Origin of the sequence: Kitasatospora sp. NPDC094028 (assembly GCF_049543595.1) — a bacterium.
In the GTDB taxonomy this organism is placed as follows: Bacteria; Actinomycetota; Actinomycetes; order Streptomycetales; family Streptomycetaceae; genus Kitasatospora.
Window position 1 is genome coordinate 131110 of the sequence record NZ_JBMVFA010000001.1, and the last position, 57671, is coordinate 188780.

At 71.4% G+C, this 57671-nt stretch carries 37 protein-coding genes and 3 pseudogenes (2 of these 40 only partly in view); 18 read left to right on the forward strand and 22 right to left on the reverse strand.

Annotation, left to right across the window (positions count from 1 at the left end; genetic code table 11):
- Positions 1 to 262: the end of a class E sortase gene (locus ACPC54_RS00610; protein ID WP_498959620.1), read on the forward strand. Its footprint begins 470 nt before the window's first position; 262 of the gene's 732 nt are visible here — the last part of the coding sequence; its start codon lies off the left edge, out of view; it ends in the stop codon at positions 260 to 262.
- Positions 263 to 306: 44 nt separating this feature from the next.
- Here ACPC54_RS00610 and ACPC54_RS00615 read toward each other — a convergent pair whose 3' ends face one another.
- A complete protein-coding gene (locus tag ACPC54_RS00615; RefSeq protein ID WP_498959622.1) occupies positions 307 to 1092 on the reverse strand; it encodes a LamG domain-containing protein in 786 nt (261 codons plus the stop codon).
- Between the two features lie 334 nt (positions 1093 to 1426).
- On the opposite strand from ACPC54_RS00615, the gene ACPC54_RS00620 reads away from it, so the two are divergent.
- Positions 1427 to 2653, forward strand: coding sequence for a glycosyltransferase family 2 protein (locus tag ACPC54_RS00620; RefSeq protein WP_498959624.1), 1227 nt, complete (start codon positions 1427 to 1429; stop codon positions 2651 to 2653).
- Between the two features lie 111 nt (positions 2654 to 2764).
- Positions 2765 to 5791 (forward strand): bifunctional [glutamine synthetase] adenylyltransferase/[glutamine synthetase]-adenylyl-L-tyrosine phosphorylase, encoded by a 3027-nt coding sequence (locus ACPC54_RS00625; RefSeq protein ID WP_498959626.1) that lies wholly within the window; start codon positions 2765 to 2767, stop codon positions 5789 to 5791.
- A 61-nt stretch (positions 5792 to 5852) separates the two neighbouring features.
- Here the strand turns inward: ACPC54_RS00625 and ACPC54_RS00630 are convergent, their stop codons facing one another.
- Positions 5853 to 6818: a phosphatase PAP2 family protein gene (locus ACPC54_RS00630; protein ID WP_498959628.1), complete on the reverse strand. Its 966-nt coding sequence runs from the start codon at positions 6816 to 6818 to the stop codon at positions 5853 to 5855.
- A gap of 315 nt (positions 6819 to 7133) precedes the next feature.
- Here ACPC54_RS00630 and pulA point away from each other — a divergent pair, with 315 nt between their 5' ends.
- The 6 genes from pulA (at position 7134) to ACPC54_RS00660 (ending at position 21542) form a co-directional block, all read left to right on the forward strand.
- The gene (pulA, locus tag ACPC54_RS00635; protein ID WP_498959630.1) at positions 7134 to 12650 is read left to right on the forward strand and encodes a pullulanase-type alpha-1,6-glucosidase; all 5517 of its coding nucleotides are present in this window, start codon (positions 7134 to 7136) and stop codon (positions 12648 to 12650) included.
- Positions 12651 to 13286: 636 nt separating this feature from the next.
- The gene (locus ACPC54_RS00640) at positions 13287 to 15620 is read left to right on the forward strand and encodes a M4 family metallopeptidase (RefSeq protein WP_498959632.1); all 2334 of its coding nucleotides are present in this window, start codon (positions 13287 to 13289) and stop codon (positions 15618 to 15620) included.
- A 231-nt stretch (positions 15621 to 15851) separates the two neighbouring features.
- Complete coding sequence (locus ACPC54_RS00645) at positions 15852 to 17588, forward strand: carbohydrate-binding module family 20 domain-containing protein (protein WP_498959634.1); 1737 nt, start codon at positions 15852 to 15854, stop codon at positions 17586 to 17588.
- 570 nt (positions 17589 to 18158) lie between these two features.
- A complete protein-coding gene (locus ACPC54_RS00650; RefSeq protein ID WP_498959636.1) occupies positions 18159 to 19211 on the forward strand; it encodes an alpha/beta hydrolase in 1053 nt (350 codons plus the stop codon).
- Between the two features lie 246 nt (positions 19212 to 19457).
- Positions 19458 to 20345, forward strand: coding sequence for a hemerythrin domain-containing protein (locus ACPC54_RS00655; protein ID WP_498959638.1), 888 nt, complete (start codon positions 19458 to 19460; stop codon positions 20343 to 20345).
- Positions 20346 to 20579: 234 nt separating this feature from the next.
- Entirely contained in the window at positions 20580 to 21542 is a 963-nt protein-coding gene (locus ACPC54_RS00660) for a DUF1152 domain-containing protein (protein ID WP_498959640.1), read from the forward strand.
- Between the two features lie 26 nt (positions 21543 to 21568).
- On the opposite strand, the gene ACPC54_RS00665 is transcribed toward ACPC54_RS00660, so the two are convergent.
- Together ACPC54_RS00665 and ACPC54_RS00670 are read right to left on the reverse strand one after the other, a co-directional pair.
- Positions 21569 to 22114, reverse strand: a complete 546-nt coding sequence (locus tag ACPC54_RS00665) for an FHA domain-containing protein (RefSeq protein WP_498959642.1) — start codon at positions 22112 to 22114, stop codon at positions 21569 to 21571.
- Between the two features lie 135 nt (positions 22115 to 22249).
- A complete protein-coding gene (locus ACPC54_RS00670) occupies positions 22250 to 22807 on the reverse strand; it encodes a DUF1697 domain-containing protein (RefSeq protein ID WP_498959644.1) in 558 nt (185 codons plus the stop codon).
- 114 nt (positions 22808 to 22921) lie between these two features.
- Here ACPC54_RS00670 and ACPC54_RS00675 point away from each other — a divergent pair, with 114 nt between their 5' ends.
- A complete protein-coding gene (locus ACPC54_RS00675) occupies positions 22922 to 23392 on the forward strand; it encodes a pyridoxamine 5'-phosphate oxidase family protein (protein ID WP_498959646.1) in 471 nt (156 codons plus the stop codon).
- A gap of 73 nt (positions 23393 to 23465) precedes the next feature.
- On the opposite strand, the gene ACPC54_RS00680 is transcribed toward ACPC54_RS00675, so the two are convergent.
- Entirely contained in the window at positions 23466 to 23822 is a 357-nt protein-coding gene (locus ACPC54_RS00680; protein ID WP_498959648.1) for an ArsC/Spx/MgsR family protein, read from the reverse strand.
- 140 nt (positions 23823 to 23962) lie between these two features.
- Here ACPC54_RS00680 and ACPC54_RS00685 point away from each other — a divergent pair, with 140 nt between their 5' ends.
- Positions 23963 to 25180, forward strand: a complete 1218-nt coding sequence (locus tag ACPC54_RS00685) for a cytochrome P450 (RefSeq protein ID WP_498959650.1) — start codon at positions 23963 to 23965, stop codon at positions 25178 to 25180.
- A 179-nt stretch (positions 25181 to 25359) separates the two neighbouring features.
- A complete protein-coding gene (locus ACPC54_RS00690; RefSeq protein WP_498959652.1) occupies positions 25360 to 26454 on the forward strand; it encodes a PP2C family protein-serine/threonine phosphatase in 1095 nt (364 codons plus the stop codon).
- 356 nt (positions 26455 to 26810) lie between these two features.
- Here ACPC54_RS00690 and ACPC54_RS00695 read toward each other — a convergent pair whose 3' ends face one another.
- The 4 genes from ACPC54_RS00695 to ACPC54_RS00710 form a co-directional block, all read right to left on the reverse strand.
- On the reverse strand, positions 26811 to 27800 hold the full coding sequence (locus tag ACPC54_RS00695) for a hypothetical protein (protein WP_498959654.1): 990 nt from the start codon (positions 27798 to 27800) through the stop codon (positions 26811 to 26813).
- Positions 27801 to 27907: 107 nt separating this feature from the next.
- Entirely contained in the window at positions 27908 to 29791 is a 1884-nt protein-coding gene (gene drmB, locus ACPC54_RS00700; protein WP_498959656.1) for a DrmB family protein, read from the reverse strand.
- A gap of 4 nt (positions 29792 to 29795) precedes the next feature.
- Positions 29796 to 32954, reverse strand: a complete 3159-nt coding sequence (locus ACPC54_RS00705) for a helicase-related protein (protein WP_498959658.1) — start codon at positions 32952 to 32954, stop codon at positions 29796 to 29798.
- Complete coding sequence (locus ACPC54_RS00710) at positions 32951 to 34567, reverse strand: NERD domain-containing protein (RefSeq protein ID WP_498959660.1); 1617 nt, start codon at positions 34565 to 34567, stop codon at positions 32951 to 32953. Before ACPC54_RS00710 ends, ACPC54_RS00705 begins: the two co-directional genes overlap by 4 nt.
- Positions 34568 to 35271: 704 nt before the next feature.
- Here ACPC54_RS00710 and ACPC54_RS00715 point away from each other — a divergent pair.
- The 4 genes and pseudogenes from ACPC54_RS00715 to ACPC54_RS00730 form a co-directional block, all read left to right on the forward strand.
- Positions 35272 to 35934 (forward strand): annotated as a pseudogene (locus ACPC54_RS00715) (sigma-70 family RNA polymerase sigma factor); the annotation flags it as partial.
- A gap of 300 nt (positions 35935 to 36234) precedes the next feature.
- Positions 36235 to 38142 (forward strand): annotated as a pseudogene (locus tag ACPC54_RS00720) (transcriptional regulator); the annotation flags it as partial.
- The gene (locus tag ACPC54_RS00725; protein ID WP_498959662.1) at positions 38139 to 39131 is read left to right on the forward strand and encodes a hypothetical protein; all 993 of its coding nucleotides are present in this window, start codon (positions 38139 to 38141) and stop codon (positions 39129 to 39131) included. The pseudogene ACPC54_RS00720 and the gene ACPC54_RS00725, both read left to right, overlap by 4 nt.
- Positions 39128 to 40015: a DUF6339 family protein gene (locus ACPC54_RS00730; RefSeq protein ID WP_498959664.1), complete on the forward strand. Its 888-nt coding sequence runs from the start codon at positions 39128 to 39130 to the stop codon at positions 40013 to 40015. Before ACPC54_RS00725 ends, ACPC54_RS00730 begins: the two co-directional genes overlap by 4 nt.
- Here ACPC54_RS00730 and ACPC54_RS00735 read toward each other — a convergent pair.
- From ACPC54_RS00735 to glnA, 3 genes and pseudogenes are all read right to left on the reverse strand, one after another.
- Positions 39984 to 41294 (reverse strand): DNA cytosine methyltransferase, encoded by a 1311-nt coding sequence (locus ACPC54_RS00735; protein WP_498959666.1) that lies wholly within the window; start codon positions 41292 to 41294, stop codon positions 39984 to 39986. The genes ACPC54_RS00730 and ACPC54_RS00735 overlap by 32 nt on opposite strands.
- 192 nt (positions 41295 to 41486) lie before the next feature.
- A pseudogene (locus ACPC54_RS00740) lies at positions 41487 to 41909 on the reverse strand (very short patch repair endonuclease); the annotation flags it as partial.
- 816 nt (positions 41910 to 42725) lie between these two features.
- Positions 42726 to 44138 carry a type I glutamate--ammonia ligase gene (glnA, locus tag ACPC54_RS00745; protein ID WP_498959668.1) on the reverse strand — a complete coding sequence of 471 codons (1413 nt, stop codon included), beginning with the start codon at positions 44136 to 44138 and terminating at the stop codon, positions 42726 to 42728.
- 287 nt (positions 44139 to 44425) lie between these two features.
- On the opposite strand from glnA, the gene ACPC54_RS00750 reads away from it, so the two are divergent.
- Positions 44426 to 44893, forward strand: coding sequence for an RDD family protein (locus ACPC54_RS00750; RefSeq protein ID WP_498959670.1), 468 nt, complete (start codon positions 44426 to 44428; stop codon positions 44891 to 44893).
- Between the two features lie 109 nt (positions 44894 to 45002).
- Here the strand turns inward: ACPC54_RS00750 and ACPC54_RS00755 are convergent, their stop codons facing one another.
- From ACPC54_RS00755 to ACPC54_RS00785, 7 genes are all read right to left on the reverse strand, one after another.
- Entirely contained in the window at positions 45003 to 45692 is a 690-nt protein-coding gene (locus tag ACPC54_RS00755; protein ID WP_045692210.1) for a DUF4191 domain-containing protein, read from the reverse strand.
- Positions 45693 to 45788: 96 nt separating this feature from the next.
- Entirely contained in the window at positions 45789 to 46073 is a 285-nt protein-coding gene (locus ACPC54_RS00760) for a hypothetical protein (protein WP_498959672.1), read from the reverse strand.
- A 111-nt stretch (positions 46074 to 46184) separates the two neighbouring features.
- Positions 46185 to 47138 (reverse strand): lipoyl synthase, encoded by a 954-nt coding sequence (locus ACPC54_RS00765; RefSeq protein WP_498959674.1) that lies wholly within the window; start codon positions 47136 to 47138, stop codon positions 46185 to 46187.
- 178 nt (positions 47139 to 47316) lie between these two features.
- Entirely contained in the window at positions 47317 to 48114 is a 798-nt protein-coding gene (gene lipB, locus ACPC54_RS00770) for a lipoyl(octanoyl) transferase LipB (RefSeq protein WP_498959676.1), read from the reverse strand.
- A 94-nt stretch (positions 48115 to 48208) separates the two neighbouring features.
- On the reverse strand, positions 48209 to 50218 hold the full coding sequence (locus tag ACPC54_RS00775) for a helix-turn-helix domain-containing protein (protein ID WP_498959679.1): 2010 nt from the start codon (positions 50216 to 50218) through the stop codon (positions 48209 to 48211).
- A gap of 123 nt (positions 50219 to 50341) precedes the next feature.
- The gene (locus ACPC54_RS00780) at positions 50342 to 51715 is read right to left on the reverse strand and encodes an MFS transporter (protein WP_498959681.1); all 1374 of its coding nucleotides are present in this window, start codon (positions 51713 to 51715) and stop codon (positions 50342 to 50344) included.
- A 258-nt stretch (positions 51716 to 51973) separates the two neighbouring features.
- Complete coding sequence (locus tag ACPC54_RS00785) at positions 51974 to 52735, reverse strand: 3-hydroxybutyrate dehydrogenase (RefSeq protein WP_498959683.1); 762 nt, start codon at positions 52733 to 52735, stop codon at positions 51974 to 51976.
- A gap of 320 nt (positions 52736 to 53055) precedes the next feature.
- Between ACPC54_RS00785 and ACPC54_RS00790 the strand changes: the two genes are divergently transcribed.
- The gene (locus ACPC54_RS00790) at positions 53056 to 54930 is read left to right on the forward strand and encodes an NsdA family TPR-like regulatory protein (RefSeq protein WP_498959685.1); all 1875 of its coding nucleotides are present in this window, start codon (positions 53056 to 53058) and stop codon (positions 54928 to 54930) included.
- A gap of 45 nt (positions 54931 to 54975) precedes the next feature.
- On the opposite strand, the gene ACPC54_RS00795 is transcribed toward ACPC54_RS00790, so the two are convergent.
- From ACPC54_RS00795 to ACPC54_RS00805, 3 genes are all read right to left on the reverse strand, one after another.
- On the reverse strand, positions 54976 to 56202 hold the full coding sequence (locus ACPC54_RS00795; protein ID WP_498959687.1) for a cation:proton antiporter: 1227 nt from the start codon (positions 56200 to 56202) through the stop codon (positions 54976 to 54978).
- Positions 56199 to 56345: a hypothetical protein gene (locus tag ACPC54_RS00800; protein WP_498959689.1), complete on the reverse strand. Its 147-nt coding sequence runs from the start codon at positions 56343 to 56345 to the stop codon at positions 56199 to 56201. The genes ACPC54_RS00795 and ACPC54_RS00800 overlap by 4 nt, the downstream gene beginning before the upstream one ends.
- 75 nt (positions 56346 to 56420) lie before the next feature.
- Positions 56421 to 57671 carry the 3' portion of an NAD(P)/FAD-dependent oxidoreductase gene (locus ACPC54_RS00805; RefSeq protein ID WP_498959692.1) on the reverse strand. 81 nt of this gene lie beyond the right edge of the window, so the window shows 1251 of its 1332 coding nt (coding positions 82–1332); its start codon lies off the right edge, out of view — the gene reads right to left on this strand; its stop codon occupies positions 56421 to 56423.

A 57671-nucleotide genomic window follows, 5' to 3' on the forward strand; every position in this document is an offset into this window, starting at 1 on the left:
GGGTGACGCCCTGGTGGTCGAGACCAGGGACCGCTGGTACGTCTACCGGGTCGACGGGGTGCTGCCGGAGACCTCCCCGGACAACGCGGGCGTGATCGCGCCTGTCCCCGTCGGCTCGCCGTACCACTCCCCGGGGCGCTACATCACCCTGACGACCTGCACCCCGGTCTACACCTCGCTCTATCGGCTGGTGGTCTGGGGGAGCCTGGTCCGGGAGGAAGCGATGGCGCCCGGACGGGTGCCGCCGGTGGAACTGCGCTGAGCGGCGGCCCGTTTCGGACCGTACGGTCGGGTCCGTCGCCGGTCTCAGGGGCGCTCGATGCTCAGCAGGTCGACCTCCATGGTGACCGGGTCCGTGCGGGACGGCGGGTCGTGGAAGGTCCCGTCGCCGATCGAGAGGTTGAGGATCAGGTAGGCGGAGAAGTCCGGCCCGACGCCGGTTCCGTCGGACCAGACCGCGGTCAGTTCGTCCCGGGACGGCCCGACGTACCAGGTGTCGTTGTCGGCACCGAGCCTGACCGCCACGTACACCCAGCGTTCGGCGCCGATCTCCGGGCCGGAGTAGACGGTGCTGTTGGGACGCACGTGGTTGACGAACTCGATCCGGTCCGGGTGGTCGGCGTACCACTCGAACAGGTCGAGCTCGTCGCCGCCGTCCCGCCAGGTCCACAGGCAGGGCCAGGCGCCGGTGCCCGCCGCGGGCATCCGCGCGTGCACCACCACCAGGTCGCCGGTGCGAACCTGCGTGCCGCTGCCGCCCGAGTCGCAGGAGTCGCCGGTGGTCAGCAGGCCGGTGTTCCAGGCGCCGTCCTGACGGTGGGTGGCGGTGACGGTCAGGTGTCCGCTGTCCGTGCTCAGCGCATCGGTGGTCAGCCGGTCGAGTTTCCAGCTGTGGGGATTCTCCGTGCAGTTGGCGTACGCGGCGCTCTGCCAGCCCCACCGCTGGCCCGGCCCCAGGCTCAGCGTGCCGAATCGTTCCAGCAGCGCGGAGGAGGCCCGCGTCTGCGCAGCGATGCGTGCGGCCCCGGCGGGGAAGGCGGTCAGTGTCGTGACGACCGTCACCACTATCGCCAGCAGTAGTCGGATTGCCATGCCGCCCAGGATCCACGCCGGCCGGCCGGTCCGCGCAGCAGGCAGGGCCGTCCGGGTGAATTCCCGTCGGACCGCCGCCTCGCGTGTTCCCGGAATGGTGTGTTAATGGCGTCGACCGGTCCGGTTCGTGATAGAAATCGTGCGAGTTTATTCCGGTGGATCGCGCTCGTGAATTCCTTCGAATTCTGCACGAATTAACCGAACAAAATGTCGGCGGCCAGACAGGAGTCATCATGTACGGACTAGCGCACACCGGCGTCGCTTCCCTGGCGCTGTTGGCGACCGGCGGCGCCGCCGCCGCGATCGGTGCGGCCGTGAAGTGGTTCGCCCGGCGGTGACCGAATCGCTGACCGTGCTGATCCCGGCCCACAACGAGGCGGACTTCATCGCGGATGCGGTGAAGTCCGCTTTCGAGCAGACGGTGGGACCGCGCACCGTGCTGGTCATCGCGGACTCCTGTACCGACGACACGGCGGCGATCGCCCGGCAGTGCGGCGCCGAGGTGCTGGAGGTCGAGCGCAGCAGCAAGGCGGAGTCGCTCAACCTCGCGCTCGCGGAGGTGACCACCGAGTTCGTGGCCCTGCTCGACGCGGACGGCTACTTCGCCTCCGCCCAGGCGCTGGAGATCTGCCTGGAGCGGATGCGCGCCAAGGACTACGGCGGTGTCTGCATGTCCGTGACACCGCACAGCGTGAAGGGCGTGTTCCAGCGCTCGCGGGTGATCGAGTGGGCCGCGGCCCACCGGATGTCCCGGACGGTGGAGTCCTGGCACGGCTGGGTCGCCGTGCTGTCCGGCTGCGCGGGCGTGTACCGCACGGAGGCGGTCCGGGCGGTCGGCGGCTGGTCCACCGACGGCCTCTGCGAGGACGTCGAACTGGCGCTCAAGATGAATCGCGCGGGGCGGAAGGCGGGCTTCGTGCCGGGTGCGTACGTATGCGTGCGCGACCCGGGCAGCTGGTCCGTCTACTGGGCGCAGACCCATCGGTGGGCGGCCGGCTGGGCGCAGGCGCTGTACAAGCACCGCGGCCTGTTCTTCCGCAGCTGGGGATTCACCAGGGTATTCGGCGCGATGCTCGTGGACAGTGCCCTGATGGCGTCCGGATATCTGTCCCTGCTTTATCAGCTGGCCACCAGGTTCACCCATTTCGACGCTTTCCGGTGGATGGGCGTGTGGTTCCTGATGATGGTGGTGCTGACTTTCGGGACGGCCGCCCTGCAAATCGGTGTCCGGCGGACGCTGGCCAACTATCCGGCGTATCTCGTCGTGGGCACCATGGGGACCGTCGTCTCTCTCTGGGTGATGTTCCGGGAATGGGTGCTGGGCAAGCATCTGACCTCCTGGACCGGCCGTCAGGGACGCCGGGTCGTCATCACCCGGATGTCGGAACGGCGACGACTCGTCCTCACCGTCACGGGCGCCGGGGCGGGCCTGCTCGGAGTGCTCTCGGGCCGGCTGCTCGACCAGGAGTCCCTGCTCCTGACGGGGGCCGCCGCGACCGGTTCGGTCCTGGTGTCGGCGTTGCTCTGGCACCTGGTGAACCGGATGCCGGAGCGGGTCTGACGCCGTGACGGCACCCGCGCCACGACCCCGTGGCGCGGGGGGACCGGCGCCTGGGATGGTAGGTCCAGGGCCCGCGTGACGGCGCGGGCCACTGGGAGTGCCGGGAGAGCGATGACGGTGGAGGAGCAGCGGGCCGGAGGCCGGGTGAGCCGGCCGGAGATGCGGCTGGTCAGGCGCGGGTTCACCGACCCGGCGCAGGCCGTACGGCTGCTGGAGGGCCCGGGCCTGGAGGGCCTGGCCGACGACCCGGTGCTGCTGGACGCGCTCGGCGCCACCGCCGACCCGGACCTCGCGCTGCTCGGCCTGGCCCGGCTGCTGGAGGCCGCCGACGAGGCCGACCGGCACACCCTGCGCGACACCCTCACCACCGCCAAGCCGCTGCGCGACCGGCTGCTCGGCGTGCTCGGCGTCTCCGCCGCCCTCGGCGACCACCTCGCCCGGCACCCGCACGACTGGCACGTGCTGGTCACCTTCGAGCTGCGCGACATGCACCCCGGCCCCGAGGACTTCCGCCGCGCCCTCGCCGAAGGCGTCGAGCGCGACGGGCACACCCCGGCGGACGCGCTGCGGATCGCCTACCGCCGCTGCCTGCTGGCGATCGCCGCCCGCGACCTCACCGGCACCACCGACCTCGCCCAGACCGCCGCCGAACTCGCCGACCTGGCCGGCGCCACCCTGCAGACCGCCCTGGACCTCGCCGCCGCGCAGGACCGGGAGGCCGCCGCGGCCTGCCGGCTCGCCGTGATCGGCATGGGCAAGTGCGGCGGCCGCGAACTCAACTACGTCTCCGACGTGGACGTCGTCTTCGTCGCCGAGCCGCGCGAGGGCGTCGACGAGCACCAGGCGATCAAGGCCGCCACCCGGCTGGCCGCGGCCCTGACCCGGCTCTGCGCGGACACCACCGGCGAGGGCACCATCTGGCCGGTGGACGCCAACCTGCGCCCGGAGGGCCGCAACGGCCCGCTGGTGCGCACCCTGGCCAGCCACCTCGCCTACTACCAGCGGTGGGCCAAGACCTGGGAGTTCCAGGCGCTGCTGAAGGCCCGCCCGGTCGCCGGGGACGCCGAGCTCGGCGCCGCCTACGTCGAGGCGCTGGCCCCGATGGTGTGGCAGGCCGCCGCCCGCGACAACTTCGTCGCCGACGTGCAGCAGATGCGCCGCCGGGTGGTCGACTCCATCCCGGCCACCGAACTGGACCGCCAGCTCAAGCTCGGCCCCGGCGGGCTGCGCGACGTCGAGTTCTCCGTCCAGCTGCTCCAGCTGGTGCACGGCCGCACCGACCCGGCGCTGCGCAGCGGCAACACCCTGGAGGCGCTGGCCGCGCTCTCCCGCGGCGGGTACGTCGGCCGGGCGGATGCCGCCTCGCTGGACCGCGCCTACCGCTTCCTGCGCTCGCTGGAGCACCGGATCCAGCTGTACCGGCTGCGCCGCACCCACCTGATGCCCACCGCCGACGAGGACCAGCGCCGGCTCGCCCGCTCGCTCGCCCCGCTGATCAACGACGACACCCGCTCCGACCCGGTGGCCGCGCTGCAGCGCGAGTGGAAGCGGCACGCCGTCGAGGTGCGGCGGCTGCACGAGAAGCTGTTCTACCGGCCGCTGCTCGACGCCGTCGCCGAACTGCCCACCGGCGCGGCCGGGTTGAGGCCGGACGCGGCCCGGGCCCGGCTGGAGGCGCTCGGCTACGCCGACCCGGCGGCCGCCCTGCGCCACCTCAGCGCGCTCGCCTCCGGGGTGAGCCGCAAGGCCGCGATCCAGCGCACCCTGCTGCCGGTGCTGCTCGGCTGGTTCGCCGACTCGGCCGACCCGGACGCCGGGCTGCTCAACTTCCGCCAGGTCTCCGACGCGCTCGGCCGCACCCCCTGGTACCTGCGGCTGCTGCGGGACGAGTCCGCCGCCGCCGAGCAGCTGGCCCGGGTGCTGTCGGCCGGCCGGCTCGCCCCCGACCTGCTGCTGCGCGCCCCCGAGGCGGTGGCCATGCTGGGCGACCCGCAGGGCCTGCAGCCGCGCGGCCGGGCGGCCCTGCAGGCGGAGATACTGGCCGCGGTCGGCCGGGCCGGGTCCGCCGCCGCCGCGGTGGCGGCCGCCCGTTCGGTGCGCCGCCGGGAGCTGTTCCGCACCGCCGCCGCGGACGTGCTCGGCCGCCTCGCCGACGACCCGGCCGAGGCGCTGGACGCCGCCGGGGAGGCGCTGACCGCCCTCAACGCGGCCACCCTGCAGGGCGCGCTGAGCGCCTGCGTGGCCGGCTGGGAGGCCGCGAACGGGGACCTGCCGACCCGGATCGCGGTGATCGCGATGGGCCGCTTCGGCGGCCGGGAGCTGGGCTACGGCTCGGACGCCGACGTGCTCTTCGTCCACGAGCCGCTGCTCGGCTCGCTGGAGGAGGACGCCGCCCGCGCCGCCCAGGCCGTCTGCAACGAACTGCGCACCCTGCTGGCCGCGCCCTCCACCGAGCCGCCGCTGCTGGTCGACGCCGACCTGCGGCCGGAGGGGCGCAGCGGCCCGCTGGTGCGCTCGCTGGCCTCGTACGCGGCGTACTACCGGCGCTGGTCGCACGCCTGGGAGAGCCAGGCGCTGCTGCGGGCCGAGCCGGTGGCGGGGGACGAGGACCTGGGCGCGCGGTTCCGGCAGCTGATCGACCCGCTGCGCTACCCGGGCGTCGGCGTGCCGGAGCGGGACCTGCTGGAGATCCGCCGGATCAAGGCCCGGATCGAGGCCGAGCGGCTGCCGCGCGGCGCCGACCCGACCACCCACACCAAGATCGGCCGGGGCGGGCTGGCGGACGTCGAGTGGACGGTGCAGCTGCTCCAGCTCCGGCACGGCCACGAGCTGCCCGCGCTGCGCACCACCCGGACCAGGGCGGCGCTGGCGGCGGCCGCCGACGCCGGGCTGGTGTCGGCGGCGGACGCCGAGGTGTTGGACGCCGCCTGGGTGCTGGCCTCCCGGGTGCGCTCGGCGGTGATGCTGGTGCGCGGCCGGCCTGGCGACAGCTTCCCCGGGGAGGCCCGGGAACTGGCCGGGGTGGCCCGCTACCTCGGGTACGGCGCCGGGCACAGCGGGGAGCTGGTGGACGACTACCGGCGGACCACCCGGCGGGCCCGGGCGGTGGTGGACCGGCTGTTCTACGGCTCCGGCTGACGGCCGCGGCAACGCGGAAGGGGCCCCTCCCGGAGGGGCCCCTTCGTCGTGTGCGGCAGGCCTAGCGGCGTGCGGTGCTGACCGCCGGCTCGCTCCACTGCTCCGGCACGGTGATCGGCGTCTCGGCCGCGCCCCGGGCGGGGACCTGCGGCAGCCTGTAGACCCACTCGTGGTAGAGCCAGCGGGCGGCCAGGAAGCCCAGCGCCAGGCAGATCTCGCCGCCGACGGCGTCCATCCAGAAGTGGTTGGCGGTCGAGACGATGACCAGCAGGGTGGCGGCCGGGTACATCAGACCGAGCGCCCGGACCCAGGCGCGGCGGGCCAGGAAGAAGATCGCCAGCCCGCACCACATCGACCAGCCGATGTGCATCGAGGGCATCGCGGCGTACATGTTGGAGACGTGCGCGGCCGGCCCGGAGGCGAACGAGCCCCAGGTGTGGTGGGTCTGCACGGTGTCGATGAAGCCGCCGTCGGTCATCAGCCGGGGCGGGGCCAGCGGGAAGGCGTAGAAGCCGACCAGGGCGATCAGGGTGGTGACGAACAGCACCGTACGGGCGGCGACGTAGCGGCCGGGGTGGCTGCGGTAGAGCCAGACCAGGACGCCGATCGTGATGATGAAGTGCAGCGTCGCGTAGTAGTAGTTCATCCCGGTGATGAGCCAGCCGACGCCGTCCATCGCGTGGTTGATCGAGCGCTCGACGGCGATGCCGAGGCTCTGCTCCAGGTCCCAGATCCAGCGCGCGTGCTTCTGGGCTATCGACTCCTGCTCGGGGACCGCGTTGCGGACCAGCGAGTAGAGCCAGTAGCTGACGCCGATCAGCGCGAGCTCGAACCAGATCCGCGGGCGGGCGGGGGAGCGGCGCTGGTCGCGGATGCGACCGCGCAGCGCGGCGGAGCGGGACTGGGCGACACGGGTGGCTCCTTCGGGCCGGCGGGCCGGGGTGGCCGCCGCCGCTCCGGAACCGTCACCGTGGGCCGCGTCGGCGCGCCCGGCGTCGCCTTGCTGGATCTCGGTCGGTTCCCCCATGGACGAGAAGTCTGCCAGACCTCCCGTAGCCGTCTGCTCATCCTCTGGAAGTGGATTCTTCACCGGATGTCCCCCTTGAGGGGTAGGGGGCGGATCCCATCGGGGTAGGGGGCCTGATCGGGTCTGGTGCTTACCGGTGGGACGGACATACGTCCCATTGTCACGCCGACCGTTCCACCGGCGTAATCGGGGTGGCGATGACCCGGGCGGGCCCGAGTTTCCGGGCCCGAAACCGTTTCTGCACCTTGCTGAAACATATTGCAGGCCGCTAGCTTCCTGGCAACTCGATCGACCCCTTCCCCCGAGGGAGCCCCAGTGGCCGATACGCCGCTCCGCCGTCCACGGAGCACCACCCCACCCGCGGTCCGGACCAGACGCGGCGGCCGCACGGCCGTCCTGCTCGCCGCCGCACTGACCGCCGCCACGCTCGGCGGCGCCCCCGCGGCCCTCGCCGCCGCCCCGCCGGCCCCGCCCTCCGACGCCGCGCTCGCGGCCACCGCCGGGCGGCACGACCTCAGCCGCGAGCAGTTCTACTTCGTCCTGCCCGACCGCTTCGCCAACGGCGACACCGCCAACGACACCGGTGGCATCACCGGCGGGCGGCTGGAGAACGGCTTCGACCCCGCCGACAAGGGCTTCTACCACGGCGGTGACCTCGCCGGACTGATCCAGAAGCTCGACTACGTCCAGAACCTCGGCACCACCGCGATCTGGATGGCGCCGATCTTCAAGAACAAGCCCGTGCAGGGCACCGGCGACCAGGCCTCGGCCGGCTACCACGGCTACTGGATCACCGACTTCACCCAGGTCGACCCGCACTTCGGCACCAACGAGCAGCTGAAGGAGCTGATAGCCAAGGCGCACGCGCGCGGCATCAAGGTCTTCTTCGACGTCATCACCAACCACACCGCCGACGTCATCGACTACGCCGAGCAGCAGCACGCCTACCGCTCGACCGGCGCGTACCCGACGCTCGACGCGGACGGCAACCCCGTCGACGAGACCGCGACCGCCGACGCGGGCGCGCCCTGGCCGCGGATCACCAGGGACTCGTTCCCCTACACCCCGGTCTTCCGCACCCCGGCCGACGCCGGCGCCAAGAGCCCGTCCTGGCTCAACGACCCGGCGCTGTACCACAACCGCGGCGACTCGACCTTCGTCGGCGAGTCCGCCACCGAGGGCGACTTCAGCGGCCTCGACGACCTCGACACCCAGAACCCCCGGGTGGTGCAGGGCTTCGAGAAGGTCTACCAGCAGTGGGTCAAGGACGCCGGCGTGGACGGCTTCCGGATCGACACCGTCAAGCACGTGAACATGGCGTTCTGGCAGCAGTGGGCGCCCGCGCTCAAGGACTTCGCCGCCAAGCAGGGCAACAAGAAGTTCTTCATGTTCGGTGAGGTCTACTCCGGCGACCCCGCGGTCACCTCGCCGTACGTCACCAAGGGCAGGCTGCAGGCCACCCTGGACTTCCCGTTCCAGGGCGCGGCCCGCTCGTACGTCTCCCAGGGCGGCTCGGCGAAGAACCTGGCCGACGTGTACGGCCAGGACTACCGCTACACCAGCGCCGACACCGACGCCTACGAGCTGCCGACCTTCCTCGGCAACCACGACATGGGCCGCTTCGGCTCCTTCCTGCTCGCCGACAACCCCGGCGCCGACGAGGCCACCCTGCTGCGCAAGGACCGGCTCGGCAGCGAGCTGCAGTTCCTCACCCGCGGCCAGCCCGTCGTCTACTACGGCGACGAGCAGGGCTTCACCGGCGCCGGCGGCGACAAGGACGCCCGGCAGGACATGTTCGCCTCGAAGACCGCCTCCTACAACGGCGACCGGGTGCTCGGCGGCGCCTCCGGGCCGGCCGACCGGTACGGGCAGGGCGGCGAGCTGTACCGGGGCATCGCCGGGCTGGCCCAGTTGCGCCGGGACAACCCGGCCCTGGCCGACGGCGCGCAGATCGAGCGCTACGCGGCGGACGGCGCGGGCGTGTACGCCTTCTCCCGGATCGACGCCGGGCAGCAGGTCGAGTACCTGGTGGCGGTGAACAACGCCGCCGAGGCGAAGACCGTCACGCTGGACACCTTCTCGGCGGGCATGGGCTTCGACCGGATCTATCCGGCGGCCGGTGCCTCGCTGACCTCCGGCGCCGACCGCAAGGTGACCGTCACCGTGCCGGCGCTGTCCTCCGTCGTGTTCAAGGCGGGCGGCAGGCTCGCGCCGGTCGGCGCCGCGCCGCAGCTGTCCGTGCAGCCGCCCGCGGACGGCTCCACCGGGCTGGTGACCATCGGCGCGAAGGCGGACGGCGGCTTCAACCGGGTCAGCTTCGCCGCGCAGATCGGCGACGGGCCCTGGCGGACGCTGGGCACCTCGGACACCGGGAAGTACGCCGTCACCCAGGACCTGGGCGGCGTCGCCCCCGGCACGGTGGTGCGCTACAAGGCCGTCGTGCAGGACTCCGGCGGCCACCTGCGCTCCGCCACCGCGAGCTTCACCACCGGCACCCCCGCACCCGCACCGGCGCCCACCGCCGGCGCCCGCCCGTACGCCGTCGTCCACTACAACCGGCCGGACGGCGACTACGACGGCTGGAACCTCTACGCCTGGGGCGACCTCGCGGACGGCGAGGGCACCCAGTGGCCCGCCGGACACCCCTTCACCGGGCGGGACGCGTACGGCGCCTTCGCGTACGTGAAGCTGAAGCCGGGCGCCTCGGACCTCGGCTTCATCGTGGAGAAGAACGGAACCAAGGACGTCGACGCCGACCGGCACCTCGACGTCGGCGCCGCCGGGGAGGTCTGGCTCAAGCAGGGCGACCCGACCGTGCGCACCGCCAACCCCGGGCCCGCCGACAGCCAGCCCGCGAACACCGCCGTCATCCACTACAACCGGGCCGACGGGAACTACGACGGCTGGGGCCTGCACGACTGGACCGGCGCCGCCACCCCCACCGACTGGGGCAAGCCGCTGCTGCCCGCACGCCGCGACGCCTTCGGCGCCGTCTTCGAGGTGCCGCTGGCCCCCGGCGCGACCAGCCTCAGCTACATCCTGCACAACGGCAACGACAAGGACCTGCCCGCCGACCAGTCGCTGGACTTCGCCGTGAACGGCAAGGAGGTCTGGATCCTGGGCGGCCGCGAGGGCTACCTGCTGCCGCAGGACCCGGCCGCCTCCTCGCAGATCGACCTGGGCGGTGCCAGGGCCCAGTGGATCGACGCGCGGAGCGTCGTCGTCCCGGCCGGCTACGGCGCGAGCGACGCCTCGCTGGCCGGCGGCACCAGCGCCCAGCTGGTCTACGACCCCGAGGGCGGCATCCGCGCCGACAAGGGCGTGCTGAGCAAGCCCGGCAGGTGGCTCCGGCTCACCCCCGTCGCCGGCGGGCTGACCGACGCGCAGAAGGCGAAGTACCCGCACCTGGCGGGCTACCGGGCCTTCACCGTGGACGCCCGGGACACCGCCCGCGTCCCGGCCGCGCTGCGCGGCCAGCTGCTGTTCACCGAGCACCTGCCGAACGGCGCCGTGCTGGCGGGCACGGGCGTGCAGATCCCGGGCGTGCTGGACGACCTGTACGCGCGGCGCACCGGCAGGGTGGACTTCGGCCCGGCCTACTACGACGGCAAGGTCGCCCTCTCGCTCTGGGCGCCGACCGCGCAGCAGGTGTCCGTCCAGGTCTTCGACAGCGCCACCGGGGGCACCCCGAAGACGCTGCCGATGAAGCTGGACGACGAGACCGGGGTGTGGGAACTCGTCCGCGACAAGGGCGAGTTGAACGGCAAGTACTACCTGTACCAGGTGAAGGTCTGGGCGCCCTCGGTGCAGCAGTTGGTGGTCAACACCGTCACCGACCCGTACTCGGTGGCGCTGGCCACCGACTCCAAGCGCAGCCTGGTCGCCGACCTGGACGCCAAGGAGCTCAAGCCGCAGGGCTGGGACGAGCAGACCCGCCCGCAGGCCGTCCCGCCCGCGCAGCAGCAGATCCAGGAGCTGCACGTCCGGGACTTCTCGGTGGAGGATTCGACCGTCCCGGCCGCCGAGCGCGGCACCTACCTGGCGTTCACCGAGTCGGACTCGGCCGGGATGCGGCACCTCCGGGACCTCGCCAAGGCCGGGGTGACGACCGTCCACCTGCTGCCGACCTTCGACATCGCCACCATCCACGAGAACCGGGCGGACCAGAAGCTGCCCGCCTGCGACCTCAAGTCCCTCCCGCCGGACGGGCCGAAGCAGCAGGAGTGCGTGGCGGCCGTCGCCGCCGACGACGCCTACAACTGGGGCTACGACCCGCTGCACTACAACGTGCCGGAGGGCTCGTACGCCACGGATCCGACCGGCACGGCCCGCACGCTGCAGTTCCGGCAGATGGTGCAGGCGATGCACGCGGCCGGGCTGCGGGTGGTGCTGGACGTGGTCTACAACCACACCGCCGCCAGTGGCCAGGCCGAGCACTCGGTGCTGGACCGGGTGGTGCCCGGCTACTACCAGCGGCTGGACGCCAACGGCAAGGTGACGACGGACAGTTGCTGCGCCGACACGGCGCCCGAGCACGCCATGATGAACCGGCTGGTGGTCGACTCGGTCACCCTGTGGGCCCGCGAGTACCAGGTCGACGGCTTCCGCTTCGACCTGATGGGCCTCGACCCGAAGTCCACCATGCTGGACGTGCAGGCCGCGCTGCGGAAGATGACCCCGGAGTCGGACGGCGTGGACGGCAGGAACGTCTTCCTGTACGGCGAGGGCTGGAACTTCGGCGCCGTCGCGAACAACGCCCGTTTCGAGCAGGCCACCCAGCAGAACATGGCCGGCACCGGCATCGCCACCTTCGACGACCGGCTGCGCGACGCCGCCCGCGGCGGCAACTTCATGCTGAACTCCGCGCCGCAGCAGGGCTTCGCCTCCGGCCTGTACTCCGACCCCAACGGCTCGGCCGCGAACGGCGGTCCGGCGGAGCAGAAGGCCCGGCTGCTGCACCAGATGGACCAGCTGAAGGTCGGGCTCACCGGCAACCTGGCCGGCTACTCCTTCACCGACAGCTCGGGCAAGGCCGTCACCGGCGCCCAGGTCGACTACAACGGCGCCCCGACCGGGTACGCCGCCAGGCCGGGCGAGGCGGTGGAGTACGTGGACGCCCACGACAACACCGACCTGTTCGACGCGCTCGCGTACAAGCTGCCGACCGGCACCTCGCCGGCCGACCGCGCGCGGATGCAGGCGCTCGGGCTGTCGCTGACCGCGCTCACCCAGGGCGCGGGCTTCGCCCAGGCCGGCAGCGACCTGCTGCGCTCCAAGTCGCTCGACTCCAACTCCTACGACTCGGGGGACTGGTTCAACGCGATCCACTGGGACGCCACGCAGGGCAACGGCTGGGGCCGCGGCCTGCCGATGGCGAAGGACAACCAGGAGCTGTGGCCGACCGCCAAGTCCCTGCTGGGCGACCCGAAGCTGACCGTGGGGGCCGAGGACATCCGGGCGACCACGGCGCAGTTCCAGGAGTTCCTGCGGATCAAGCGGTCCTCGCCGCTGTTCTCGCTGCCGACCCTGGCCGACGTCCAGCAGCGGCTGTCGTACCCGCTCTCCGGCACGGCCGGCGAGACGCCCGGGGTGATCACCCTGCACCTGGACGGCACCGGGCTGGCGGGCGCGGAGAAGGGCGTCACGGTGGTCTTCAACGCGACGCCGAGCGCGCAGGCGCAGACCGTGGACGCCCTGAAGGGGACGAGCCAGGCGCTGCACTCCGTCCAGGCGGGCGGCGCGGACCAGGTGGTGAAGCGGTCCGGCTTCGACGCCGTGACCGGCACCTTCACCGTGCCGGGCCGGACGGTGGCGGTGTTCGTGCAGAACTGAGCCGTCCTTGAGTGGGAGTTGACCCGGGTTTGACCCGGCGTCGGACCCGATCCGGTCCCGAGGCCGGAAAATCACGGCCCCCGCACCGCCGTTCCGGTGGTGCGGGGGCCGTCGTCGTGCGGGGGGTGCACCAGAGGGTGTCGCGGAGGTGCCGTCCGGTCGGGGGTGGCCGGAAACAGTCTTTGGCACGGCCGGAAGTGTGACGTGCCGGGCAGGGGCGGCGCTGCCGCCTACCCGGCGGTACGGGCGGTGGAAGCGGCCGCTGGTCAGTGACCGCCGATGGTGATCGAACTTCACGGGGGGCATGAAAACCGTGTTCAGGCTTGGTCATGCCGTAACACAACTGACGACCGGTCATCCATACGGTTTCGGTAATGAATCGGCCAATCAGTGGCATGCATCTGTCATTAACGAGCCGTTTGCTGCCACGATTCCTCCGGCTGCAGACGAGGGGGCCCCACCCCCCGGTGCAGCAGGACCAGTCCAGGTGCAGCGCGTCCCTGCAACGACTAGTGAGCACCGTCAACCGCACCCCCACCACACACCGTGGGCGGGGGCCCCCACTGCGCCGCAACCCTGCGGCCCAGGTTCTCTCCACCGGGTGCGAACCGGCACCCGGTCGGAAAAGGAGTCCGCATGTCACGTTCCGCTCACGTCCGGAAGGCAGCGGTCGTCATGGCCGCCACCACCGCGCTGCTGGTCACCGGCATACCGGTCATCGCGCAGGCCGCCACCCCCGACGCGCCGACCGCCGTCGCCGCCGCGCAGTCCTCCCGGGCCGCGCTGATCGCCTCCGCGAACCAGCAGTCCGCGTCCTTCGCCCAGGCCCTCGGCCTCAGCGGCCAGGAGAAGCTGGTCACCAAGGACGTCGTCCAGGACGCCAACGGTGCCCGCCACCTGCGCTACGAGCGCACCTACGCCGGACTCCCGGTCCTCGGCGGCGACCTGATCGTCCACCAGGACGCGGCCGGTGCCACCAAGAGCGTGACCAAGGCCAGCCAGGCCAGCCTCGCCGGTGTCGACACCGCCCCGGCCCTGGCCGCGCCGAAGGCCCAGGAGGCCGCGCTGGCCGCCGAGCAGGGCTCCGTCGAGACCGCCCCGCGCCTGGTCGTCTGGGCCGCCGGCGACGCGCCGAAGCTCGCCTGGGAGACCGTCGTCGCCGGCAAGGAGTCGGACGGCACCCCGAGCAAGCTGCACGTCGTCACCGACGCCAAGACCGGCGAGGTGCTGAGCAAGGCGGACGGCATCAAGCGCGGCTCCGGCACCGGCGTGTTCGTCGGCAACGTGCCGCTGACCACCACCCAGAGCGGTTCGCAGTACCAGCTCAAGGACGCCAGCCGCGGTGGCCAGTACACCACGGACATGAACAACGGGACGTCCGGCAACGGCACCCTGTTCACCAAGTCCACCGACACCTGGGGCAACGGCCAGGTCAGCAACCGCGAGTCGGCCGCCGTGGACGCCCAGTACGGCGCCGCCGCCACCTGGGACTTCTACAAGAACACCTTCGGTCGCAGCGGCATCAAGAACGACGGCGTCGGCGCCATGAGCCGGGTGCACTACGACACCGGCTACGTCAACGCGTTCTGGGACGACGGCTGCTTCTGCATGACCTACGGCGACGGCACGAGCGACACCCACCCGCTCACCGAACTCGACGTCTCCGGCCACGAGATGAGCCACGGCGTCACCTCCGCCACCGCCAACCTGAACTACTCGGGAGAGTCCGGCGGCCTCAACGAGGCGACCTCCGACATCATGGGCACCGGCGTCGAGTTCTACGCCAACCTGCCCGCCAACCCGCCGAACTACCTGATCGGCGAGCTCATCAACATCAACGGCGACGGCAAGCCGCTGCGCTACATGGACAAGCCCTCCACGGACGGCTCCTCGGCCGACTCCTGGTACTCGGGCGTCGGCAACCTGGACGTGCACTACTCGTCCGGTGTCGCCAACCACTTCTTCTACCTGCTGTCCGAGGGCAGCGGCGCGAAGACCATCAACGGCTTCAACTACAACAGCCCGACGGTCAACAACATCACCGTCAGCGGCATCGGCCGGGACAAGGCGCTGCAGGTCTGGTACAAGGCGCTGACCGCGTACATGACCTCCACCACCGACTACGCCGCCGCCCGCACCGCGACCCTGAACGCGGCCACCGACCTGTACGGCGCCAACAGCACCGAGTACAACCAGGTCGCCACCGCCTGGGCCGCCGTCAACGTCGGCTCGCTGCCGAACCCGGGCGGCGTCACCGTCACCAACCCGGGCAACCAGTCGACCGCGGTCGGCACCGCCGTCAACCTGTCGATCAAGGCCTCCGGCGGCACCGCGCCGCTGTCCTACTCGGCCTCCGGCCTGCCGGCCGGCCTGGCGATCAACGCCTCGACCGGCGCGATCACCGGCTCGCCGACCGCCGCGGGCAGCTCCAACGTCACCGTCACGGTGAAGGACAACGCCGGCAAGACCGGCACGACCAGCTTCACCTGGACCGTGACCGGTGGCGGCGGTGGCACCTGCACCCCGGCGCAGCTGCTGGGCAACGCGGGCTTCGAGACGGGCACGGCGGCGCCGTGGACGGCTTCGAGCGGCGTGGTCGACAACAGCTCCTCGCAGGCGGCGCACAGCGGTTCGTGGAAGGCCTGGCTGAACGGCTACGGCAGCGCGCACACCGACACGCTGTCCCAGACGGTGAGCATCCCGGCCGGCTGCAAGGCGACGCTGAGCTTCTGGCTGCACATCGACACCGCGGAGACCGGCTCGACCGCGTACGACAAGCTGACCGTGTCGGTGAACGGCACCACGCTGAAGACCTACTCCAACGTGGACGCGGCCGCCGGCTACCAGCAGCGCACCTTCGACCTCTCGTCCTACGCGGGCCAGACGGTCACCCTGAAGTTCACCGGCGTCGAGGACTCCTCGCTGCAGACGAGCTTCGTGATCGACGACACCTCCATCCAGACCAGCTGAGGTCGCACCGGCTCCTGAGGGGCCGGTGAACCAGGACAGGTGGGAGGCCCGGCGGCTGCGGCTGCCGGGCCTTCGTCATGCTCGCCGGGGACCGATGCGGAAACGTTTTGTCCCTGGTCTTGACGCTGTCTTTCCACGGCTCTAGGTTCACTGCAAGTTTCCGGCAAGTTACAGAAACTTCCTGCAGAGCAATCGGCTGCCCCCACCCCAGCCACCCCCCATGGAGACGACGTGGTCACCACCGCCCCCACGCGCCGGCCTGCCCGCGCGGCCGGCGCGCTCGCCGCCTCGGCAGCGCTCGCGCTCTCGCTGAGCACCGCCATAGCCGCCCCCACCGCCCAGGCCGCCCCACCCGCGAACAACGGCAAGGACGTCACCGCCACCCTCTTCGAGTGGCGCTTCGACTCCGTCGCGCAGGCCTGCACCTCCACCCTCGGCCCCAAGGGCTACGGCTTCGTCGAGGTCTCGCCGCCGCAGGAGCACATCCAGGGCCCGCAGTGGTGGACCTCGTACCAGCCGGTCAGCTACCAGATCGCCGGGCGGCTCGGCGACCGCACCTCCTTCAAGAACATGGTCGACACCTGCCACGCCGCCGGCGTCAAGGTGATCGCCGACTCGGTCGTCAACCACATGTCGGCCGGCTCCGGAACGGGCACCGGCGGCACGGCGTACACCAAGTACAACTACCCCGGCACCTACCAGGACCAGGACTTCCACACCTGCCGCCAGCCGATCACCAACTACCAGGACCGCACCAACGTGCAGGACTGCGAACTGGTCAACCTCGCCGACCTGGACACCGGCAGCGCGTCCGTCCAGACCACCATCGCGCACTACCTCGACGACCTCGGCTCGCTCGGCGTCGACGGCTACCGGATCGACGCCGCCAAGCACATCGCCGCCACCGAACTCGCCGCGATCAAGGCGAAGATGGCCAACCCCAACGCCTACTGGGTGCAGGAGGTGATCTACGGCGCCGGCGAGCCGATCCAGCCCACCGAGTACACCGGCAACGGCGACGTCGACGAGTTCCGGGTCGGCACCGACCTCAAGCGGATCTTCACCAGCGACAAGCTCGCCAACCTCAACGGCTGGGGCGCCTCCTGGGGCTACCTGCCGAGCGACCAGGCCCGCAGCTTCATCGACAACTGGGACACCGAGCGCAACGGCTCCACGCTCAACTACACCTACGGCAACACCTACACGCTGGCCAACGTCTTCCTGCTGGCCTCGACGTACGGCTCGCCCAACGTGTACTCGGGCTACGCCTTCACCAACAAGGACGACGGCCCGCCGAACGGCGGCACCGTCAACGCCTGCTACCAGGACGGCTGGAACTGCACCCACGCCTGGCGGCAGGTCGCCAACATGGTCGGCTTCCGCAACGCCGTCGCGGGCACCGGGGTGACCGACTGGTGGTCCAACGGCAACAACGCGATCGCCTTCGGCCGCGGCAACCGGGGCTACGTCGCGATCAACCACGAGAGCGGCGCGATCACCCAGACCTTCCAGACCGGGCTGCCGGCCGGCACCTACTGCGACGTCCAGCACGGCGACCCGCAGCCGGGCGGCGGCTGCACCGGCCCGACGTACCAGGTCGGCGCCAACGGGCAGTTCACCGCGACGGTCGGGGCGGGCGACGCGGTCGCGCTGTACGTCCAGCCCGGGGCGGCGGTGTCCGGCGCCTCGTTCAACGTCAACGCGACCACCTCGTACGGCCAGAACGTCTACGTGGTCGGCGACGTCCCCGCGCTCGGCGGCTGGGACCCGGCCAAGGCGCTGCCGCTGTCCTCGTCCGGCTACCCGATCTGGTCGCTGGCGCTCTCGCTGCCGCCCGGCACCGCCTTCCAGTACAAGTACGTGCGCAAGGACGCGAGCGGCGCGGTCACCTGGGAGTCCGGCGCCAACCGGACCGCGACGGCGCCCGGCTCGGGCGCGGTCACACTGAACGACACCTGGCGGCCGTAGCGGCGGGCGGGCCCCGGCCAGACGGTCCTGGTGCCGAACCGGCCGTGAACCGTCGCCGAATCGGGGAGGTTTCGGGGCCCTCGTCAGCCCGCTGTTGACGAGGGCCCCTCCCCTGGGGGAATCGCTGTCAAGGCGATCCGGCATCCAGTGCGATGCCCATGTCAGGTACCGCCGGACGGGCGGGAACGGAGCCTTCGGGCTCGAAAGCCTGTGGAGACTCGGTAAGACCGTCGGCAACGGCGGCACAGGTCGCTGAAGCAGGAAGCCACGGCCGTGCCGCGCTGTGTGGTACGGGCCATGGCCCCCGCCGTCCGGCCCCCGCCGCTCGGCGGGCCCGGTGAAGGGTTTTACCTGATCGCGAACAAACATTGGATTTCCGGTGGCCACCGCGCAACCGGCCCACCCCGACCCACGTCATAGGATCGCAGGAAGGTTCGCCGCCCGTGAAGGAGGGCGAACCGCTGCCCGGGGGACGCACCAGCACCGCGTTACCGGGCCTGTCCGGCCCCACCGGGGGGCCACCACCCGGTCAGACGGTCCGGGTGTGACATCGGTCGGAGAGTCCTCACCGTGCTTAGGCAGTCGTCCCGTTACCGCGCCCTCCTGACCGGCGCCGCCACGCTCGCCCTGGCCGCCACGCTCGCGGCCTGCGGGGGGAGTTCCGGCGGCGGGAAGGGGGACAGCGCCAAGGCGGACGCCACCCCGGCCGCGGCCGACAGCGCCGCGCCGACGAGCCCCGCCGGCGCCCCGGCGGCCGGTGCGACGACCGCCCCCGCCTCGGGGAAGGTGCTGATGCCCACCGGTCCGGCCGCGAGCCTCAGCAAGGTCCGGGACACCGCCGCCGGCCCGATCTTCTCGACCAAGGTCACCGGCGCGAAGTCCGGCGTGACCGGCCAGGTCTGGGTCTGGCTGCCGCCCGAGTACAACGACCCCAAGTACGCCAAGACCGGCTTCCCGGTGCTCACCCTCTACGCGGGCGGCCAGAGCAACGGCTACAACACCTGGACCGACAACCAGCTGCCGATCCAGGAGGAGGACGAGCGGCTGGTCAAGGAGGGCAAGGCCCACCCGTTCATCATGATCATGCCGGTGCAGAACTTCAACAGCGACGAGAAGAACGCGCTGGACTGCTCCGACATCCCGGGCCAGCCCAAGATGGGCACCTGGATGGGCGAGGACATCCCGGACTTCGTCCGCGCCAACTTCCGCACCGTGAAGGGCCGCGACGGCTGGGGCATCATGGGCGCCTCCACCGGCGGCTTCTGCAGCGCCAAGCTCTCCCTGCAGTACCCCAACGTCTACAAGGCCGCGGTGCCGATCGACGGCTACTTCATCCCGGACTCCGGGCTGTGGAAGGGCCACGACGCCGAGAAGGCGGCCAACAACCCCGACATCCTGGTCACCCAGGGCAAGGCCGACGTGAAGATGTACGTCACCGCGGGCGGCGCCAACGGCTACGAGAAGGCCGTGGTCACGAACTGGGTGAAGAAGGCCGTCGCACCGGTGTCCATCGAGTACTACGAGCAGCCCGGCGGCAAGCACCTGACCTCGGACTTCAAGAAGATGATCCCGGACACGCTGCAGTGGCTGACCAAGCAGCTGGCGGGCCCGGCCGCCGACTGACCCGCTGGTCCACCGGCCCGGGGCACCCTGCGTGCCCCGGGCCTTCGCGTACCCGCAGGCTTACCCGGAGGCGGGCCCGGAGCCCCCGCCCGGGCCCGCTCCCGCGCGCCCGGTCCGGGCGCCGAAAACGCCTGTGACCTGCGCGTCAATCGGACATTGATTCGCTTCTGATCGACTGCGAGCACCTTGGATGGGCCGCCTCACCACCGGCAGCCGCCATCCGCCCCCAGCCGTGAAGAGAGTGCCATGCCGATCCACCTCCTGCCGCAGCCGTCCCCGTCCGTGCCCGAGCAGCGGTCGCAGACCGGGGTCGAGCCCCGGGGAGCGACCGCGTACGGGCGCGACGCCGACGACGAGCCGGCGACCATGCGGTTCGCCGGGCTGCGGCTGGTGCACGCCGCGCTGCGGCGCGACCTCGCCCGGCTGCCCAACGCGCTGCGGCTGATCCAGCCCGGGGAGGACGACCAGGGCGAGGCGCTGCTGCGGCACTGGAACTTCATGACCGCGATGCTCACCTGCCACCACGAGCAGCAGGACACCCGGATCTGGCCGATCGTGCGCCGCTTCGCGCCCGAGCTGCGGCTGCTGCTCAACTGGCTGGAGGACGACCACCACGCGCTGGACCACTCGTTCACCCGGGTGACCACGCTGGTCCGGATCGCCACCCGGGACACCGGCAGCGCCTGGCCGGTCGCCTACGCGATGGAGGACCTGGCCGCCCGGCTGGAGACCCACCTGCGGATCGAGGAGCGCCAACTGCTGCCCCGGATGGAGCTCGTGGTCGCGGAGGGCTCCCGGCTCGGCGGGCTGGGCGAGCTGCTGGACCTGCTGTGCTCGGCGGAGGGCCCCGGCACCCCGGACGCGCTGGCCTGGCTGCTGGACGGGGTGGACCCGGCGCAGGTCGAGCGGCTGCTGGCCGAATGCGACGACGACGTGGCGCGCAACTGGCCGCACTGGCAGGCCACTTACCAGCGCTGCACCGCGCGGCTCTGGGGCTCGCCCGGCGACCTCGTGGCGGACGGTGTCGCGGCCGCCGACCTCCCTGCCGCCGGCCTGCGGTCCATCGGCATCCCGTTCGGCGAGCTCTCCTCGGACGGCCTGCCGTCCGGCGGCCCGGGGAACGTCGCGGACTGAGCGCCGGGTCTTTTCGCGGCCCGCCGATCTACGCGCGTGGCATAGGTCTCCGGCATATGCCGACAGTTGGTCGGGGGCCCATGGGAGTCCCGACTCCCATGCTCCCTTGGGGGATGCGACAGTCGGGCAAGGAGGACCACTTCGCCGAACACCACGTCAGCCGTTGATCCCGGGGCGCACCTCGGTCCGATCCCGACCGGCCCGCCCCCACGCCGGCGGTGCTACCGTCCGCCGATGACCTCTCTGCTGCAACCCCCGCTGATCACCCGGCTGCTGGCCGCCGAGCGTATCCTCGTGGCCGGGGCCGGCGGCGGCTTCGACGTGTACGCCGGCCTCCCGATCGCCCTCGCCCTGCGCGCCGCCGGCAAGGAAGTGCACCTGGCCAACCTCTCGTTCACGCACCTCTACGGCCTGCCCGGAGAGGTGTGGCACGAGCCCGACCTGGCCCGGATCCGGCCGGACGCCCCCGCTCCCGAGGGCTACTTCCCCGAGCGCACGCTGGCCCGCTGGCTGCGGCTGCACGGCATGCCCGACACCGTGTGGGCCTTCCCGACGGTGGGCGTCCAGCCGCTGCGCGAGGCGTACCGGCGGCTGGTCGGCCACCTGGGCGTGGACGCGATCCTGCTGGTCGACGGCGGCACCGACATCCTGATGCGCGGCGACGAGATGGGCCTCGGCACGCCCGAGGAGGACATGGCGAGCCTGGCCGCGGTGGCCGGCCTGACCGAGGTGCCGGAACGGCTGGTCGCCTGCCTGGGCTTCGGCATCGACGCCCACCACGGCGTCAACCACTCGCTGGTGCTGGAGAACCTGGCCGCGATCGACCGGGCCGGCGGCTACCTCGGTGCCTTCTCCGTCCCGCGCGACAGCCGCGAGGGCGCGCTCTACCTGGACGCCGTCGAGCACGCCCGGGCCGCCTTCCCCGATCACCCCAGCATCGTCAACGGCTCGGTGGCGGCCGCGCTGCGCGGCGAGTTCGGCGACGTCCGGTTCACCGAGCGGACGAAGGGCGGCCAGCTCTTCATCAACCCGCTGATGACGCTCTACTTCGGCGTGACGGTGGAGGCGCTGGCCGCCGAGAACCGCTACCTGGACCGCCTGGAGCACACCGTGGTGATGCGCCAGATCGCGACCACCATCGCGGAGTTCCAGGACGAGCTGCCCCGGCAGCGGCCGCGCCGGCAGTTCCCGCACTGAGCGGGGGTCCGTCGCGGCGGCGGCCCTCAGCTCGCGGAGATCCGGAACTCCAGGTTGCCGAACCGCACCTGGTCGCCCGGGCCGACCCGGACGGCTCCGGCGATCCGGCGCCCGTTGACGTGCGTGCCGTTGGTCGAGCCGAGGTCGTACAGCACCCAGCCGCCGTCGTCCTGCCGCAGTTCGGCGTGCCGGCGGGAGACCGAGGGGTCGTGCAGCCGCAGGCCCGAACCGGGGAGCCGGCCGATCGTCAACTGCCCGGCACCGGCCTGCGGGAGGCTCAGCCCGGGCAGCCGCTCGGTGCGCCAGGCCCGCCCCAGCCGGTCGCCGAAGCCGGAGAGCCGGCCGACCGTCCGCAGCACGAAGCGTTCGACCGGTCCGCCGGTGGGCAGCCCGGCCAGCGCGGCGTCCAACTCGCCCCGGCTGTCGGCGCGCAGGACGATCTCCATCCGGCCGAGGAAGGTGTCGTGCGAGAGCCGCCCGCTGCCCGCGCCGTCCTTGAGCACCCCGAGCGCCTCGTCCCGTTCGGCGTCGGACGGCCGGACCGCACCGGTGTGGAACTCAGCAGGCGTCATGGCCCGATTGTCGGCTCGGCCGGCTCGGAGTGTCCAGCGCGCGCCGTGCACCGGCGCCGGGGGAGTACGTCACTGAGCGACAGACGCCCGGCCGGTCCGGACGGTTCCGGGCGCGGGGCCGGTCCGTCCCGGTCGTCAGCCCTTGCGGGCGGCGGCCAGGATCTTCTCGGTGGTGTGCAGGAAGCGCGAGGTGACCGATCCCCGGTAGGACTTGTCGAACGCGTCCTTGGTGACCCACTTGCCGTCCTTCAGGTGGATCACGAGGTACGCGGCCCCCGGATCGGCGCCCAGCACCTCGACGTCGCCCTTCGGCGAGCGGTGCGGGCGCGCCAGCTCGGCCGGCAGCGGCTCCGACAGGAAGGCGATCACCAGCCGGACGTCCGGCGTGACCTCGACGCCCCGGAACGGCTCGGCGGCGAGCAGCCCGGCGACCTCCTCGACCGTCCGCAGCATCACCGGCACCGGGTAGCCGAGCTCGCGCTCCAGGTGCTCCTCGATCCGCGCGGTCAGCGCGGCGCGGCCCCGCTCGTCGGTGGCGTCGGACGTGAAGAACACGTTGCCGCTCTGGATGTACGAGCGGACACCGCCCAGCCCCAGTTCGGCGAAGAGCGCCCGCAGCCGCTCCATCCTCACCGTCCGGCCGCCGACGTTGATGGCCCGCAGGAACGCGATGTACGTGGTCGTGGTGGTCACCGGGCCAGTGTGGCACCGGCCACCGACAGCCGCCGGGCGGCCGCCGCGCGGTCGCCGTCGCCCGGCGGTCGTTCGTCCCCGGCGGTTGTCGGTGCCGGGTGCCAGACTGGCGCCATGGCTACCTGGCAGGATTTCGAGCAGGAGGCACCCGAACTCGCGGCCCTGGTGAGGGCCCGGTTCGAGGCCGAGAAGCACCACGTCCTGGCGACACTGCGCAAGGACGGTTCGCCCCGGGTGAGCGGTACGGAGGTCGACTTCGTCGGCGCCGACCTCTGGCTAGGCTCCATGCACCACGCGGTCAAGGCCCGCGACCTCCAGCGGGACGGCCGCTTCGCGCTGCACGCCCACCCGGGGAACGAGACCATGGAGGGCGGCGACTCCAAGATCTCCGGCCTCGCGGTCGAGATCACCGACGAGGTCGAACTCCTCGCCTTCGCCGCCGAGTTGCCGGAGCCGCCGCCCACCCCGTTCCACCTGTTCCGACTGGACCTGCGGCAGGTGGTGCACACCTCCCTGGAGGGCGAGCACCTCTGGGTCCTCAACTGGCACCCGGGCCGGCCGCTGGAGCGGATCCAGCTGCACTGACCCGGGCGGCGTGGCCGGGCGGCCCCGCGGACCGGGGCGCCACGGTCCGCCGGGGCACTACGGTCGGCCGGCGCTACGGGAGGACGGACTTCAGCGCCTCCGGCGTGCGGGCCACCACGGCGTGCCCGTCGTCGGCGGTGATGATCGGCCGCTGGATCAGCACCGGGTGCTCGGCCATCGCGGCGATCCAGCGCGCCCGGTCGCCCGGCTCCCGGCCCCACTGCCGCATCGCCAGGTCCCGCGCGGTCGGCTCGTCGATGCGGGTGATGTCCCACGGCTCCAGGCCCAGGCGCTCCAGCACCTGCTCCAGCTCGGCGACGGTCGGCGGGTCCTCCAGGTAGCGGCGCGCGGTGTACTCGACCCCGTGGCTGTTCAGCTCGCTCAGCGCCGTCCGGCACTTGCTGCAACGGGGGTTGATCCAGATCTCCATGCCGACCAGCCTACCGAGGGCGCCCGCCCCGGCGACCCCGAGCGGTACCCGGCACGGCGGCCGTGTGAACGGCCCGGGAACTCGGTCGGGCCCACGAGCGGTTCAGGAACCGGAACCATCGTCTCGGAGGGGAGTGCCGGATGGACGGCGCGGAGATCATCGAACAGCTCATAACCACGGAGGTCAGGGCCGACCCGTACCCGCTGTACGCCCGGGCCCGGGCGCTGGGCCCGGTCGTCCCGGCCGGAGACGGCATGTTCGTGGTGAGCGGCTACGAGACGGTCAACAAGGTGCTGCGCACCCCCGGCTTCGGCGTCGCGACCGCCGACATGATGGCGGGGATCTCCCCGGAGCTGGCGTTGCACTCCTCGCTCGCCCTGTTCGGCCGCTCGATCCTGCAGCGCAACGCCCCCGACCAGCCCCGGGTCCGGGCACTGATCGCCTCGGTGTTCAACGCCCGCCGGGTCGCCGCGCTGCGTCCGGCCGTGGAGGCCGCGGTCGGCCGGCTGCTCGACGGGATGGCCGAGCAGGGCGCGGACGGCTCGCCCGTCGACTTCATGGACGCCTTCGCCTTCCGGCTGCCGGTCGGCGTGATCTGCGAGCTGCTCGGCGTCCCCGACGAGGACCACTACCGCTTCCGCGGCCTCACCTCCGACCTGACCGTCGCCCTGGAGATCCTCAAGGACCTCGACGAACTGCACGCGGCCGACAAGGCCGCCGAGGAGATGTCCCAGTACTTCACCGAGCTGGCCGCCGAACGCCTCGCCCACCCGCAGGACGACCTGGTCACCGACCTGGCCCGGATCGCCGCCGAGGGCGACGGGCGGCTCTCCGCCGAGGAGCTGCTGGCCAACCTGGTGCTGCTGCTGGTGGCCGGCTTCGAGACCACCACCAACCTGCTCGGCAACGGCCTCGCCCTGCTCTTCCGCCACCCCGAGGTGGCCGAGGGGCTGCGCAGCGGCGCCGTCTCCCCGGCGCTGTTCACCGACGAGGTGCTGCGCTTCGACTCCCCGGTCCAGGCCACCGTCCGGGTCGCGCTGGAGGAGGGCCTGGCCGTCGACGGCCTGCCCGTGCCGCCCGGCAGCACGGTGACCGTGCTGATCGGCTCGGCCAACCACGACCCGGCCCGGTACGACCGCCCCGAGGTGTTCGACCCGGGCCGCACCGACAGCCAGCCGCTCAGCTTCGGCGGCGGCCAGCACTTCTGCCTGGGCTCCCAGCTGGCCCGGCTGGAGGCCGAGATCGCGGTGCCCGCCCTGCTGGACCGCTTCCCGCGGCTCGCCCCCGGCGGCGTCCCCACCCGGCGGGACCGCCTGGTGCTGCGCGGCTACGAGACCCTGCCGGTGACCGTGTGCTGACCGCCCCCTGACCGTCCGCCTCGCCTCCCTGTCTGCCCGCCCGCCCGCCTGCCCGCCCGGCCGCCGTTCGTCGCCGTTCGTCCCCGGGCGGGCGGTGGGGGAGCATGGAGGGATGAACCGGTCATACCGGGACCCATGCGGCCCCGGCGGCCGGACCGGTCGGCCAGGAGGTCCCCGCCGTGCCCGCACCAAGCCGCCCGCCGCACCCCGTGGTCGAGCCGCCCCGGGTGCCGCGCTGGGTGCCCTGGCTGCCGGTGGTCCTCCTGGTGCTCGACCTGATCATCGAGGCCGTCGTCCCGGACGCCGTCGCCGCCGGCTTCCTGCTCACCGCCCTGCCCGTCGTCGCCGCCTTCAGCTACGGCCCGGCGCTCACCGCCGCCACCACCGCCGCGGCCCTCACCCTCCAGATCCTGCTCGCCCTGCGGGCCGGCCACATCAACGAGCAGCACCACGTCTGGGTCTACCTCGCCACCCTGCTCTCCGGCGTGATGGGCACCGCGCTGGCCTGGCAGCGCATCCGGCAGAACCGCAACCTGCTGCAGGTCCGGACCGTCGCCGAGACCCTGCAGCGCACCGTGCTGCGGCCCGTCCCCGAGCGGGCCGGCGGCCTGCGGGTCGCCGGGCTGTACCGCCCCGCCCAGGCCGAGGTGCTGGTCGGCGGCGACCTGTACGAGGTGTGCGACACCCGCTTCGGCGTCCGGGTCCTGCTCGGCGACGTCCGCGGCAAGGGGCTCGGCGCCGTCCGCACCGTCGCCGACGTGCTCGGCGCCTTCCGGGCCGCCGCGCACGACACCCCCGGCCTGGTCGACCTCGCCGACCAGCTCGACCGCGCCGTGCTGCGCGACGCCACCGACCGCGGCGACGAGGAGCTCTTCGCCACCGCCGTCCTGCTCCAGCACCGGCCCGGCTCCGACTGCGTCGAGATCGTCAACCGCGGCCACACCACCCCGCTGTTGCTCGCCGGGGGCACCATCACCCCGGTCTCCTGCGCCGACGAGCTTCCGCTCGGCCTCGGCCACCTCGGCCCGCCCGACGAGCGCGGCAAACCCACCGCCGTCGTCCTGCCCCCGGGCCACACCGTGCTGCTCTACACGGACGGCGTCAGCGAGGCCCGCGACGCCACCGGCGGCTTCTACCCGCTCGCCGCCCGCCTCGCCGCCTTCGGCGACACCACGCCGGACCGGGTGGTGTCCTTCCTCGCCCAGGACGTCCACCAGTTCGCCGGCCTGCTCGCCGACGACCTCGCCGTCCTCGCCCTCACGCCGGAACGCTGACCGGACCACCCCACTCCCACAGGTTCGCGAACAGCACCGCAACCGTCGGCGTCACCTTCCGCCCAGCTCCCACACCCCCGATCCAACCCACCCCCGCAACCCCTTTTCCCGCCCCCGGCCCCGACGTGCCCGGCGCACGCGAAGGGGCCGCCACGCCCGGTGCGGAACGTGACGGCCCCGAGAGGTCGGCCTACAGGTCGTAGTTCTGATCGAACATGCCTCTGACCAGCAGAAACATGGTCCACAGAGAAGATCATTTCACAACTGGTGCACACTCGGAGCGCTTGACGACGAGACGCGGTGAGAAACGTCGAGCGGAAGGAGGGAGGTTGTCGCACTGAACGGAGCGAGTCCTGTCAGCCGTGGTGGCGTGTCAGCAGGGCGTCGGGGATCGCTGCCGTGATGGGGGGCTCGTGAGTTCCTCGATGGATGAAGTGCAGATCCTCGCGGGCTCGGGTGCAGAGCACGAGGAAGCGGAGGCGTGCCTCGACTCCGGTCGGGTCCTCGGTGTAGCCGTCCAGGTCGGGGACGAAGACGCTGTCGAACTCGAGGCCCTTCATGCTTGCCGTGCTGACGATCCGGATGGGGCGGGTCGAGAAGTCCATAACGTTCCGGTAACGGTCGTCGAAGACGTACGCCTGGGTCATCTTCGCGAGCCCGCGGGAGGCCAGCCCGCCCTGGATCTCTCGGATCATCTGGACCGACCTGCAGATGATCCCGATGCTCCGGTCCTGATGGGCGTTGAAGTACTGGACGATTCCGGTGAGGAGGCCGTCGAGGGACGGAACCCGCATGACGACGGGCACGCTGCCGGAACGCGTGGGCAACGGCAGCCCGGTTCGGCTGTCCACATGGAACTCCGATGCCAGCAGGGTGATCTCACGGCTGCTCCGGTGGTCCTGCCGCAGTTCCATCGGAGCAGCCGGCACACCAAGCGTTCGACAGACCTCGGACAGTGCCGTCTCCTCCGCACCGATGCGCTGGTTCTCGTCCGCGAAGACGGTGACATCGACACCGAGGACGCGGCAGAGGCGGTAGAAGCCGAGCGGCAGGTTCTGGCCCTCGTCGACGACGAGATGCGTTGTCAGCCCTACGCCCCGCAGCACGCAGCTCCGCTGCATCTCGACCCAGTCGTAGCGCCGCTCGTCCTCGGCGGACCGTGGCGGTTCGCTTTCGAAGTTCTCCCGCCACAAGGCGTTGAGCCACCGGGCGCAAGTGGTCACGCGTGGCGTCCCGGTCAGCTCCGAGGCCAGTTGCGCGATGTACTGGTGCAGCAGGTTGTAGCGGGTGAGGAGGACAACCTCTCGGCCTGTCGTGGCCAGCGCCCACGCACGGTAGACGGCCATCACGGTCTTTCCTCCGCCAGGAGGACCGGTCACGACATGGTTTCCCCGGAACGGTAGTCCGACCACCGCCCTCTGGTCGTCCCTGAGTTCCAGCAGCGAAGGGAACCTCACGCCCCTTCCACCGCCTCGGCCGACTCCAACAGGGCCGCTTGCAGAACCTCCTGAAAGAAGCCGGGAACCTCGTTGCCGCCGATCAGGAGTGTCCGGTCCAGGAGGGAGTTGTCGATCTCGCAGCAGGTCTCCGGGAGCAAGGTGCAGGCGTGGCACGCCGCGCGGTTCAGGTTGGCCAGCGACCGGCCCGACGAGTCGGCGCACAGCGGATCCTGCGAACACCACTGGGCCGATTCGAGCAGGCGGATCAACGTCTCCCCCAGATACGGTGGCCGACCCTGACGTACGAGCCCGCCGAGGGTCCCCTCGGTGTCCCCGGCGGCCGTGTAGATGAACACGCCGGCCTGTGGCGGGTACGTGCTGTCCGTGGGGTGGCTCCGGGCGTAGACGCGTTCTCGCAGCGATGCCGCGTTGTAGCCGCTGTCGTAGGACAGCTGACGGATGAAGTGGTGGGCCAGCGTGTGCAGCATGACGAAGCGCGGGAGCAGCACCGGCCCCGACTTGTCCCTCAGCCGGTCGACCTTGAACGAGGTGGTCAGATCCCGCTCGATCCGTTGGGTCCAGAGACGGACCGGTTCGAGTCGCTCCCAGTCGGTCAGGCGCTCTTCGTCCAGGGATACGAAGATCCCCTCGCCGTAGGTCTCGACCGCGGGCAGCCACTTCGCCCGCTTCGCGGTGTCGACCGAGACGAGTCGACCGCCCTCGTCGCTGTCGCCGGCGCTGGGTTCGTAGCGGGAGAAGCCCTCGAGCGCTCGGACCTCGCGCACCCTGTCCGCCACGACGACGGAGGCGACCCTTCGATCCAGCTCCTGCATCGAATGTGGGGCGGTGCCGGCGATGTCGAGACGCGTCCGGCGCACGGAGAACGTCTTCGACCCGGGCACGGACTCCGGATCGGAGAACGCCGCCCACTCGGCGATGCTGAGGTGCTCGTCCGAGCCGAACGGCGAGGACGGGGCGCCCTGCTCGGAGGCGCGGAGCCCGATCTCTTCGACGAGCTCCTCGGAAACCCCACACTCGTCGGCGATGATGGCCCGGAAGTTGTCGGCGATCGGACTGCCGTAGCGGTCCCGATAGTCGGGCCAGAGGCGGTTGTCGAGGACCAGTTGGGTTGCGGGGTCCTGCTCCGACAGGCCGCTCGGGGCTGGGATGTCGATCGCGGAGTGGACGACCGGGAAGTAGACGTTGGCCGCACCGCGCTGTACTGCCTGAGGGGTCTCCTCGCAGGATTCCGGCTCGTCGGCGTCGTACTGCCAGGGATGGGTCCCAGGGCAGTTCATCCCCAACTTCCGCAGGACGTTCTTGTGGCTGATCCCCGAGAGATCCCGCCGTGCGTGGCAGGTCTCGCATACGACGTGCAGGGCCTCGAGGCCGGACGATTCGGGGGTGGCGAGAAATCGGAGCCGATTGGACCGGCACTGTCGTTGATCGTGCCCCTCACCCGCCGAATGAGCCCAGCGAACCCATGGGATGTCCGCTAGGTGACCGGCCCGACAGACCTGGATGAAACGCATGGGCGCCAGTTTCGGCCTGCCCAGGCAGCGCCCACAGGTGGGAACCCGGTCCTTCTCCTCGAGCGAGGTCTTCCAGAACGCCATCGTCCGGCAGAGGGGGCAGAAGAGCCACTTCGGGAAGCGCACGTACGTGGGCCCATTGCGGCTGGTGTAGGCCGCCTTTCCCGACGGGATGACGGGAGCTGAACGGAAGTCTTCCACACGCAATTTCGCCGCGAGCCGGGGGGACTCCACCCGTACGGCGGTCTTGGACCAACTGCGGATGTCCGCGGCCACGAACGATTCGCCTCGGAGGTCGATGATCCCGCCGACCCCGAACGGAACGATGGTCTGTGTCCTGCGGACCTTGCGACGGATGTCCTTCACGGCTTCACGCCCCCCTGACGACGACAAGGCAGTCGCGGTCGACATTGCGCATCGATTGGGCCGTCTCCCAGAGGCCCTCCTGCTTGCCGAAGTCGGTCAGGAGGGAACTGAACGTGCGGCCCTGGGGACGGTAGTACAGTCGCCCGCCTTCGCCCCGTGCATTCTCGGCCGCCTGCTGCCACTCGTCGATCCGCTCGTCTAGGCGCTTCGCCGTGTCCTCGGCCTCGTCCGGGTCGGCACGCCGCACGTGGTCGACGATGAGGTCCCGGATCCGGGCGACCTCGTCCATGTGCTCCAGGATCTCCCCGGCCCTGTTCTCGGCGGAGAGCCCGATCCCGTGGCGCACAAGGATGGTGAGTACGGCGTGCAGGGCGCGATCCCGGGACGGGAGCGACCATGGGGTGACGCTGGTGGGTTCGACGTGCCGGTAGAGCGAACGGTGATAGACGCCGAACGACTCGTAATGGGACCGGTCGCGAGGCTTGGTCGATCGGAACAACGTGACGATCAGCCCCGGTACGTCGCGTCGGCCCACACGACTGGTGGCCTGGATGTACTCGGAAGTCGTCTTGGGCTGACCGTTCATGAGCATCAGGCCGAGCCGGGGAACATCGACACCGACCGACAGCATGTTGGTGGTGGCGAGGAAGGAGACACTGCCTTGTTCCTCGAACCGCTTTCCCAGCCGATCGAGCAGCCGGGGTTGATCGGCTCGCGGGACGTTGCTGGTGAGTTCGACCACCGAGTTGTCGTCCAGTCGGCGGCGTCGGCATTCGTCCTTGGTGAGGTGCTCCAACCGGGCCGGGATGTCGTCCCTCGCGATCGTGACGGTCCGGCCGAGTTCCCTGAGGCTGTTGTGGTAGGCCACCATGGTCCAGTAGGCGTCCCGCTGTGCCTCGTCGTCCCCCAGGTCCATCGGCGCCTGGAGGCCGGCGGCGCCCACGTGGACGGTCGCCGTGGAAGCGGTGTGGCCCTGGGCCATCACGCCGACGTACAGGCGCCCGGGCTTCTCGTTGTCGGGTGAGGCGAAGTACGAGTGACCCGCCTCGAGACCCGCGGGTGGGAACAGCTGGACGGGACGTCCGTAGAGGCTTCGGATCTGGTCCTGTGAACGTCGGATCGTCGCCGTGGACGCAACGACCTTCGGTGTCGTGCCCTGCCAGGAGCAGAGTTCGAGGACGGCGGATTCGTACAGGCCGACCGTGGTCCCCAGGGGACCTGCCAACAGGTGCAACTCGTCCTGGATCACCAGGGACGGTGGCCGCCTGCCGTCCTTGCCGAAGAGGCTGCCGGCCTCGGACTCCCACGCCAGGCGGGCGAACTTGTCCACTGTGCCGAGCACGAAGGTCGGCGGTTCTTGATAGATCTGCTCGTCCACCACGGCGACGGGCAGCCGGTCGTGGAAGACGCACGATTGCCGTGGACAGAAGAACCAGGTCTCACCTCCGTTCGCGTGGATGCCGAAGTCCTGGCTCTGACCGCTGCGTTCGGGGACGATCTCGGTACCGCACCAAGGGCAGCGCTCCAACAGGAAGCGGTCGTCCGGTTCGGGTGCCTGCTTCAGGGCGTCGAGTTCCTGCTCGGCGGCGGAGATCCTGTTCGGCGTCGTCTCCTGGCCGACCCAGAGCCCGATACTGATGGGTTCCTGCCCGAGGTCGTGGCGCAGCTCGCCGTCGTGCCCGGCTCTGATGTATTCCAGTGCACAGATCGCGGTCGCCGTGCGCTGGAACTGCTGCGTGGTCAACAGACTGAGCGTGTACCGGCTCAGAACCGCCGTGCCACCACCCGCGACGCCGTACTGGAGCCGACGGCGGAGGATCTCGAAACAGGCGGTGAGCAGGTATGCCTCGGTCTTCCCGCCACCGGTCGGGAACCAGATGAGGTCGACCGTCCGCCGGTCCTCGTGTTCCGGGATCATCAGGCTCTCGACCACGAGCAGGAAGTAGGCGAGCTGGAAGGGGTGCCAGGCGTAGTCGGTTGGAGGCTCGGTGAGCTCGACCACCTCGCTGTTCCTGCGCCTGCGGCTGCCCGCCAGCTCGGGACGGCTGTGGAGCATCTGGAGCGCCATGGCCCGGTTGGCCAGGCGGAAGGCAGCCCGCGCCCGCTTCCCGGTGGGTGTCGACGAGGTGAGCGCGGCCACTCCGGAGGCCATCCGGTCGAGCGCAGCGCCGATCCGGCCCAGCAGACGTCCGGCGGGAGCGGCGGCCCACCGCGGCAGGGACTCGGCCTCGGACCGCTGGGTCTCGAACCACTTGCGGTACCCGAGGACGAACGAGTTCAGCTCGTCCCGCAGATCCTCGACCGCGAGCTCGGGATTCGACAGGTACGCGAGGTTGAGGACCGGAAGGTTCCGGGGTCCGTCGGGTTTGATGTGGGCGACGACCTGTTCCGGCATGACCTCCGTGCGTAGGGTGGTCACCGGACCGGGGCTGTCATCCCACACGACGGCACATCCGTGGCCCACGGCGCGGGTGATGATGTGCCGGTACTGGACACGCAGTTCCTGTTCCTCCTCGTCCCGGCTGTTGAGGCGGGTGCTCGGGTATTCGAGCACGGTGCCGTCGCTCGTGGTGGCGCGGAGCGAGACCTGGAAGAGCATCAGCTCTCGGTCCTTGTGACGGCTCTCCTCCTCCTTGTGCGCGTTGGACAGTACGCAGGTGACGAGATGCCCGACGCCGAAGCTTCGCCAGCGGACGTGGAGCAGGCCGTGTCCCTCCAGGCAGGGGACCGGAGAGTCGGATCCGAGCTCCACGGTCATGGGAGTCGACAGCCGCGGCTGGCGCTTCCAGCTGCGTCGCCCGCCCTCGCGGAGCGTCAGGTAGCGCGAGGCCTCGCAGACAATCTCGATTCGACGCGCGTCGGTGAAGAAGGAGAAACCGAGGGAGGAGGGGAGCCAGGCGTTGGCCTCGGCGACCGGATCGTCGGCGAAGGTGTCCTCCTCGCCGGACCCGGCCTCGGACTCGTCGAAGCTCTCCTCGCCCTCGGACGCCGCGTGTTCGAGCATGGAGGAACCGCGCGGGTACAACGTGCCCATCAGATAGCGGCGGTCCGGCGGATCGACAAGGTGTTCCTCCTTCTCGGGCCCGGGACCGACCAGTTGATGGCGGAGGTAGGAGACGTAGGCATCCCGGTGGGCGGAGAGCGACAGCTCGGTGTCGGTCACTTCGGTGCTCCCGCTCGTGTGATCACGGCCATTCCCAGGTTACCCAGCGCCTTCCTGACGCCTGGGCGGCATGCGATCCAGAGCTGGGCGCGAGCCCTGGTGAAGGCCACGTAGAGCGCGTCGAGCCGGCCTTCCAAGTGCTGGGGCTCGAGATCGATGAGACAGACGACGTGGTTCTCGTGCCCCTTGAAGTCGGCGACGGAGGACCAGGTGAGCCTGCGCTTGGTATGGGCCGAGCCGACCACGTCGGTGAAGCGCTCGACCTTGGACGCGCGCTGGGAGAAGCTGGCGGAGCTCGACTCCCAGTCGCCCGCGACCGACAGGAGCGTGATGTCCTGCGGAGACACCTCCTGCTGCAACAGGTTGTTCACGTAGACATCGAGCTGCGCGGCCTCGTCCCGGACGTCCTGGACATCCTGGAAGAATGGAGGTTCCCCTTCACCGGCCGAGGCGACACCTAGGTCCGCACCCGTGTACGTCCGGACCTCCTTGACGATCTGCACGGTGTTGCGGCAGTTGCGCTTCATCGGCCCGTACACCGTGCCCATGCCACGCAGGTAGTCCCATGCCTCGGGGTCGAAGGTCGTCGGGGCGAGCACCTGGTTGTTCTGGTCCAGCATGAAGATCCATCGGCCCTGTTCGAGCCCGCCCGCCGACAGGTCGTCCAGGACGCCGAGTCTGTCGAAGGTCATCAGGTCCTGGGCCTCGTCGATGATCACGTGGTCGAAGGCATGACCCTGGACCTCCGCGAGCCGGTCGAACGGCAGGACGGTGACCGGGTGGTCGGAGAGGATCCGGGCCAGGTGGGTGGTCAGGGTGGGACTCGCGGCGGTGAAGAGGACACTGCCGGTGGCGGAGCTGCGTCGCGCGGCCTCGGCCGCCAGGAAGGTCTTTCCGGTGCCAGCGCCTCCGGTCCAGATGAGGCGGGGGTTCGACTCCAGCTCGTCCAGCCTGTCCAGCTGTTCCTCGGTGAGGCGCTCGAAGGCCACGTCCAGGTCTGTCAGCCGGGCGCGCAGGTTCGGTACGAGGTCGAAGTCCGGGCGGATCGCGTTGAGCATCTTGTTTCGCAGCGCCGCCGGTACGTCGCTCTCCGCCCACCAGTTGCGCGTGCGCCAGAAGCGGGTGGCCCGCGCGATGCCCTCGCCCAGCCCGCGCCCGCCGGCATAGGCATTGCTGCCCAGGTACTGCTCGGGCTCGAACTCAGTGGTCCGGTCGAGGTCGACGTCCGGCGTGATCACCAGGTATCCGCTCGGGACCTTCAGCGTGCGCAGATCGCCTACCCGCTCGCCGAGCTGGCGCTCGAACGCGTGCATGCCCCCGCTGGCCTGGGAGAAGGGGCTCTCGCCGGGGCGCTCGTCGGTACCGGACGGCCCGTAGTACCACTTGCCGTCCCGTTGGCAGACCCGGCCACCCTTGACCTCGATGAAGAGCAGCAGCTCCGGCATGATGACGACGAAGTCGATTTCACCGACGCGCTTCCGGGCGTGCCGTGGGAGGTGGACCGAGTGCAGGGCGACGCTCCGGGCGTCCGGGATGGCCTTGAGCGCCGCGAAGACGCTGCGCTCCGCCCGGCTCTGCGTGCTGTTCGAGATCTCGCTCGGGATGATCCGCATCAATTCTCCCCACCCTTACCGACGGATCTTCAACATACCGAATGCCGACCTCCGGCCCTCGAGTGCGGGCCGTGGCGATCAGTGGCTGGCAGTAGTGGCCGGTTAAGTGATGAACTACGGGCAGATACCGGCGAGCAGGCGAGGCGATCATGGTGAACGGTGGTGCGTGCGGTGAGCGCCTGCACAGCATCGACCGGGACTTCCTCGTCGGTCTGATCGGTCGGTTCCAAGTCGAAGGGGTGGACGCCAGGTCCGCGTTGGCACAGGTGGTGAGGGCCGCGCGACTCGACGAGGAGCAGGCCGTCGACCTGTGGCATTCGGTCCTTAGGAGCCGAGTGGACTCCTCCTCCGACGAGGGGGAGGGGTGCGGGTCCGGGCCTGCCGACCGGTCCGAAGCGGTGTTCGTCGATGACATGGGGGACGCCGCCTCGCGCGGCCCCGATGACGACGAGGAGACTCCGGACCTTGACCGCCTCCGGGGTACGGTGCGTATCGATGACCTGGAAGCTGCACGCCGCCTGGCCCGGGTCGTGCTCCGCGTCGATCGAAGGCGGCCAGCCCCGGACGCATATCTGTTGAGCGCGGAGGAGGAGGTGGGACTCTCCCTTCTCTTTCGCGACGGCATCGCGGCAGAGGAAGAACTGCCGGAGGGCTACGTCGCTTCTCTCGCACGCGACGGCGAGCCGTATCAGGCATTCTCCGCGATGGTCGTCCACAACCGCCGGTTGGTCGTGAGCACCGCGCATGCGCTGGGATACCGGACGGATCACCCCGACTACGAGGATCTCCTGCAACACGGCACGATCGGTCTGATGCGGGCCGTGGAGAAGTTCGACATCTCCGTCGGGTGCAAGTTCTCGACCTACGCCACCTGGTGGATCCGGCAGCGCATCACTCGCGCAGTGGCCGACGAAGGGTCAGCCATCCGGTTTCCGGTCCACATATGGACCGAGATCGACAAACTCCGGCGGAGAGAGAGGGAGTTCCTCGAGCGAGGAACCCGACCGACCGCCCTCGATCTCTCGCTCGCATGTGACCTGTCCCTGGAGAAGGTGACCGAGTACCTGCGGCTCGGTCGACGGAGGGTCTTCTCGATGGACCAGCCCGCAGGTGACGGCGTGACGCTCGGACAGTTGATGGTCGTCGATACGGCATCGGTCCCGGGGCCGGAGCACGCGCTCTGGTCGCGGTTCCAGCGCCAGGAGCTCCTACAGTGGTTCGAGGACGGCGGACTGGCGGAACGGGACCGCGAAGTGCTGTTCCTGAGATTCGGATTCGTCGACGGCCGGCAGTGGACCCTGGACGACATCGGCAAACGCTTCGATGTCACACGCGAACGCATTCGGCAGATCGAGAGCAGGGCGCTGAAGGACCTCGCGGTCCTGTTCGGACTGCTGCCGGACAACGCCGCTTCCGAGCGGCGGCGGTCGAAGGCGGCCGTGAAGCGTGCGGCCCTCGATCGGGCCGCACGCGGCGGAGCAGCGGGGCGCCGCGGCACGGTCGGCAAAGCGGAAACAACGCACAGTTCCGAGGAGAGAGGGGGAGCGGTGACCTCGAAGGAGACCGGACCCGGTCCGCAGATCGCCGGGACGGTGGCCGGGCACGGCATGGGTGCCACGGAGCTCAGGCGGTCGCCGGCCATGGTGGAGGGTTCTTCGGGTGGCGTCGGTGTACCGCCCGTCTGGTACCACCGGCCCGGTCACGAGGACGGTGGGCGGGAGTTCGGCAACGCGGCGGCGTTCGCCTTCGAGGCGGATCTGGAGGTACTGGCACGCGAAGCCACGCAGAACAGCTTGGACGAGCGTGATCGGCGCAACGACCGTCCGGTCAAGGTCCGTTATACGCTCCACGAGCTGACCGGGGACCATCTGGCCCGATTCCGTGACGCGATCCGTTGGGACGGCCTCAGGCCGCACTACGAGGCTGCCGCCGCACAGGACCAGAAGGTCGGGCGCGTCATCAGCACAGGTCTGCGCGAGATGTCCGAGGGGAAACGGCTGGTTCTGCTCCGGATCGACGACTACAACGCGAGCGGCCTGACCGGCGACGACTACGAGGACGGCCGGTTCGCCGCGGTGGTCCGGCGTCAGCTCGACAGCCGGAAGGCGGACGCCTCGGCGGGAGGCTCGTACGGCCTTGGGAAGGCGACCCTGTGGGCCACCAGTCGGCTCGGCCTCGTGCTCATGAACTCGACACTCTCCGAACCGCACGAGGGACGCACCGAGCGCCGGTTGGTCGGACGGCTCGACCTGCCGTGGCGGGAGGTGGCCGGTGAGAGGTTCGCGGGTCCCGCCTGGTTCGGGCAGCCCGACCCCGAGGCGGAGAACACGAGCGTGGTCCGCTCCTGGTGGGCGGACGAGGAGACGGCCGAGCGCCTGCACCTCGCCAGGGAGCACGACGACCCCGGGACGTCTTTCCTGATCGTGGGGGCGCACGACGTGGCCAGCCTCGTCGGTGCTGGAGCGGACGGTGGCGGCGACCCGAGCGACGACGAGGACAGTCTGGAGCGCATGCACCAGCGTCTGGTCGGTGCGCTGGGACGCAACTTCTGGGCCGCGATGACGGAGGGAGGGGGGCGTCCTCCGCTCCTGGAGGCGTCGGTCCGAACGCTGTGCAACGGTGTGACGCACATCGCGGAGGAGCGGGTGGATCCCCAGCTGCACCAGCCCGCTCGTACCCGCGCACTCCAGGCATTCCTGGCCGGCACCACGGTGGACCGGCTCACTGCCGCGGGGCAGGTGGCTCTCGCCACGGTGCGCCTGAACCTTCCCGGGCGGGAAGGCGTTGCCGGCACCGCGGGCGAGCACCGCGCGGTGTTGCTGGTCACCGATGCCACGGACGCGGACGGCAGGATCAACCAGGTGACCGGGATGCGCGGGAACCGCATGACGGTCAGGACCAGCCGGGTGCCGGGGCTCCCGGTCGGGACCAATCCGTTCCAGGCCGTGCTGCTCGCGGGCCGGGCGGCGGGGGAGGACGCGCCGTTCGCCGTCGAGGCGGAGGAGTTCCTGCGTGCCTCGGAGCCGCCGGAGCACAACAAGTGGGGTCAGACCGACGAACTGAGAATGCGCTACTCACCCTCGGCGCACCGTCGGATCGCGGCGATGACGTCGGAGATCAACAAGGCGGTGCAGCAGCTCGTGGCGGTTGCGAGGAAGGACAAGCGCGACGGCACGAGCAGGGTGGGCAGGCGACTGAAGATCTCGGGGAAGCCCGCCGTCAAGGTCAGGGGTACGGTCACGCCGCCCCGGCTCGATGATCTGGAAGCCGTCATCGACTCCTCCGGTGCCTGGCAGATCACGGCTGTCGTCAAGGTGTCGCCGGGAGAGGAGGCGTGGGCCATGAGCCCGGTAGCGAAGGTGGAAGTGCGATCCGGCCCGCGGCCGTTGGTGCGATGGTCCGAGCTGGCCGCCGTCAGCAACTGCGAACTGGTCGACGGTGTGCTGCATTTCGCGCCGGGCGGGGGCCGTCGTGCGGTGTTCCGCGGTGTCACCGACGTGTCGACGCATCCGGTACGAGCCGGGCTGGCCGGACTCGTCGTCGAACTTCAGGAGAGCAAGGAGACCGAGGCATGAAGGCATACGCCTATCCCCGGTTGACCGGCCCGGTGACGGCCAGGGTCACCGCGGTCCGGCTGCGCGGTCCGGGCGAAAGCCGGGAACACCTGGAATCCCGCGGCTGGTCGGTGGTCGAGCAGGTCGTGGCGCTGGGCATGGCGGAGCGGGACGACTGGCACATGGCCAGGCTCTCGCTCGCGGTAACGGTGCCTGCTCGGGAGATCGAGACGAAGAAGCACTGGTCGGACGTCGCCGTCATCGCCGTCCTGACGGAGGGCGTCACCAACGCCCGAACGGTGGCCCGGTTGAAGCCCGGCACCGATGGCGGCCAGGAGTGGACCGGGGAGGTCGAGCTTGACCGGGACAGCCACGTCGACCGGGCGTCCCTCACTGTGTACGTGGTGGCGACGGTGGGAGGTGTGGCGGGCAGGATCATCGGCTCCACAGAGCAGGAGTGGCTTGTCGACGTGATTTCCGACGCGCCGCTGAGGGATCGCCAACTGGACGTGACCACCGTGAGCTTCGCCCGGGGCAAGGAGTGGTTGAGGCCCTTCAGGGAAGTTCCCTGGATAGTGGACATCTCCGGACGGATGCCCGCAGTGCGTCTGAACTCCGACTTCGAAGGATTCGCGGCACTGGTCCAGAGCCCGGGTTCGAAGATAGAGGCCATGGTGGGCGAGATGCTGTTGGCGCAGATGTGCGCGGAGGTGTGGACGGCGGTGTTCCACACGGCCATCGGAGATCTGGAGATCGAGGAGGACGGGACCCCGCTCTTCCCGCCGGACTGGCGCGGTGCGGTGCTCCGGGAGATGCTTCCGGACATCGTCCCCGGACGATCGGCCGAGGCGGCCCTGCGCGAAGTCCACAAAAGGCGTGTCGGGGAGGGAAGCTGGACCGATCTCCAACCACGGATCCAGTACGCCGCAGCTCGTCGTGCCGATGTTCCCAAGGCATTGACCACCGCTGTTCGCGATATCGAACGATTCGAGCAGGAGACCCACGCGTGACTTCCCGACCGGAGCACCTGCCGGAGCGGCTCGCTCTGATCTCCGATGCACAGGCCGCCGAGTACCTGACGGCGGGAGTGCTTGAAGGGCGGGACGATGTCCGCTCCATCGCCCTGAGCAAGGTGGCGGAGCCGCTGCTCGGGGATGACGTGCGAGCAGAGTCGTATCGGGTCCGGGACCTGATCGACGATGCGATGGACATGTTCCGCACCGAACGGCCGACCGCGGCGGACGCGTGGTTGGCGCCGAGACTCCACGAGACCCTTCGACTGACCCGGAGGGAAGCCGCGGAGAAGGGATTCTGGAACTACCTGGCCCTCGGCGTGGCGCCCGACTACGTCGTGTGGCGTCACCTGCCCGACCCGAAGGCAGACGGGTCGCCGCGTGCCGTGGCCCGGGACAGGTTCGTCGGTCCGCACTACAAGCAGGCGTTCGCCAGGCTCTGGTGGACCGCCGAGCTGTTCCGTGACGGCCCGGACTATCGGCCGGTTGTCGCCGCCTGTGGCTATCAGGACATGCTCAACTACGCTGTGCGGCTCGACGTCATCGACCACCGCCCGACTGCCCAGGCCCTGGTCCGACTCCTGGAGCGGGGAACGGTGCGGACCGGGCGGGAGGTCAACGCCCTGATGCCGGCGATCAACGCCGCAGCGGCCACCCTGATGTACGACGTCATCGCTCCTGACGTCGATCGTGACGGAGACCCCTTGCGTGAGTGGATCGAGGAAGGGGCCTCGGCCCTTCCCACTCCGCGGAACACCTTGCCGGACGGACCCGCGGAGGAACGGGTCCCGGACGACGCGGTGCAGCACCTGGTCGCCCGGTTCGAGGACCTGTTCTCCGACGTCTCAGTCAGGGGGCGGGCTTCCGGGGAGTCCGGCTGACCTTGTGGCTGTCCTCGGGGCATCGGCTCCGGTCGCCGCACCCGATGTCACGCAGCCGCGCGGTCAGGTCCTCGCTCGCCTCCGGCCAGGTCGTCGAGTCCGCCAACTGTGCGTCCGAGGGCGCAGCGTCGTGCAGCGCGTGGCCGAGCACGTGCATGCCGAGCAGGGGAGGTACGGCGTTTCCGACCTGCTGAGCCCGATCGTTGCCCGACCAGGGGAAGTTGTGCGGAAAGGTCTGGAGCACTCCGGACTCGGCGATCGTGAAACGGTCGAACTTGTTCTCATCGTAATCCGTTTGTGTCCGGTAGATCTTGTTGCGGGACACCTTTCCGGTGACGGTGAAGGCGGGTTCCGAGGACAATCGCCGACCACGCTTCTTCGGGTTGCCGTTGGAACCGTAGTTGGATACGACGAAGAACTTCGTCCGGCCCTTGCAGCGGAACCTGGACATGTCGACAGTCGATCCCGGCAGAACGTCAGCGGCATCGAGTGCCTCCGCCATGGAGACCCAGTTGTGCGCAGGACGGGAATCGACCGCGAACGTCTCCGTCTGGCCTGCCCTGCCCTTTCCACGACGTACGTCGAAGGTGCGGTGGGTCGCGCCGGGCCGTGAGACGGGACCCGAGCCCACGAGACGCGCAATGAGCACTGCTCGAGTGCGTGTCTGCGGGACCCCGAATTCCTCGGTCTTCAACTCCCAGCAATCCGCCTCGTACTTGACGCCTCCGAGTCGCCCTTCGCCACTGCGCAGAAGTTGGGCGTAGACGTCCCACAGGGGCAGCACAGCAGGCACCTGTTCCAGGACGATCACCCGATACGGGTCACGGTCCTTGGTCTCTATCGCCTTGAGTAGCCAGCGGAGGGGTTCCAACACCAGCGCGGTGCGTGGATCCACGTTCAGGGAGTGGAGATCCTCGTCGATCCGGGCGTCGTCCTCGCCGGAGACGAGTCGGCGGATGAACTCCTTCACCGTGTCCAGCGCTGCCCTTCCGCTGCCACGCCCCGCCACGGAGAAGGACTGGCACGGGGGGCCGCCGGCCAACACGTCCACCGACCGGGGGATCTCGTCGAAGCGTGTCTGGCGCATGACGCTGACGTCGGCATGGAACGTCGGCAGGCCAGCCGCATAACGGGTTTCGCAGGCGTTCCGATCCCATTCGATGCCGATGCTCTTGAACCCCAGGAAGTGCGCGGCCACGTCGAGACCGCCGGGACCCGCGAAGAGGTCCAGAATGCGGACTCCGTCGAGAGGGTCGGTCTGTGCTTCTGGGCTGCTCATGGGGCTGAAGTCTATCCGGCCGCCGCGACAACGCCGCCGATGTGTCGATCGGTTGGTCGTGAGCCAGGGGCGCGCTGAGCGTCAGGTGCCCTTGGCCTGTCGAGTCCGCAATACCGGGGCCGCTGCTCTGTGCGGAGTCCCCTCGCCGCTGCGGTGTTGTCCGCGGTCACAGGGCTCCTCAGGAGGAGCTGTGCGAGCCGCCTTCTTCTCTTCCACGGCCGTGGCGACTGTGCGCGCGACGGTATCCGGTGACTCGTGCTCCCAGAAGCGCACAACCGTCCAACCCTCGGACATCAGCTGGGCGTTCGTGTCCAGATCCCGTGCGATGTTGCGGTCGAGCTTCTGCCGCCACCAGTCCGCGTTCGCCTTGGGGCTCGTGGCGTGCTCCGGGCAGCCGTGCCAGAAGCAGCCGTCGATGAGAACGGCCAACCTGACTCTCGTGAACGCGATGTCGATCTTGCGGCGGCGCATGCCGGGCACGGGGAAATGGGTGCGATAACGGTAGCCCCAGGCATGGAGGACCTTCCGTACGGCTAGCTCGGCCGCTGTGTCACGGCTGGTCTGGCGACTCATCCGCGCCGAGACCTTAGGGCTGGAGGGCAGTACAGCTGGCATACCTCCATTGTCTCGTTCTCATGGGGTGCATCGGTACCGTGTGCACGTTTTGCCGGGGTACGGCTGGTGTCACTGCGCGATGCTGTCACGGTTACCCGAGGCCGGTTCTCCGGCAGCGTCTTCCGGCGTGGCCGCCGGTTGTGCTCCTGGGCTCTGTCCCACGATCGCCGAGATGCCCCACCCCACCGCTGCTGCCACGATCGCGAAGCAGGGCACCGCGGCGGTTCAGCCCAGCGGGCTGGCGCCGGGGGTGCGGGGCTGAGAGCGCGCAGGCCGGTGCCGGTAAGGGCGCCGACGACGATCTTCCACCGCTCGGGATTCGTCTGCGGAGGCCGGTTGCCCGGTTGAAGTCGGTTCGCCGGTGGGCTGCGGTGACGGGCAGTCCCGGCGAGGCTGTTGTGCGGCTGCTCTGGCGTGCGGGTGGGCGGCCTGGAGTGCTTGCTTGCCCTCGCCGATGAGTTGGACTGCTGCCATGCAATGCGGTCGGCCGTGAGACCCAGCCGACCGCAGGCGCGGACTGTTCGCGCCCTGATCAACCACGTGATGCGGCGGCCTCTCGGTTGGCCCGCTAAACGGTAGCCAGGACGACACAAAGGCAACGGCTGCTCATCATCACGTCGCTGTGGGTCGCGTAGTGGCGGTTCAGGCCAATGAGAGGTCCTGCGTCGAGATCGAACTCAGTGCACACCCATTTCACATCGCGAGCCCAGAGCGTTCGGCGCGCGTCGGCGGCCTGGCGTTTCCGCAGGTCAGCGCCTCGCTGACCTGCGGAAACAATGAGAGATCGAACTGCGTTTCCGCAGGTCAGAGCAGGTCCTACAGGTCGTAGTAGAGCTCGAACTCGTGGGGGTGGGGGCGGAGGGCGATCGGGGCGATCTCGTTGGTGCGCTTGAAGTCGATCCAGGTCTCGATCAGGTCCGGGGTGAAGACGTTGCCCGCGAGGAGGTACTCGTGGTCGGCTTCCAGGGCGTCGAGGACGGCCGGGAGGGAGGAGGGCACCTGGGGGACGTTGGCGTGCTCCTCGGGGGCGAGCTCGTAGAGGTCCTTGTCGACGGGCTCCAGCGGCTCGATCTTGTTGCGGATGCCGTCGAGGCCGGCCATCAGCATGGCGGAGAAGGCCAGGTAGGGGTTGGAGGACGGGTCCGGGGCGCGGAACTCGATGCGCTTGGCCTTGGCGTTGGAGCCGGTGATCGGGATGCGGATCGCGGCCGAGCGGTTGCGCTGCGAGTAGACGAGGTTGACCGGGGCCTCGAAGCCGGGCACCAGGCGGTGGTAGGAGTTCACCGAGGGGTTGGTGAAGGCGAGCAGCGAGGGGGCGTGCCGGAGCAGGCCACCGATGTAGTAGCGGGCGGTGTCGGAGAGGCCGGCGTAGCCCTGCTCGTCGTAGAAGAGCGGCGTGCCCTCGGTCCAGAGCGACTGGTGGACGTGCATGCCGGAGCCGTTGTCGCCGAAGATCGGCTTGGGCATGAAGGTGGCGGTCTTGCCCGCCCGCCAGGCGACGTTCTTGATGATGTACTTGAACAGCATCAGGTCGTCGGCGGCGTGCAGCAGGGTGTTGAACTTGTAGTTGATCTCCGCCTGGCCGGCCGTGCCGACCTCGTGGTGCTGGCGTTCGACCTCCAGGCCGGCCGCGGCGAGTTCCAGCGACATCTCGGCGCGCAGGTCGGCGAAGTGGTCGACCGGCGGGATGGGGAAGTAGCCGCCCTTGTACTTGACCTTGTAGCCGCGCACGTCGCCCTCGGCGGCGCCGCTGTTCCAGGCGCCGGCCTCCGAGTCGATGTGGTAGAAGGACGCGTTGGCGCTGGTCTCGAACCGCACCGAGTCGAAGACGTAGAACTCGGCCTCGGGCCCGAAGAAGGCGGTGTCGGCGATGCCGGAGGAGGCGAGGTAGGCCTCGGCCTTCTTGGCGACGTTGCGCGGGTCGCGGCTGTAGGCCTCGCCGGTGACCGGGTCCTGGATGAAGAAGTTGATGTTGAGGTGCTTCTCGGCCCGGAAGGGGTCGAGGCGGGCGGTGGCGAGGTCCGGGACGAGGGCCATGTCGGACTCGTGGATGGCCTGGAAGCCGCGGATCGACGAACCGTCGAACATCAGGGTCTCGGACGGGTCGAAGGTCGCCGCAGGTACGGAGAAGTGCTGCATGACGCCCGGCAGGTCACAGAAGCGGACGTCGACGAACTTCACGTCGTTGTCCTGGATGAACTGCTTCACTTCGGCGGCGTTGTTGAACATTCGTCCTCCTCGGCGTGCGAATGGGGCTCACCCTAGGAACGGGTCGTTTCCGCTCGGTGACCCTTTCATTTCCCAAATGTTACGCGCGGTCGCCGAGCGGGCGGCAAAGGCGTACGGGACCGGGCAAAACGACCCGCCCTCCGAGGTGGCGCCCCTGGAGTGGTCTGGACCACTTGGATGTTCGATCACCGGGGCCGGTCACCGGGATTCACTCGGTCGTGGACGACGCCCCCGGCGACGGGGGAGCCGATGCCGGGCTGCCGCGTGAGCCCGGTTAGTGTGGATTCGTGGACACCAGAGAAGCGTTGGGATCGTGGATCGACGGCCCTAAGGCGGCCGCCGAGAAGATGGGCGCCGACTTCGGCCACCGCGGCGAGCGCCTCGGCCTGCCCAAGGAGGGCTCCGGCTCGATCGCCGGCCCGGGCCGCCGGATCGGCGCCCTGTTCGTGGACGGCTGGCTGGTCGCGATGATCTCGTACGGGCTGCTCGCCAAGGGCGACGCCTCCGAGGCGAACCTGTGGACCAGCCCGCTCTACTTCGTGATGGCGGCCCTGCTGCTCTCCACCACCGGCACGACGCTCGGCAAGCGGCTGTTCGGCCTGCGGGTCGTCCGGCTGGACGGCGGCCGCGCGACCATCCCGCAGGTCCTGCTGCGCACCCTGCTGCTCTGCCTGGTGGTGCCGCCGCTGGTCTGGGACCGCGACACCCGCGGCCTGCACGACAAGGCGGTCGGCACCGTCGAGGTGCGGATCTGACGAACGGCCGCCGGGCGCGGCACCGCCCGGCACCACGAAACACCGAACGGCCCCGCTGCGGAGCTTCCGCGGCGGGGCCGTTCGGTGTACCAGTCGGAGGGAGAGGGGGTCAGCGGACCTGGCCGCCCTTGGGCATCCGGGCACCCTTGGGCATCGGGCCCTTGGGGATCGGCGCCTTGGAGAGCAGGTCGCCCAGCGCGCGCAGCCGGTCGTTGGTCTCGGTGACCTGGGCGGCGGTGATGGCGCGGGGCAGCCGCATCAGGTGGATCTGCAGCTTCTTCAGCGGGACCTCGCCCTCGCTGTTGCCCACCACGATGTCGTGCACCGGGATGTCGCCGACGATGCGGGCCATCTTCTTCTTCTCGGAGGCCAGCAGCTGGCGCACCCGGTTCGGGTTGCCCTCACCGATCAGCGCGATGCCGGCCCGGCCCACGGCGCGGTAGACCGCGTCCTGGTTGCGGGTGATCGCGACCGGGGTGGTGCTGGAGCTCCAGCCGCGCCGGATGTTGTCCAGCACCGCCGCGACGGCCCCCGGCTGCCCCTCCATCTGCCCGAACGCGGCGCGCTCGGCCCGGCGGCCGAAGACGATCGCGACCGTCAGCACGGCCACGATGAAGCCCAGGATGCCCAGGTAGATGGGGTGGTCGATCGCGAAGCCGATGGCGAGGAACACGCCGAAGGTCAGCAGGCCGACGCCGGCAATGATCAGGCCGATTTTGGGGTCGACCTCTTTGGTCATTTTGTACGCCCGGCCGATCTGCTTCAGCCGCCCGGGGTTCTCGGATGTTTCCCTCGCCATAAGGCTCATGGTACGTGGCACGGGTGCGGGATATCCAAGCCTGGGTACCCGTTCGCCCGAACCGTGACCCGGGCGTCGGTGCGCCGTTGCGGACAGCTACGCCCGGGGCGCGTTCCTGGCGCCCCGGCCACCCGTCGCTCCCCGACCGCCCGCCACCGCCCGGGCGTCCGCCGTCGCCGCCGCGTCGTGCCGGCGGTCGGCCGCGTACCGGCGGTTCTCGCAGACCGCCGCCCAGGCGTTGCGCCGCGCGCGCCGCTGCCCGGGCGCGAGCAGGACGCTCTCGGCGAACCGCAGCGCCACCCCCACCGGCCCGATCCGCATCTCCATCCCGAACAGCTCCTCTCGTGGCTGAGAAGAATCGAACGCCTGCCGAGCGTCCATCGTCCCCACCCCGTGTTACCAGTCCGTGACCAGGCCGTCAAAGCGTGGTGAACGCCGGAAGGGCGGAGCCGCAGCTCCGCCCTTCCCCTGGCTCGAAACCGTCGCGGACGGTCAGACCGCCGCCTGCGCGCGCCGCTCCAGCGCCTGCCGGTACAGCCGGCCGGCGCGGTACGAGGAGCGCACCAGCGGGCCCGACATGACGCCGGCGAAGCCCAGCTCCTCGGCCTCCTGCTGCAGCTCGACGAACTCGTGCGGCTTGACCCAGCGCTCCACCGGGTGGTGGCGCAGCGAGGGCCGCAGGTACTGGGTGATGGTGATCAGCTCGCAGCCGGCGCCGACGAGGTCGGCCAGCGCCTGGCTGACCTCCTTGCGGGTCTCGCCCATGCCGAGGATCAGGTTGGACTTGGTCACCAGCCCGGCCGCGCGGGCCTGGGTGATGACGTCCAGCGAGCGCTCGTAGCGGAACGCCGGGCGGATCCGCTTGAAGATCCGCGGCACCGTCTCGACGTTGTGCGCCAGCACCTCGGGGCGGGAGGAGAAGACCTCGGCCAGCTGCTCGGGCACCGCGTTGAAGTCGGGGATCAGCAGCTCGACGCCGGTGCGGCCGCCCGTGCGCTCGGCGGTCATCGCGTGCACCTGGCGCACGGTCTCGGCGTACAGCCAGGCGCCGCCGTCCTCCAGGTCGTCGCGGGCGACGCCGGTGATGGTGGCGTAGTTGAGGTCCATGGTGACGATGGACTCGGCGACCCGGCGCGGCTCGTCGCGGTCGAACTCGGCGGGCTTGCCGGTGTCGATCTGGCAGAAGTCGCAGCGGCGGGTGCACTGGTCACCGCCGATGAGGAAGGTCGCCTCGCGGTCCTCCCAGCATTCGAAGATGTTGGGGCAGCCGGCCTCCTGGCAGACCGTGTGCAGCCCCTCCTTCTTCACCAGCGACTGGAGGGCGTTGTACTCCGGGCCCATCTTCGCGCGGGTCTTGATCCACTCGGGCTTCCGCTCGATGGGGGTCTCGCTGTTGCGGACCTCCAGGCGGAGCAGCTTCCTGCCGTCGGGCGCGACAGCGGACACGTGCGACTCCTAGAACTAGACGGGGTACCCCCAGGGTACGCCTGTGGTTGTACGGCCTTCGCCGGGCCTGCCGCCCCGCAATCGCAGGGCAACGCGGCTACTGGCCGGTAGATTCCCAGTGGCAGTGGATTCAGTGGCGGATCCAGCAGCCGGTGCGGCGGCTGGTCCGGCCGCCGGCTCAGCGGCCGAGCGCCGGTTCGGGCAGCTCGGCGAGGACGTCCGCCAGGTTCCGTTCGACGGTCGGCAGCGCGTCGCCGACCGCGAAGTCGCGCCCCAGCTCGCCGGCGATCGAGGCGACCCCGGCGTCCCGGATGCCGCACGGCACGATCTTGTCGAAGCCGGTCATGTCCGGGGCGCAGTTGAGCGAGAAGCCGTGCATGGTCACCCCGCGGGCGACCCGCACGCCGATCGCGGCGAGCTTGCGGTCGTCGCCGCGCTGCCCGGCGTTGGAGGGCGCGTACTCGGGGCCGGCCAGCCGCGGGTCGATGCCCAGGGGCAGGCCCAGCCGGAGGGTGAGCTTGCCGATGTCCACCACCTGCGCCGGGTCCACCACGGCGTCCGGGATGGTCTCGCCGAGCACCCAGACGCCGCTGCGGCCCTCGACCCGGGTGCTCTCGATGCCGAAGTCGGCGACCGAGCGGATCAGCGCCTCCTCCAGCCGGCGGACGTACGCGATCACGTCGATCGGGTCGGGCAGCTTGACGATCGGGTAGCCGACCAGCTGGCCGGGGCCGTGCCAGGTGATCTCGCCGCCCCGGTTGACCTGCACCACCGGGGTGCCGTCCAGCGGCAGGTCGGCGGGGTTGGTGCGCTTGCCCATCGTGTAGACGGGCTGGTGCTCCAGCAGCAGCACGGTGTCGGGGATCTCGTCCGCGACCCGCAGGGCGTGCAGCCGTTGCTGCTCCGCCCACGCCTCCTCGTAGGGGACGGTGTGCTCGCCTATGCCCCATCGCACGAACTGCACGTTCTGGCTCATGCGCACACCTCGCTCCGCTCGCTCACGGCCACCGCTCCTTGCCAGGCGTTCGAGACCAACCTCGCCACTGTACGCCCCCGGTCGTACTGGTCGTTCAGTCGCCCGACAGCAGCCGCAGCCGCAGCGCCAACTGCAGCTCCAGCGCGCGCTCCGGCAGGTTCCAGTCCCGGCCGAGCAGGGCCTCCACCCGGTCCAGCCGCTGGACGACGGTGTTCACGTGGACGTGCAGCTCGTCCTTGGCCCGGGTGAGGCTGCCGCCGCAGTCGAAGTAGGCGCGCAGGGTGCGGACCAGCTCGGTGCCGCGCCGGGCGTCGTAGGCGAGCAGCGGGCCGAGCGTCGCGCCGACGAAGCCGTCCACGTCGTGGCCGTCGCCGAGCAGCACGCCGAGGAAGCCGAGCGCGCCGGCCGAGGCGCCCTGGCCGGCGCGGCCGAGCACCCGCAGCGCCCGGACGCAGCGCAGGCCCTCGGCGTGCGCGGCGGCGAGCGCGGGTGGTCCGGCGGCAGGGCGGCCGGCGCCCACGGTGACCGGGAAGCCGACCAGCCGGGCCAGCCGCTCGGCGGCCTGCCGGGCGGTCTCCTCGGCGGCGTCGAGCGCGGCGGCGGGTACGGCGGCGGGTACGGCGGCGAGCGCGGCGGTGGGCGTCGTGGCGGCCGCGCCGTCGAGTGCGACGCCCGGTACGGCCCCGGCCGCCCCCTGCTCCAGCGGCACGAGCAGCACCACCGCCTCGCCGTGTTCGGCGCTGACGCCACGGGAGCCGAACAGGTACCGCCGGGCCGCGCCCGCCAGCCGTTCCCGGTCGCCGGTGCCGTCCGCGCCCGCCGGCTCGGCGACCAGCACCAGGTGCGGCCGGGCGAGGTCGACGCCGAGCCGGCGGCCGCGCGCGGTGAGCCCGGCCGGGTCGCGCTCGGGGGCGGTGAGCAGGTCGGTGAGGAGTTCGCCGCGGATCCGGTTCTCGGTCTCGGCGACCGAGCGGCGCAGCAGCAACAGCAGCGCGGTGACCACGCTGGCCCGTTCGAACAGCCGCCGGTCCGGGTCGTCGAGGTCCGGCCGGCCGGTGAGCACCATGGTGCCCAGCGCGTCCTGCCCGGCCAGCACCGCGCAGATCCACCGCCCGCCGTGCCGCACCGACCGCCCTTCGGTCCGGGAGGCGGCCACCGCCGTCGCCAGCCCGTCGACGGGCGCGGGCCGTCCGGCGAGCGGCTCGCCCTCGGCGTCCAGGACGGCGATCTCCCCGCCCAGCAGGTGGGCGACGGCGGCGGCGACGTCGGACACCGCGGCGCCGCGCAGCACCAGGTCGGTGAGCCGGTCGTGCGCCCGCTCGGCGCGTTGGACGGCGGCGGAGTGGGCCCGGACCAGCTCGTTGGCGGCGTTCAGCTCGTCGAGCGCGGCCCGGGTGTCGGCCAGCGACTTGGCGGTGTCGAGGGCGATCGCGGCGTGTGCGGCGAGGGTGCACAGCAGCGCGACCTCGTCGGGGGAGAAGGCGCGCGGCGAGCGGTCGGCGGCGAACAGCACGCCGATGACCTGCCCGCCGAGCAGCAGCGGCACCCCGATGATCGCCACCAGGCCCTCGTCGAGGACGCCCGCGTCGATGGTGCCGGTGTGGTGGAAGCGCTCGTCGGTGCGGTAGTCGGGGGTGGCGTACGGGCGGGCGGTCTGCGCGACCAGGCCGCCGAGGCCGTCGCCGAGGCTGAGCCGGAGGGTCTGGAAGAGGACGGAGACCGAGCCGTCGGTGACCCGCATGTAGGTGTCGCCGGCGGTCTCGTCCGGCAGGGTCAGGTAGGCGGTGTCGGTGCCGAGCAGCATGCGGGCGCGGCGGACGATCGCCTGCAGCACGGTGTCCAGGTCCCGGGAGGCGGCGAGGTCCCCGGCGGTGTCGAACAGTGCCGTCAACTCGGCCTCGCGGCGCCGGTGTTGGCGCAGGGTGCGGTGCACCCGCAGGGCCTGCCAGGTGGCGTGGTCGAGTTCGGCGAGGACGGCGGCCGACGCGCCGCGGCGGCGGGCGTCGGCCGGTACCTCGGCGAAGTCCTCGGTGGCGGCGCCGGAGGCGAGCAGGTCGAGCAGCCGCCGCAGCGCGGGTGCGACGCTCTCGTCGGGGTGGTCCATGGTGGGGCCGCCAATCGGCGTCGGTCCGGCGGTTTCCGAGAAGTCGCGATGCTAGCGGCTTCCGGCCCGGCCGGGCGCGGCCCGTCCCGATTCGGCCCGGACCGGCCCGATCCGGTCCAACCCTCAGGCCACGGTGGCCTTTTCGGCCGTCTCCCCGGTCGCGGACCGTTCCTCGACCTCGGCGAGGTCCTGCCCCCTGGTCTCCCGGCCGCACAGCACCGCCAGGACGGTGACGGCCGCCGCGATCGCCACGTACACCGCGATCGGTGTCGCGCTGCCGTAGTCCTTGAGCAGCGCGGTCGCGATCAGCGGCGCCGGCGCGCCGGCCGCCACCGAGGCGAACTGGGCGCCGATCGACGCGCCCGAGTACCGCATCCGGGTCGCGAACAGTTCGGAGAAGAAGGCGGCCTGGGGTGCGTACATCGCGCTGTGGAACACCAGGCCGACGGTGACGGCGAGGACCAGCTGACTGAAGGAACGGGTGTCCACCAGCCCGAAGAAGACGAACGCCCACACCCCGACGCCGACCGCGCCGACCAGGTACACCGGCCGGCGCCCGACCCGGTCGGACAGCGCGCCGAACAGCGGGATCAGCGCGAACTGGATCGCCGAGGCGATCAGGACGGCGTTCAGCGCGCTCTGCTTGCCGAAGTGCGCGTGGTTGACGGCGTACACGAGCACGAAGGTGGTCATGACGTAGTACGAGATGTTCTCCGCCATCCGGGCGCCCATCGCCACCAGCACCTCCCGCCAGTGGTGCCTCAGTACCGCCACCAGCGGCGGCTGCTCGGCCGCGGCCTGCTGCTTCTTCCTCGCCTCACGCGCCGCCAACGCCTGCTGGAACAGCGGGGATTCGTCCACCGCCAGCCGGATCCACAGGCCCACCGCGACCAGCACCGCCGAGAGCAGGAACGGCACCCGCCAGCCCCAGGACTGGAACGCCTCGTCCGAGAGCGCTCCCGTCATCAGCGACAGGATCCCGGCCGCCAGCAGGTTCCCGGCCGGCGCCCCGCCCTGCGGCCAGGAGGCCCAGAAGCCGCGCCGCCGCTGGTCCCCGTGCTCCGACACCAGCAGCACCGCGCCGCCCCACTCGCCGCCGAGCGCGAACCCCTGCACCAGCCGGAGCGCCGTCAGCATCACCGGCGCCGCGACCCCGACCGCCCCGTAGGTCGGCAGCAGCCCGATCGCGGTGGTCGACCCGCCCATCAGCAGCAGGCTCACCACCAGCAGCTTCTTCCGCCCCACCCGGTCACCGAAGTGCCCGAACACCAGCGCCCCGAGCGGGCGCGCCGCGAACCCGATGGCGTAGGTGAGGAAGGACAGCAGGGTGCCGGTCAGCGGGTCGCTCGTCGGGAAGAACACCTTCCCGAAGACCAGTGCCGCGGCCGTTCCGTACAAGAAGTAGTCGTACCACTCGATCGTGGTTCCGATCAGACTCGCGGCCACCACCCGCGGGAGTGACCCGCGCGTGGCAGCACCGTTGGCAGGGGCGCTCATGCCCACCACATCCGTTCCGGGGGGATTCCAGGGGAGACGACGTCGCCACAAGGTAGGAACCCCACGCTCCCGGGCCTATGTGTCCGGCCCACACAGTCCAGGGGGTGGATATGCCCGGCCGCCCCATAACCACCCGTAGCCCCGGCAGTCCCCGCCAGCCCCTCGCCGCCCCCGGCCGGTCGGCGGCTCCGCCCGGGCGCACGCCGATGGCCCGCGCCCCGTACGGCCGGGGCGCGGGCTGATCGGTCCGGGGCCGGGTCAGCGGGCCGTCCAGCCGCCGTCCAGGACGAGGCTGGCGCCGGTGAGGGAGGCGGCGGCGGGGGAGCAGAGGTGGAGGGCGAGGGCGGCGACCTCCGAGGGGTCGATGAGGCGCTTGAGGGCGGTGCGGTCGAGCATGATCCGCTCGACCACCTCGTCCTCGGGGATGCCGTGCGCGAGGGCCTGGGCGGCGATCTGGTTCTCGACCAGCGGCGTGCGGACGTAGCCGGGGTTGATGCAGTTGCTGGTGACGCCGTGCGGGGCGGCCTCCAGCGCGACGGTCTTGCTGAGGCCCTCCAGGGCGTGCTTCGCCGTCACGTAGGCGGACTTGAACGCGCTGGCGCGCAGGCCGTGGACCGAGGAGATGTTGACGACCCGGCCCCACCCCCGCTCGTACATCCGCGGCAGGGTACGGCGCAGGATGCGGAACGGGGCCTCCACCATGACGCGTTGGATGAGGGCGAAGCGTTCGGGCGGGAACTCGTGGACGGGCGCGACGTGTTGCAGGCCCGCGTTGTTGACGACGATGTCGGCGTCGTCCGGCAGGGCGTCCACGGCGGCCGGGTCGGCGAGGTCGGCGACGATCGCGAGCCCGCCGATCCGCTCGGCGACGTCCCGGGCCGGATCGGCCGCGAGGTCGACGACGTAGACCCGGGCGCCGGCCCCGGCGAGGGCCTCGGCACAGGCCCGGCCGATGCCCGAGGCGGCCCCGGTGACCAGGGCCGTACGGCCGTCGAGCGGGCGGTCTGTAGTGGTGTCCATGGTGGTGAACGGTAGGAATCCGGCGGCCCGGCTCCCATGTGGCGGGCCGCCACAGCGCTCGGGCGGGCTGTGGCGACGGACCCCATGACGCCCACCGGGGGCCCGATCGACGGTCCGCCCCCGGACAGCCAAACCCCTCCTGACCTCGCTTCACCACGATGGGCGCGAATGCTTCACCCGTTCGGAGGATTGCTCGGTCAGATCCGCCCATAGCGCCCGAATGCTCGCTACATTCACGCCGATTCCCGACAGGGGCGCCGCCCCGGCCCGCCGAAGTGCTGGTGAAGCCCGGTGCGACGTCCGAGAGGTGTTGACTGATCATGCCCCAACGGCCTGCTACCGACAGCCCGGCGTACGGACCGCTCGACCCGCTCGGCCAGCACCGAGGTCCGGTCGGCCGGGCCCTTCCGGACGCCCCCGACGCCCTGACCACCGACGCCCTGACCACCGACGTCCTGACCGCCACCGACCCGCGGACCACCGATCCCCGGGCCCCCGAGGTCGGCACCGCGGACGAGCTGCGGCTGCCCGTACAGGCCACACCCGACGACCGGCACGCGCCCGCCGCGGCACCGGCCCCCGCCGCCGGGAAGGCGCACTCCGGCCCGGCCCCGCAGAACGGCCAGCTGGCCGCGCTGATCGAGGAGGCCGGCTTCTCGCACGCCGGCCTCGCCCGCCGGGTCGACCAGCTCGGCCTGGAGCACGGCCTCGACCTGCGCTACGACAAGACCTCGGTCACCCGCTGGCTGCGCGGCCAGCAGCCGCGCGGCGCCACCCCGGCGCTGATCGCCGAGGTGTTCACCCGCCGCCTCGGCCGCCGCCTGACCGCCCAGGACCTCGGCCTGGACGCCTGCGCCCCGGTCTACGCCGGCCTGGAGTTCGCCGAGACGCCGCAGGAGGCGGTGGACATCGTCGCGAGCATGTGGCGCAAGGACAACGGCCCGCAGTCCGAGCTGCGCCGGATCGCCTTCACCCCGGCCGGCCTGGTCGTCCCCAGCCGGGACTGGCTGATCGGCCGCACCGACGAGCGGGTCGCCCGGGACGGCTCCACCCTGGCCCGCCCGGACGCCGCCTCGGGCCCGCCGGCCGGTGACCGGCCCGCCGGGCCCGCCGGGCCCGTCACCGGCCCGGCGCGCCTCCAGGCCCCGGGCGCCCCCGGCGGCGCCCCACCGCCCACGGTCACCGGCACCGCCGCCGCCATCGGCCGCGTCCCCACCCAGAGCCGCCGCCCGCCCGCGGCCGTCGAACCGCCGTACTCCGACCCGGCCCGCGAGGCCCGCCCCGCCCTGCGGGTCGGCCGCGGGGACATCGCCGCCATCCGCGCGGTCGGCGACCTCTTCCGCGCCCTCGACCACGCCTACGGCGGCGGCCACGCCCGCCAGGCGCTGGTGCGCTACCTGGAGAGCGAGGCCGAGCCGATGCTGCGCGGCCGCTACGGCGAGCAGATCGGCCGGGCGCTGTTCGGCGCGGTCGCCGACCTCACCCGGCTGGCCGGCTGGACGTCCTTCGACATCGCCGCGCACGGCCTCGCCCAGCGGTACTTCGTCCAGGCGCTGCGCCTGTCCCAGGCCGCCGGGGACCGCGCGCTCGGCGGCTACGTGCTGGTGACGATGAGCCAGCAGGCCGTCCACCTCGGCCACGGCCGGGAGGCCGTCCAGCTCGCCCGGGTCGCCCAGCAGGGCGTGGGCACCGCCGTCCCGGCCACCGTCCAGGCGCTGATGCACGCCGCCGAGGCGCGCGGGCACGGCCTGCTGGGCGACGTCCGCTCCTGCACGACGGCCCTGGTGCGCGCCGAGCGCTCCCTCGCCGCCGCCCGGACGGGGGACGAACTGCCTGCCTGGGCACGGTACTTCGACGAGGCCCAGCTCTCCGACGAGTTCGCGCACTGCTACCGCGACCTCCAGCAGTGGCGGACCTCCGCGCAGCACGCCGAGAAGTCGCTGCGGCTGCGCTCGCCCGCCTACGCCCGCAGCCGGATCTTCTGCCGGCTGGTGCTCGCCACCGCCCGGCTCGGCATGGGCGACCTCGACGAGGCCTGCACCATGGCGACCGACGCGCTGCGGGCGGCGGGGGAGATGCGCTCGGCGCGCTCGCTGGAGTACGTCCGGGACTTCCACCGCCGCCTCACCCCCTACCGCGGCAGCCCGGTGGCCCGCGCCTTCGAGGAGACGGCCCGCCAGGCGGGGGTGATCTGAGCCGGCGGCCCACCCGCACGAGGACGGTCCGGGCCGGCAGCGGCATCACCAGCTCTCGGCCCGCACCCGCGGCTGCCCGTCCTCCTCCGGAACCCCTGCCCGGACGGCGCCGCGCACCCGCTGCGCCACCAGCGGGAACGCCAGCACCGACAGCATCCCGGCGCCGACCAGCGCCGCCGCGGTGGAGGACGGCATGTGCCCGTCGTCGACCTCGATGGTGGTGATCACCACGACCAGCGGCAGTGCCGTCGCGCCGTACAGTCCGAGCGCCGCGCGGTCCCGCCGGCCCAGCCCGGCCGGGGCGAGCAGTACGGCCGGCACCCCGCGTACGGCGAGCAGCAGGGCCAGGAACACCGGGACGAGCAGCAGCGTGCCCGGATCGTCGAGCAGCGCGTCCAGGTCGAATTTCATCCCGCTGACCACGAAGAAGACCGGCACCAGGAAGCCGAAGCCGATGCTCTCCAGCTTGGCCTCGATCACCTCCTCCTCGGCCTGCCGGATGTCCGAGAGCAGCAGCCGGGAGACGATCCCGGCGGTGAAGGCGCCGAGCAGCATGTCGAGGTCGAGCCAGAGCGCGGCGGCGACCATCGCGGCGAGCACCAGGATCACCGCCCGGATCGCGAACTGGCCGGACGTGCGCAGCGTGCGCTCGATCAGCCGGGTCGTCCAGGCCGGGCGCGGCCGGCGGGCGCCGAGCACGGCCAGCGCGGTGATCACCGCGAAGGCGCCGAGGATGACGGCCGTCCGGGCGGGGGAGTTGCCGCTGAGCAGCACGGCGATCGCGATGATCGGCCCGAACTCGCCGACCGCGCCGGTGGCCATCACCAACGAGCCGAAGGGAGTGGGCAGTTCGCCGGAGTCGCGGAGGATCGGCAGGATCGTGCCGAGCGCGGTGGTGGTGAGCGCGAGCCCGGCGAACGCGCCGCCCAGCGGGTCCCGGTTGAGCAGCGCGCCCGCGCCGAGGGCGACCGCCAGCGAGACCAGCCACGCGGCGCCCGCCCGTTTCAGCGGGCCGCCGCGCAGCTTGGCGAAGTCGATCTCGTACCCGGCCAGGAACATCAGCATGGCCAGGCCGAACTGGGAGAGCGCGTCGATCAGGCCGTCGACGCGGGCCCAGCCCAGGACGTCCGGGCCGATCAGGACGCCGAGCACGATCTCGAACACGACGGTCGGCACGGCGATCCACCGCAGCAGCCGGTCGGCGAGCAGCGGCGCGGCCACGGCCGCCGCGGGGATCAGGATCAGCGCGACCGGCTGGGCGGAGGCGCTCACCGGGCGGCCGGCCGGCCCGTGGACGGCGCGGCGGACGGACGGTTCGCGGAAATCGCCGGAATCGTCCGATGATCGGTCGGATCGGTCGGATCGGTCGGATCGGTCGGATCGGTCGGATCGGTCGGATCGGTCAGGGCGGTCATATCGGCATCCTGGCACGTGGCCGGTCCGTCACCCGGACAGACCGCCCACGTGTTCCCGGCCGGGCGGCCGGGTCGTCAGGCCGCCGCCTCCGCCTCCCGGGCCCCGGCCGGCAGGCCCAGGTCGCGCAGCACGGCCAGCGCGGCCCGCCGCCCGGACACCAGTGCGCCCTGCGCGGTGCTGCTGTCCCGGTGGTCCCCGGCGACGTACAGACCGGCCAGCACCCGCACCGGCCGCCGCAGGTTGTGCGGCGGCGGCATCGCGGGCAGCGCGTCCGGGAGGTGCCGCACGCTCAGGAACTGCCAGCCGGCCGTCGAGGCGCCGTACAACTCGGCGAGCCGCGCCCGGACGGCCGGTTCCAGCCCGGCCGGGCCGCCCGCGTCGAAGGCGCGCCGCCCGAGCACGGTGGTGGCGATCAGCGCCTGCCCGGCAGGCGCGTACGAGGGGTGCAGCTCGCTGAGCACCAGCGAGTGCGAGACCAGCGGCGGTTGCCCGCCCGGCCGGTCGCCGTCCAGCAGCAGGACGGCCTCGCCGAGCGGGGGGCGGGCGGCCGCGTGGTAGAAGGTCGTGACCGGGTGGAAGTCCGGCAGCCGCAGTCCGGGCAGCAGGTCGGCGGCGGAGCGGGCGTCGGTGGCGACGACCACGGCCTGGGCGTCGATCCGCCCGTGGGCGGTGGTCTCGACGCCGTCGGCGGAGATCGAGGTGACCCGCACCCCGGTGCGCACGGTGCCGGCGGGCAGCGACTCGGCCACCTGGGCCGGTACGGCCGCGATCCCGCCGGCGGGCAGACAGAGCCGTCCGCGCGCGTAGGAGCGCAGCACCAGGTCGGCGATCCGGCTGCTGGTGCCGAGCGCCGGATCGCCGAGCAGGGCGCTCAGCAGGGGGCGCAGGAAGCCGTCGACGGTGCGCGGGGCGAGCCCGTGGCCGGCCAGTGCGCGGGCGGTGGTGGTCTCCGGGCGGGCCTGCAGCCGGGCGGCCGGGGTGGCGGCGAGGCGGCCGAGCCAGCTGCCGAGCCGGGCCTTGTCGAGCGGGCTGCCGAGCGGGGCGCGGGTGGCGGCGTGCCGGGCGGTGGTGAGCTGCGGGTCGCCGGTGCGGTAGCGGCGGCCGGCGGTGTGCACGAGCACGCCGGGGGCGAGCGGGCGCAGTTCGAGGCGGTCGAGGTCGAGCGCCCGGCGCAGTTCCGGATAGGCGGTGTTGAGCAGGTGGCTTCCGTCGTCGAGCCGGAATCCGTCCAGCTCGCGGGTGGCCATCCGGCCACCGATCCGGTCGGTGGCCTCCAGGACCTGGACGGCGAGGCCGTGGCCGGTGAGCACGCGGGCGGCGGCCAG

Bases quoted from the DNA above. Each gene is read 5' to 3' on its own strand.
- ACPC54_RS00615 (WP_498959622.1), bottom strand. From the start codon at position 1,092: ATGGCAATCCGACTACTGCTGGCGATAGTGGTGACGGTCGTCACGACA.
- ACPC54_RS00685 (WP_498959650.1), top strand. From the start codon at position 23,963: ATGGACGGCGCGGAGATCATCGAACAGCTCATAACCACGGAGGTCAGG.
- ACPC54_RS00760 (WP_498959672.1), bottom strand. From the start codon at position 46,073: ATGGACGCTCGGCAGGCGTTCGATTCTTCTCAGCCACGAGAGGAGCTG.
- ACPC54_RS00775 (WP_498959679.1), bottom strand. From the start codon at position 50,218: ATGGACCACCCCGACGAGAGCGTCGCACCCGCGCTGCGGCGGCTGCTC.
- ACPC54_RS00640 (WP_498959632.1), top strand. From the start codon at position 13,287: ATGTCACGTTCCGCTCACGTCCGGAAGGCAGCGGTCGTCATGGCCGCC.
- ACPC54_RS00625 (WP_498959626.1), top strand. From the start codon at position 2,765: ATGACGGTGGAGGAGCAGCGGGCCGGAGGCCGGGTGAGCCGGCCGGAG.
- ACPC54_RS00780 (WP_498959681.1), bottom strand. From the start codon at position 51,715: ATGAGCGCCCCTGCCAACGGTGCTGCCACGCGCGGGTCACTCCCGCGG.
- ACPC54_RS00735 (WP_498959666.1), bottom strand. From the start codon at position 41,294: ATGAGCAGCCCAGAAGCACAGACCGACCCTCTCGACGGAGTCCGCATT.
- ACPC54_RS00725 (WP_498959662.1), top strand. From the start codon at position 38,139: ATGAAGGCATACGCCTATCCCCGGTTGACCGGCCCGGTGACGGCCAGG.
- ACPC54_RS00710 (WP_498959660.1), bottom strand. From the start codon at position 34,567: ATGCGGATCATCCCGAGCGAGATCTCGAACAGCACGCAGAGCCGGGCG.
- ACPC54_RS00660 (WP_498959640.1), top strand. From the start codon at position 20,580: ATGACCTCTCTGCTGCAACCCCCGCTGATCACCCGGCTGCTGGCCGCC.
- ACPC54_RS00755 (WP_045692210.1), bottom strand. From the start codon at position 45,692: ATGGCGAGGGAAACATCCGAGAACCCCGGGCGGCTGAAGCAGATCGGC.
- ACPC54_RS00695 (WP_498959654.1), bottom strand. From the start codon at position 27,800: ATGGCCGTCTACCGTGCGTGGGCGCTGGCCACGACAGGCCGAGAGGTT.
- glnA (WP_498959668.1), bottom strand. From the start codon at position 44,138: ATGTTCAACAACGCCGCCGAAGTGAAGCAGTTCATCCAGGACAACGAC.
- lipB (WP_498959676.1), bottom strand. From the start codon at position 48,114: ATGAGCCAGAACGTGCAGTTCGTGCGATGGGGCATAGGCGAGCACACC.
- ACPC54_RS00655 (WP_498959638.1), top strand. From the start codon at position 19,458: ATGCCGATCCACCTCCTGCCGCAGCCGTCCCCGTCCGTGCCCGAGCAG.
- ACPC54_RS00785 (WP_498959683.1), bottom strand. From the start codon at position 52,735: ATGGACACCACTACAGACCGCCCGCTCGACGGCCGTACGGCCCTGGTC.
- ACPC54_RS00800 (WP_498959689.1), bottom strand. From the start codon at position 56,345: ATGACCGCCCTGACCGATCCGACCGATCCGACCGATCCGACCGATCCG.
- ACPC54_RS00665 (WP_498959642.1), bottom strand. From the start codon at position 22,114: ATGACGCCTGCTGAGTTCCACACCGGTGCGGTCCGGCCGTCCGACGCC.
- ACPC54_RS00675 (WP_498959646.1), top strand. From the start codon at position 22,922: ATGGCTACCTGGCAGGATTTCGAGCAGGAGGCACCCGAACTCGCGGCC.
- ACPC54_RS00680 (WP_498959648.1), bottom strand. From the start codon at position 23,822: ATGGAGATCTGGATCAACCCCCGTTGCAGCAAGTGCCGGACGGCGCTG.
- ACPC54_RS00630 (WP_498959628.1), bottom strand. From the start codon at position 6,818: ATGGGGGAACCGACCGAGATCCAGCAAGGCGACGCCGGGCGCGCCGAC.
- ACPC54_RS00790 (WP_498959685.1), top strand. From the start codon at position 53,056: ATGCCCCAACGGCCTGCTACCGACAGCCCGGCGTACGGACCGCTCGAC.